The 56,889-nt window shown below is 55.0% G+C and carries 56 protein-coding genes; 25 read left to right on the top strand and 31 right to left on the bottom strand.

Going from position 1 to position 56,889, the window contains the following annotated elements; genetic code table 11:
• Positions 1-4: 4 nt before the first annotated feature.
• On the bottom strand, positions 5-1,021 hold the full coding sequence (ahr, locus tag NQH49_RS19650) for an NADPH-dependent aldehyde reductase Ahr (protein ID WP_008108001.1): 1,017 nt from the start codon (positions 1,019-1,021) through the stop codon (positions 5-7).
• 122 nt (positions 1,022-1,143) lie between these two features.
• Positions 1,144-1,413: a hypothetical protein gene (locus NQH49_RS19645; protein ID WP_256699089.1), complete on the bottom strand. Its 270-nt coding sequence runs from the start codon at positions 1,411-1,413 to the stop codon at positions 1,144-1,146.
• Between the two features lie 280 nt (positions 1,414-1,693).
• Here NQH49_RS19645 and NQH49_RS19640 point away from each other — a divergent pair, with 280 nt between their 5' ends.
• The 3 genes from NQH49_RS19640 to NQH49_RS19630 all read left to right on the top strand — a co-directional run bounded on the left by NQH49_RS19640 (position 1,694) and on the right by NQH49_RS19630 (position 4,048).
• Positions 1,694-2,254: a thioredoxin gene (locus NQH49_RS19640; protein ID WP_256699087.1), complete on the top strand. Its 561-nt coding sequence runs from the start codon at positions 1,694-1,696 to the stop codon at positions 2,252-2,254.
• Between the two features lie 115 nt (positions 2,255-2,369).
• Positions 2,370-3,293, top strand: coding sequence for an extracellular solute-binding protein (locus tag NQH49_RS19635; RefSeq protein ID WP_256699085.1), 924 nt, complete (start codon positions 2,370-2,372; stop codon positions 3,291-3,293).
• Complete coding sequence (locus tag NQH49_RS19630; RefSeq protein ID WP_256699084.1) at positions 3,293-4,048, top strand: molybdate ABC transporter permease subunit; 756 nt, start codon at positions 3,293-3,295, stop codon at positions 4,046-4,048. Before NQH49_RS19635 ends, NQH49_RS19630 begins: the two co-directional genes overlap by 1 nt.
• A gap of 34 nt (positions 4,049-4,082) precedes the next feature.
• On the opposite strand, the gene NQH49_RS19625 is transcribed toward NQH49_RS19630, so the two are convergent.
• The 9 genes from NQH49_RS19625 to NQH49_RS19585 form a co-directional block, all read right to left on the bottom strand.
• On the bottom strand, positions 4,083-4,553 hold the full coding sequence (locus NQH49_RS19625; RefSeq protein ID WP_008109237.1) for a GlcG/HbpS family heme-binding protein: 471 nt from the start codon (positions 4,551-4,553) through the stop codon (positions 4,083-4,085).
• 86 nt (positions 4,554-4,639) lie between these two features.
• Positions 4,640-5,251 carry a response regulator transcription factor gene (locus NQH49_RS19620; protein WP_256699083.1) on the bottom strand — a complete coding sequence of 204 codons (612 nt, stop codon included), beginning with the start codon at positions 5,249-5,251 and terminating at the stop codon, positions 4,640-4,642.
• Between the two features lie 4 nt (positions 5,252-5,255).
• Entirely contained in the window at positions 5,256-6,563 is a 1,308-nt protein-coding gene (locus NQH49_RS19615; RefSeq protein ID WP_256699082.1) for a sensor histidine kinase, read from the bottom strand.
• A gap of 284 nt (positions 6,564-6,847) precedes the next feature.
• The gene (locus NQH49_RS19610) at positions 6,848-7,624 is read right to left on the bottom strand and encodes an ABC transporter ATP-binding protein (RefSeq protein ID WP_256699081.1); all 777 of its coding nucleotides are present in this window, start codon (positions 7,622-7,624) and stop codon (positions 6,848-6,850) included.
• On the bottom strand, positions 7,621-8,307 hold the full coding sequence (locus tag NQH49_RS19605) for an ABC transporter permease (RefSeq protein WP_061719022.1): 687 nt from the start codon (positions 8,305-8,307) through the stop codon (positions 7,621-7,623). The genes NQH49_RS19610 and NQH49_RS19605 overlap by 4 nt, the downstream gene beginning before the upstream one ends.
• Positions 8,308-8,316: 9 nt before the next feature.
• Positions 8,317-9,036: an ABC transporter permease gene (locus NQH49_RS19600; RefSeq protein ID WP_008109228.1), complete on the bottom strand. Its 720-nt coding sequence runs from the start codon at positions 9,034-9,036 to the stop codon at positions 8,317-8,319.
• 12 nt (positions 9,037-9,048) lie between these two features.
• A complete protein-coding gene (locus NQH49_RS19595) occupies positions 9,049-9,897 on the bottom strand; it encodes a transporter substrate-binding domain-containing protein (protein ID WP_305961345.1) in 849 nt (282 codons plus the stop codon).
• A 21-nt stretch (positions 9,898-9,918) separates the two neighbouring features.
• Positions 9,919-11,106 (bottom strand): M20 metallopeptidase family protein, encoded by a 1,188-nt coding sequence (locus NQH49_RS19590; protein ID WP_256699078.1) that lies wholly within the window; start codon positions 11,104-11,106, stop codon positions 9,919-9,921.
• Positions 11,107-11,355: 249 nt separating this feature from the next.
• Positions 11,356-12,246, bottom strand: coding sequence for a LysR substrate-binding domain-containing protein (locus tag NQH49_RS19585; protein WP_256699077.1), 891 nt, complete (start codon positions 12,244-12,246; stop codon positions 11,356-11,358).
• Between the two features lie 105 nt (positions 12,247-12,351).
• Here NQH49_RS19585 and NQH49_RS19580 point away from each other — a divergent pair, with 105 nt between their 5' ends.
• Positions 12,352-13,056 carry an SDR family oxidoreductase gene (locus NQH49_RS19580; RefSeq protein WP_256699166.1) on the top strand — a complete coding sequence of 235 codons (705 nt, stop codon included), beginning with the start codon at positions 12,352-12,354 and terminating at the stop codon, positions 13,054-13,056.
• A gap of 340 nt (positions 13,057-13,396) precedes the next feature.
• Here NQH49_RS19580 and NQH49_RS19575 read toward each other — a convergent pair whose 3' ends face one another.
• On the bottom strand, positions 13,397-14,329 hold the full coding sequence (locus NQH49_RS19575; protein ID WP_256699076.1) for an AraC family transcriptional regulator: 933 nt from the start codon (positions 14,327-14,329) through the stop codon (positions 13,397-13,399).
• Between the two features lie 159 nt (positions 14,330-14,488).
• On the opposite strand from NQH49_RS19575, the gene NQH49_RS19570 reads away from it, so the two are divergent.
• Positions 14,489-15,220 carry an SDR family oxidoreductase gene (locus tag NQH49_RS19570; protein ID WP_256699075.1) on the top strand — a complete coding sequence of 244 codons (732 nt, stop codon included), beginning with the start codon at positions 14,489-14,491 and terminating at the stop codon, positions 15,218-15,220.
• Between the two features lie 45 nt (positions 15,221-15,265).
• On the opposite strand, the gene NQH49_RS19565 is transcribed toward NQH49_RS19570, so the two are convergent.
• From NQH49_RS19565 to NQH49_RS19555, 3 genes are read right to left on the bottom strand one after another with little or no spacing between them, the layout of a single operon-like run.
• Positions 15,266-15,952, bottom strand: coding sequence for a DJ-1/PfpI family protein (locus tag NQH49_RS19565; RefSeq protein WP_256699074.1), 687 nt, complete (start codon positions 15,950-15,952; stop codon positions 15,266-15,268).
• Positions 15,953-16,003: 51 nt separating this feature from the next.
• On the bottom strand, positions 16,004-16,972 hold the full coding sequence (gene corA, locus NQH49_RS19560; protein ID WP_256699165.1) for a magnesium/cobalt transporter CorA: 969 nt from the start codon (positions 16,970-16,972) through the stop codon (positions 16,004-16,006).
• Positions 16,973-17,015: 43 nt separating this feature from the next.
• Positions 17,016-17,486, bottom strand: a complete 471-nt coding sequence (locus NQH49_RS19555) for a GNAT family N-acetyltransferase (RefSeq protein ID WP_256699073.1) — start codon at positions 17,484-17,486, stop codon at positions 17,016-17,018.
• Positions 17,487-17,579: 93 nt separating this feature from the next.
• On the opposite strand from NQH49_RS19555, the gene NQH49_RS19550 reads away from it, so the two are divergent.
• Positions 17,580-18,122, top strand: coding sequence for a GNAT family N-acetyltransferase (locus tag NQH49_RS19550; RefSeq protein WP_256699072.1), 543 nt, complete (start codon positions 17,580-17,582; stop codon positions 18,120-18,122).
• On the opposite strand, the gene NQH49_RS19545 is transcribed toward NQH49_RS19550, so the two are convergent.
• On the bottom strand, positions 18,104-18,424 hold the full coding sequence (locus NQH49_RS19545; RefSeq protein WP_008109204.1) for a branched-chain amino acid transport AzlD family protein: 321 nt from the start codon (positions 18,422-18,424) through the stop codon (positions 18,104-18,106). The two genes, NQH49_RS19550 and NQH49_RS19545, sit on opposite strands and share 19 nt — an antisense overlap.
• A complete protein-coding gene (locus tag NQH49_RS19540) occupies positions 18,414-19,088 on the bottom strand; it encodes an AzlC family ABC transporter permease (protein WP_008109202.1) in 675 nt (224 codons plus the stop codon). The genes NQH49_RS19545 and NQH49_RS19540 overlap by 11 nt, the downstream gene beginning before the upstream one ends.
• A 102-nt stretch (positions 19,089-19,190) precedes the next feature.
• Between NQH49_RS19540 and NQH49_RS19535 the strand changes: the two genes are divergently transcribed.
• A complete protein-coding gene (locus NQH49_RS19535) occupies positions 19,191-19,739 on the top strand; it encodes a helix-turn-helix domain-containing protein (protein ID WP_061719009.1) in 549 nt (182 codons plus the stop codon).
• A 140-nt stretch (positions 19,740-19,879) separates the two neighbouring features.
• The gene (locus tag NQH49_RS19530; protein WP_256699071.1) at positions 19,880-20,401 is read left to right on the top strand and encodes a GNAT family N-acetyltransferase; all 522 of its coding nucleotides are present in this window, start codon (positions 19,880-19,882) and stop codon (positions 20,399-20,401) included.
• Here the strand turns inward: NQH49_RS19530 and NQH49_RS19525 are convergent.
• From NQH49_RS19525 to NQH49_RS19510, 4 genes are read right to left on the bottom strand one after another with little or no spacing between them, the layout of a single operon-like run.
• A complete protein-coding gene (locus tag NQH49_RS19525) occupies positions 20,398-21,801 on the bottom strand; it encodes an ABC transporter ATP-binding protein (protein ID WP_256699070.1) in 1,404 nt (467 codons plus the stop codon). The two genes, NQH49_RS19530 and NQH49_RS19525, sit on opposite strands and share 4 nt — an antisense overlap.
• Positions 21,798-22,583, bottom strand: coding sequence for an ABC transporter permease (locus NQH49_RS19520; RefSeq protein ID WP_256699069.1), 786 nt, complete (start codon positions 22,581-22,583; stop codon positions 21,798-21,800). Before NQH49_RS19520 ends, NQH49_RS19525 begins: the two co-directional genes overlap by 4 nt.
• Positions 22,580-23,515 carry an ABC transporter permease gene (locus tag NQH49_RS19515; protein WP_256699163.1) on the bottom strand — a complete coding sequence of 312 codons (936 nt, stop codon included), beginning with the start codon at positions 23,513-23,515 and terminating at the stop codon, positions 22,580-22,582. The genes NQH49_RS19520 and NQH49_RS19515 overlap by 4 nt, the downstream gene beginning before the upstream one ends.
• Positions 23,515-25,041 carry an ABC transporter substrate-binding protein gene (locus NQH49_RS19510; RefSeq protein WP_305961326.1) on the bottom strand — a complete coding sequence of 509 codons (1,527 nt, stop codon included), beginning with the start codon at positions 25,039-25,041 and terminating at the stop codon, positions 23,515-23,517. The genes NQH49_RS19515 and NQH49_RS19510 overlap by 1 nt, the downstream gene beginning before the upstream one ends.
• Before the next feature lie 167 nt (positions 25,042-25,208).
• Here NQH49_RS19510 and NQH49_RS19505 point away from each other — a divergent pair, with 167 nt between their 5' ends.
• Entirely contained in the window at positions 25,209-25,394 is a 186-nt protein-coding gene (locus NQH49_RS19505) for a tautomerase family protein (protein ID WP_007886101.1), read from the top strand.
• A 41-nt stretch (positions 25,395-25,435) separates the two neighbouring features.
• Here NQH49_RS19505 and NQH49_RS19500 read toward each other — a convergent pair whose 3' ends face one another.
• Together NQH49_RS19500 and NQH49_RS19495 are read right to left on the bottom strand one after the other, a co-directional pair.
• Positions 25,436-25,753, bottom strand: a complete 318-nt coding sequence (locus NQH49_RS19500; RefSeq protein WP_256699067.1) for a helix-turn-helix domain-containing protein — start codon at positions 25,751-25,753, stop codon at positions 25,436-25,438.
• A complete protein-coding gene (locus NQH49_RS19495; protein ID WP_256699162.1) occupies positions 25,707-26,129 on the bottom strand; it encodes a type II toxin-antitoxin system RelE/ParE family toxin in 423 nt (140 codons plus the stop codon). The genes NQH49_RS19500 and NQH49_RS19495 overlap by 47 nt, the downstream gene beginning before the upstream one ends.
• Before the next feature lie 162 nt (positions 26,130-26,291).
• Between NQH49_RS19495 and NQH49_RS19490 the strand changes: the two genes are divergently transcribed.
• Positions 26,292-27,032, top strand: a complete 741-nt coding sequence (locus tag NQH49_RS19490; protein WP_256699066.1) for a GntR family transcriptional regulator — start codon at positions 26,292-26,294, stop codon at positions 27,030-27,032.
• Here NQH49_RS19490 and NQH49_RS19485 read toward each other — a convergent pair.
• From NQH49_RS19485 to NQH49_RS19470, 4 genes are all read right to left on the bottom strand, one after another.
• Positions 27,019-27,999, bottom strand: a complete 981-nt coding sequence (locus tag NQH49_RS19485) for a PfkB family carbohydrate kinase (RefSeq protein WP_256699065.1) — start codon at positions 27,997-27,999, stop codon at positions 27,019-27,021. The two genes, NQH49_RS19490 and NQH49_RS19485, sit on opposite strands and share 14 nt — an antisense overlap.
• Entirely contained in the window at positions 27,986-29,008 is a 1,023-nt protein-coding gene (locus tag NQH49_RS19480; protein ID WP_256699161.1) for an ADP-ribosylglycohydrolase family protein, read from the bottom strand. The genes NQH49_RS19485 and NQH49_RS19480 overlap by 14 nt, the downstream gene beginning before the upstream one ends.
• 17 nt (positions 29,009-29,025) lie before the next feature.
• Entirely contained in the window at positions 29,026-30,300 is a 1,275-nt protein-coding gene (locus tag NQH49_RS19475) for a nucleoside permease (RefSeq protein WP_256699057.1), read from the bottom strand.
• Positions 30,301-30,481: 181 nt separating this feature from the next.
• Positions 30,482-31,858, bottom strand: a complete 1,377-nt coding sequence (locus tag NQH49_RS19470) for an aldehyde dehydrogenase family protein (RefSeq protein ID WP_256699055.1) — start codon at positions 31,856-31,858, stop codon at positions 30,482-30,484.
• A 481-nt stretch (positions 31,859-32,339) separates the two neighbouring features.
• On the opposite strand from NQH49_RS19470, the gene NQH49_RS19465 reads away from it, so the two are divergent.
• From NQH49_RS19465 to NQH49_RS19455, 3 genes are all read left to right on the top strand, one after another.
• Positions 32,340-33,269: a RepB family plasmid replication initiator protein gene (locus NQH49_RS19465; RefSeq protein ID WP_007886110.1), complete on the top strand. Its 930-nt coding sequence runs from the start codon at positions 32,340-32,342 to the stop codon at positions 33,267-33,269.
• Positions 33,270-34,772: 1,503 nt separating this feature from the next.
• On the top strand, positions 34,773-35,972 hold the full coding sequence (locus NQH49_RS19460; protein WP_256699053.1) for an AAA family ATPase: 1,200 nt from the start codon (positions 34,773-34,775) through the stop codon (positions 35,970-35,972).
• A 7-nt stretch (positions 35,973-35,979) separates the two neighbouring features.
• Positions 35,980-36,951, top strand: coding sequence for a ParB family protein (locus NQH49_RS19455; RefSeq protein ID WP_256699052.1), 972 nt, complete (start codon positions 35,980-35,982; stop codon positions 36,949-36,951).
• A 448-nt stretch (positions 36,952-37,399) separates the two neighbouring features.
• On the opposite strand, the gene NQH49_RS19450 is transcribed toward NQH49_RS19455, so the two are convergent.
• Complete coding sequence (locus tag NQH49_RS19450) at positions 37,400-39,331, bottom strand: sigma-54-dependent Fis family transcriptional regulator (protein WP_256699051.1); 1,932 nt, start codon at positions 39,329-39,331, stop codon at positions 37,400-37,402.
• A 274-nt stretch (positions 39,332-39,605) separates the two neighbouring features.
• On the opposite strand from NQH49_RS19450, the gene ssuD reads away from it, so the two are divergent.
• The 8 genes from ssuD (at position 39,606) to NQH49_RS19410 (ending at position 49,079) form a co-directional block, all read left to right on the top strand.
• Positions 39,606-40,778 carry an FMNH2-dependent alkanesulfonate monooxygenase gene (gene ssuD, locus NQH49_RS19445; protein ID WP_256699050.1) on the top strand — a complete coding sequence of 391 codons (1,173 nt, stop codon included), beginning with the start codon at positions 39,606-39,608 and terminating at the stop codon, positions 40,776-40,778.
• A 14-nt stretch (positions 40,779-40,792) separates the two neighbouring features.
• A complete protein-coding gene (locus NQH49_RS19440) occupies positions 40,793-42,199 on the top strand; it encodes an FAD/NAD(P)-binding protein (protein WP_256699049.1) in 1,407 nt (468 codons plus the stop codon).
• Between the two features lie 74 nt (positions 42,200-42,273).
• Positions 42,274-43,668: an LLM class flavin-dependent oxidoreductase gene (locus NQH49_RS19435; protein WP_256699048.1), complete on the top strand. Its 1,395-nt coding sequence runs from the start codon at positions 42,274-42,276 to the stop codon at positions 43,666-43,668.
• Complete coding sequence (locus tag NQH49_RS19430) at positions 43,665-44,684, top strand: methionine ABC transporter ATP-binding protein (protein ID WP_256699046.1); 1,020 nt, start codon at positions 43,665-43,667, stop codon at positions 44,682-44,684. Before NQH49_RS19435 ends, NQH49_RS19430 begins: the two co-directional genes overlap by 4 nt.
• Positions 44,681-45,379, top strand: coding sequence for a methionine ABC transporter permease (locus tag NQH49_RS19425; RefSeq protein ID WP_256699044.1), 699 nt, complete (start codon positions 44,681-44,683; stop codon positions 45,377-45,379). Before NQH49_RS19430 ends, NQH49_RS19425 begins: the two co-directional genes overlap by 4 nt.
• Positions 45,376-46,251, top strand: a complete 876-nt coding sequence (locus tag NQH49_RS19420; protein ID WP_256699043.1) for a MetQ/NlpA family ABC transporter substrate-binding protein — start codon at positions 45,376-45,378, stop codon at positions 46,249-46,251. Before NQH49_RS19425 ends, NQH49_RS19420 begins: the two co-directional genes overlap by 4 nt.
• 177 nt (positions 46,252-46,428) lie before the next feature.
• Entirely contained in the window at positions 46,429-47,868 is a 1,440-nt protein-coding gene (locus NQH49_RS19415) for an MFS transporter (RefSeq protein WP_256699042.1), read from the top strand.
• The gene (locus NQH49_RS19410) at positions 47,865-49,079 is read left to right on the top strand and encodes an acyl-CoA dehydrogenase family protein (RefSeq protein WP_256699041.1); all 1,215 of its coding nucleotides are present in this window, start codon (positions 47,865-47,867) and stop codon (positions 49,077-49,079) included. The genes NQH49_RS19415 and NQH49_RS19410 overlap by 4 nt, the downstream gene beginning before the upstream one ends.
• 75 nt (positions 49,080-49,154) lie before the next feature.
• Here NQH49_RS19410 and NQH49_RS19405 read toward each other — a convergent pair whose 3' ends face one another.
• Positions 49,155-50,102: a sulfonate ABC transporter substrate-binding protein gene (locus NQH49_RS19405; RefSeq protein WP_256699040.1), complete on the bottom strand. Its 948-nt coding sequence runs from the start codon at positions 50,100-50,102 to the stop codon at positions 49,155-49,157.
• Positions 50,103-50,356: 254 nt separating this feature from the next.
• Here NQH49_RS19405 and NQH49_RS19400 point away from each other — a divergent pair, with 254 nt between their 5' ends.
• Positions 50,357-52,414, top strand: a complete 2,058-nt coding sequence (locus NQH49_RS19400; RefSeq protein WP_256699039.1) for an FUSC family protein — start codon at positions 50,357-50,359, stop codon at positions 52,412-52,414.
• Between the two features lie 15 nt (positions 52,415-52,429).
• The gene (locus NQH49_RS19395) at positions 52,430-53,119 is read left to right on the top strand and encodes an aspartate/glutamate racemase family protein (protein ID WP_256699038.1); all 690 of its coding nucleotides are present in this window, start codon (positions 52,430-52,432) and stop codon (positions 53,117-53,119) included.
• 69 nt (positions 53,120-53,188) lie between these two features.
• Here the strand turns inward: NQH49_RS19395 and NQH49_RS19390 are convergent, their stop codons facing one another.
• Positions 53,189-54,256, bottom strand: a complete 1,068-nt coding sequence (locus NQH49_RS19390; protein WP_256699037.1) for a LacI family DNA-binding transcriptional regulator — start codon at positions 54,254-54,256, stop codon at positions 53,189-53,191.
• Between the two features lie 99 nt (positions 54,257-54,355).
• Between NQH49_RS19390 and NQH49_RS19385 the strand changes: the two genes are divergently transcribed.
• Positions 54,356-55,123: an ElyC/SanA/YdcF family protein gene (locus NQH49_RS19385; protein WP_256699036.1), complete on the top strand. Its 768-nt coding sequence runs from the start codon at positions 54,356-54,358 to the stop codon at positions 55,121-55,123.
• Between the two features lie 32 nt (positions 55,124-55,155).
• Here NQH49_RS19385 and NQH49_RS19380 read toward each other — a convergent pair whose 3' ends face one another.
• Positions 55,156-56,067, bottom strand: a complete 912-nt coding sequence (locus NQH49_RS19380) for a ketopantoate reductase family protein (RefSeq protein WP_256699035.1) — start codon at positions 56,065-56,067, stop codon at positions 55,156-55,158.
• A gap of 211 nt (positions 56,068-56,278) precedes the next feature.
• On the opposite strand from NQH49_RS19380, the gene NQH49_RS19375 reads away from it, so the two are divergent.
• Positions 56,279-56,889: GTP-binding protein (locus tag NQH49_RS19375; RefSeq protein WP_256699417.1), on the top strand; the 611-nt coding region annotated here is incomplete at its 3' end.

Genomic DNA, 56,889 nt, shown 5'->3' with positions numbered 1-56,889 from the left:
CGTATTAAAAATCGGCTTTCAACACTACGCGGTAATTGGCTTTACCCGCGCGTACGTGATCCAACGCTTCGTTGATTTTGGACATCGGGAACTCTTCCACCTGTGGCGCGATATCCGCACGCGATGCCAGTTTCATCAGTGAACGCAGCTGGCCTGGTGAACCGGTAGAAGAACCGGTCACCGCGCGATCGCCCATAATCAGGCTGAACGCCGGCACTTCAAACGGCTTCATTACTGCGCCGACGGTGTGGAATTTACCGTGCGGTGCCAGCGCCTGGAAGTACGGTGCCCAATCGAGATCGACGGCTACCGTGCTGATGATCAAATCAAATTGCCCAGCCAGCGCGTTCAGCGCCTGTGGGTCGCGGCTGTTAACCACGCGGTCCGCGCCCATCGCTTTGATCGACTCGGTTTTGCTGGCGTTGGAGCTGAATGCCGTCACTTCTGCACCCATCGCACGCAGCAATTTAATCGCCATGTGGCCCAGGCCGCCAATGCCGATCACGCCAACGCGGCTGGTTGCGGTGACATGATGCATCAACAGCGGTTTAAATACGGTGATGCCGCCACACAGCAGTGGACCCGCCGAAGTGTAATCCATCGCTTCCGGCAGCGGGATCACCCATTGCCAGTCGGCACGCAGATGGCTGGCAAAACCGCCTTTATTCATGATGGTTGGCACCGAACCGTTTTCACAGTTGACGTGCTCGCCATTGATACAGGCATTACAGTGCTGACAGCTTTTCGCTGTCCAGCCGATGCCCACGCGCTGGCCCACTTTCAAACCTTTGTTTTGCGCCGCGTCGCCTAAGGCGCTGATGCGACCAATCACTTCATGGCCGGCAATCACCGGGAACGAGGAGATGCCCCACTCGTTATCGATCATCGACAAATCTGAGTGACAAACACCGCAGTAATCGACCTCAACCTGCACCTCTTCAGCAGCCAGTTCACCAGCTTCGTACTCGTGAGGCACCAGCGCTTCACCCGCGTTCAAGGCGGCATAACTTTTGATTTTCATTACTGTCCTCTGTATCCAGGTTTTTGACAGGGCAAGTCTAGCAGAGCGTGTTTCCCGCTCTTGACCATAAATCCGTCACTTAGCCGCTTTAACGCGTTAAAACCGCTGAAAAGCATCAAGGGTTAAAGCGGATCATGATAAATCGGCGTGCGATAGGCGACGCGCGCCTCTTCAATCAGTTGGCTGGCGGTTACCGTCGGCGGCAAGCGCGTTAGCACTCTGCTCGCTTGCCAGTAACACAACACCATTAATTCATCGGATTCGCTCTCCGCCATCTCCAGCAGCCGCTCACGCAGAGTGGGAACGTCCAGCGTTTCATGTTCGTCCATTAACTCAACAATGGTTTCGTTGAGAACCTGATGAATGATTTTCCAGGAGAGATTGGCAAACACATTGAACCTCGATGCTCTTAACGTTTGGCTCCAGGCAAATGAACTAAAAATGCTACAAGTAAGAAGATTGAAACAGGATTAACTATAGCCGCTTATTTTCTGTGCAAAGCCGGTGCGGGCCGAGTTTCTTGTAGCTCGCGGATCTATAAAACGATTTTTCTTTCGTCACATTTGCAGCCCGCGAATGGCTTTGTAACAAAAAAGCATAAGCCCGCGCTGGCTGTCTGCGCAGCGCTTTGCCAAAGTAAGGCAACTTTTATCGTTGCAAAAGGGAATTACCATGAGCCAATCCACCGCATTACACGCCGATCCGCTGGTTTGGGGCCACGGCCCGAAAGTGTTTGAAGTCTTTCTGGAACCGACCTGCCCGTTCTCCGTGCGCGCATTCAACAAGCTCGACGCGCTGCTGCAATTAGTGGGCGAAGAGAAGATGACGTTAAAAATCCGTTTGCAATCACAGCCCTGGCATATGTATTCGGGTGTGATTGTGCGCTACATCCTTGCCGCCTCAACCTTGCCGGAAGGCAAAGCGGCAGCCAAAAAGGTGCTGCAAGCGGTGGCCGATCATCGTGAAGAGTTCGAGTTTATCGATCACAGCCACGGCCCGAATATGGACGCGACGCCGAATCAGATTCTCGATCGTCTTGAGCAGTACAGCGGCGTTAACGCACGCGAACCGTTCCTGCGTGCCGGACTGCAAAATGAGATCAAATGGCACAGCAAATATTCGCGGCAAAATGGCATCCACGTTTCACCAACCTTCATCACCAATGGGTTAGTGCAGCTGGATATCGGCAGCGGCGACGAGATTGAATCCTGGGCCAAACGCATTCTCGCCTAAGCGCGTCGGCCCGTTGCGGCGGGCCTTTGGTATGATTTCGCAATAGATTTTCGCTTGCACTGCTTGCCTCAATTCCGATAATCGCTATCTACCTAATTATATAGCGATAAACGAAATGCGATTTACTCACCTCACCGCGCTGCTGCTCACAGCGGGCGCGGGCTTTAGTCTGCATGCACAAACGAACACCGATATCCGCGTGACCTACGCCGGTTCGATGGGCAAAGTGATGGACCAATCATTAGGTCCGGCCTTTGCTAAGCAAAATAACGGCACGTACGAAGGTCAGGGCCAGGGCGCCTATGGCATGGCACGTTTGCTGGCGAGCAAAAAAATCACCGCCGATGTGTTTGTTTCCATCACACCAGGGCCGATGCAGATCCTGAAAGATGCTGGATTGATTGATGATGCGGTCCCAGTGGCGAGCACCAGTATGGTGGTGGCGTATAGCCCGAAAGGAAAATACGCGCAGCAGTTCGCGCAGGCCAAAGGCAGCAACACCAGCTGGCTGAAGGTGCTGGCAACGCCAGGCATTAAGTTTGGCCGCACCGATCCGATCAACGACCCTAAAGGTCAGAACATCATCTTTACCCTGCTGCTAGCTGAGAAGTATTACCATCAGCCGGGCATCGCCGATAAAATTATGGGCGGCTATCAAAATCCGGCACAAACCCATCTGGAAGGCGGCCTGCTAACACGGCTGGAAAGCGGCCAGGTTGATGCCGCCGCCGGTTACGAGAGCGAAGTGATCTCCGCGCATCTGCCCTATGTGGCACTGCCCGACGAGATTAATCTGAGTAATCCGGCAATGGCGAAGCAGTGGTACAACACGGTGAGTTTCAGCGTGAAAGACGGCGCGGGCAAAGACAAAGTGCTACACACGCAGCCGCTGGTTTACTACGCCGCCGTGTTGAAGAACGCCCCGCACGGCGCTGCCGCCGGCAAAGCCTTTGTCGATTTTATGCTGAGTCAGCCGGGACAGGCGCTGTTTAAACAGAATGGCTATGCCGCGCCGAAAGGCAGTTCGATCTACCCTTGATGAAAACCCGTCACGCCACCGCGCTATGGCTGTCACTGCCCGCACTGCTGTTGCTGGCGGTGCCTTTTCTCACGCTGATTGGCGTCACCAACTGGCAGCATCTGCAGCTGGCGTGGGGCGATGGCAATGCTATCGCTACGTCGCTGGGTTTGGGTGTGATCGCGCTATTGCTGATTTTTGTCAGTGGATTGCCGCTGGCATGGTGGCTGTCGCAGGCGCGCGGTCGGATGCGGTTAATCGTCGAACTGCTGGTGATGATCCCGCTGCTGACGCCGCCGCTGGCGATGGGGATTTTGTTGGTAAGCGCTTACGGGCCGTATAGTTTGCCGGGTGAACTGTTGGAGAAGTTTGGCTGGACGCTGGTGAATAATCCGGCCGCGTTTATTCTGGCGCAATGGTACGGCGCGTTGCCCTACTTCGTCACCACCGCACGTTCGGCGTTTGCCGGTGTGCCAAAGCCGATTCTGGAAGCGGGCCGCACGTTGGGCGCGTCGCCGTGGCAGCGTTTTTGGCGTCTATCGATCCCGCTTGCCGCGCCGGGGCTGGCAACCGCCAGCGCACTGGCGTGGGCGCGTGCTATGGGCGAGTTTGGCATCGTGATGATCTTTGCCTGGTTCCCGCAGGGCATGCCGGTTCAGCTGTATAACAACCTGCAAAATAATGGCATCGACGCGGTGTATGTGCTGCTGTGGTTGCTGCTGCTGTTTACGTTGCCGATGCCGCTGATCTGTTTTGCGCTGTCACGCCGCATGTGACCATGTCGCCATGAATGGCGACCCTAGACTTTGTTTATAACGCTTTCAGTGCATCCATCGCGCAGGCTTCATCCAGATTGCCGCCCGGTGCGCCGCCGATGCCGATTGCGCCAATCACCTGATCGCCGCTTTTCACCGGCACACCACCCGCCAACAGCAGGAAGCCAGGAATATCACGCATATTCTGCGCACCGGCATTATTCTGCGCCGCTTCCATCACCTTGCCGCTTGGATTTTTGGTGCTGAGCGCGGTGTAGGCTTTCATCTGGCTGGCTTCCACGGTGTGCGGACCGGCATTATCCATGCGCTGCACCGCTTTTACCACACCGGCACGATCAACCACGGTCACGGCTACGTTGTAGTTTTTCGCCGCGCACGACTGAATCGCGGCGCTTGCCAGCTTCTGTGCGTCAGCCAGTGAAAGGTTGGATTCAGTTAATGCCGCATGGCTGCCAAAGGAAACAAAGGCCGCCGCAGCGGCAATCAGAGAAAGGCGGATGTTCATGTGTCACTCCTGTTTAATAGTGAGTGGCACTTTAAAGCGCGGCAGAGAAAAGCAATATTCGGGCGATTACCCGTTCATCCTGGTAGTTATACCTGGTTCAGCTGCTGGCAGGCGTGAATCAATTGCGCGAGATTATTGAGTTCCAGCTTGGCGAACACTGCCGCGCGGTGCGCTTCCACGGTACGCGGCGACAGCAATAAATCACGCGCGATCTCTTTGCTGGTTTGCCCGGCAATCATCATTTGCATTACTTCAGTTTCACGCGCCGATAATAGCGCAAATCGCGCCTGCAAACCCTGCTGCGACTGCCAGCGCCCGGCACGTTGTTCACTCTCATTGAATGCCAGATGGATAGTTTCCAGCAGCGGTTCTATATCCAGCGGCTTGGTGTAAAACTCAAACGCGCCCTGACGAAATGCACGACGGCAGGCATCAATGGTACCGTGACCGGTCATGATGATCACCGGCAGCAGCGGATGGCGATCGCCCTGTTCCGCCAGCCAGCTCAGGCCGCTAATGCCCGGCATGCGCACATCCAGCAGCAAACAGCCACGCAGCGGTTCCTGCGCTTGCGTGGCCGCTTCAAATGCGGCCAGATCGGCAAAATCGGCCACGTCATATTCCAGCGTTTTAAGTAAAAAACCGAGCGATTCACGCACAGACAAATCATCATCCACTAACCAAACCTTTGCGACCATTCCGTTACTCCGCCAGTTGGAAAATTAAGGTAATCTCCGCGCCGCCTGCAGCGCGATTTGCCAGCCGCAGCTGGCCGTTCATGCGTAACATCAAGTTCTCGACCAACGTCATGCCTAATCCCATGCTATTGGCGCGCGTGCTGTAAAACGGCATGCAAGCCTGCGCTAATCCTTCCGCAGAGAAGCCGGGACCGTTATCACTGATGATGATTTTGATGCCCTGTGAAACATGCTCCGATGCAATGTTCACCCATGCATCGGGACGTCCGTGCTGCATGTGAATGGCGTTTTGCAACAGGTTGTGGAACACCTGTTCCAGCCACTGTGGATCGCTTAGCACTCTCGCCTGACCGTGCTGGAACTGCTGACGCAGCGCGACATCGCCATCATCCAGTTCCTGTTGCAACAGCACTGTTACGCGCCGCCAAACCGCTTCCGGATTCACAGCGCTCATCGCTACCGGGCGTTCGCTCACGATGTCGCGAAAACGCTGCAGCAACGCCGCGAGGCGTTCGGTTTGCAAACTCATCGCGTTGAGCGCCTGTGGCAGATTTTCGTGTTTACCCTGCCTCAACAGTAACTGACTGCTATGCAACCAGGTGTTGATGGCGGTCAGCGGCTGATTGATTTCATGAATGATGCCCGCAGTGAACTCGCCCAGCGCTTCACGCCGCGTACGCTGGAAATAGTCCGCACGCAGGCGCATCTCCACATGCTGACGCCATTGACGCAACAGCCACCAGCCCAAGCCGCCAATCACCAGCCACAACAGCAGCGCCAGCGTAAATGGCAGCATATGCAGCGAACGCCAGTCGGGATTGGCGCTGCCTTTCAGCAAGAACGGCTGATAGTGATTGATGAACGGCCGCTGCCATTGCCAACGCGCCGAGTCCGAATAGTTCGCTGTCTGCATCGCAGGCGGAGCGTGGATATGAAACGCCAACGCCAGCGCTACATCTGAGGTTTGCAGGGCAAAGTGCAAATCGATCAGCATGCGAATCTGGCGGTAAGGATTGTAGAGCCAATAGCGTCCACCGCTCACTTCTTCAAAACGTGGCGCGGTTAACGGACGATTTACGGTGTGTTCCAGCAGGACAAGCTGCGGAAATTTGCTCTGCAAAGCAGCGAGATCCTCATCGCCATCAAGCAGCGGCAATAGCGTTTCATTCTGCGTTTGATAGGCGGCAAGGCGGTTAAATTGCTGATTAAATTGCGCCTCGCCCACACGCTGCTGCTGCAAAATTTGATCGGCAAATAACGCTATCAAGGTGATCAGCGTTAACAGTAGCCAGACCAGCCAATACCTTTTCATCCATGGTCGGTAAGTGTGCGGCATAGAATTCCGTGGTTATGCAGTAAAGAAGTACTCCAGCAAAGGAGGCCTGACTAAAGTCAAACGTTGTAACCCGCGCCGTATTGGGATTCAACGACTTTTCCCGGTCGGCTCGTGTTTTCAGAAGTGTGCCTGACGCGCGGTCGCTGCGATTCGGACCACCAAATACGACAGCACTGGCTTTGATTACGAGGAAATTAATGGAAACCATGAGGTGCACCAGCTCGCTCATGGAGCTGGTGCAAACAGAAAGGAAGCTGTTATTAACTATTCCGATTTAAGTGACTACTCACAAATGCGCGACAGCGTGCTGAAAGCGGATCGCTGAAAACTTGCTGTGGCGAACCGGCTTCTTCAATCTTGCCCTGATGCAGAAACACCGCTTTGTTCGAGACATCGCGCGCGAAGCCCATTTCATGCGTAACGATGATCATGGTGCGTCCCTCTTCTGCCAGACTGCGAATCACGCGTAACACTTCGCCCACCAGCTCGGGGTCAAGCGCTGACGTCGGCTCATCAAACAGAATCGCCTTCGGCTGCTGCGCCAGCGCACGGGCAATCGCCACGCGCTGTTGCTGACCACCCGAAAGCTGCGAAGGCCACGCGTTACGCTTCTCGTACAGACCCACTTTTTGCAGCAGCGCTTCGGCCTCTTCAATCGCCTCTTTGCTACTGCGTTTCTGCACATGAATCGGCGCTTCGATGATGTTCTGCAATACGGTTTTATGCGGCCACAGATTGAAGCTCTGGAAGACAAAACCGAGCTGCATGCGCATCAGCTTGATGCGGTGCTGCTGCTCACGGCTGAGCTTCTCGTCGGGATTATCGATAGTTACCACTTCGTCACCCACCGCAATTTCCCCGCCCTGCGGCACTTCTAAAAACGGAATGCAGCGCAACAAGGTACTTTTGCCGGAGCCGCTGGCACCGATCAGCGAAATCACGTCGCCATCCTGCGCCGTCAGGCTGATATCGTGCAGCACTTCGTGCCCGCTATAACTTTTTCTGAGATGACTCAGGGCGATAGTGGGTTTACTCATGGACGTGCTCCAACGTGATAAGGGGACAAACGGCGCTCCAGCAGCGCCACCGCTTTACTCACCAGCACGGTCAGTAGCAGATAGATAATCGCCGCGCTGATAAACACCTCCAGCGCGCGGAAAGTTTCAGAGACAATGGAATCAGCAATACCGGTCATCTCCATCAAGCTGATGGTGCTGACCAGCGAGGTCGATTTGATCATCGAGATAATTTCATTGCTGTAAGCCGGCAATGCCTGGCGCACCGCCAGCGGCAGCGTGATGCGACGCAGCGTGGTGAAGCGCGACATGCCGCTCACTTTGGCCGCTTCCAGCGACTGCACGCTCACCGCGTTGAGCCCGCCGCGCAGAATCTCCGAGGTGTAAGCCGCATCGTTAAGAATTAATGCAATCAAACCGCACCAGTAAGGATCGCGCAGCAGCGGCCACAGCACGCTTTCGCGCACCGCTGGTAAGCTGCCGAGGCCGTAATAGATCATGAAGATCTGAATCAGCAACGGCGTGCCGCGAAATACCCAGACGTAGAAACGGGTAACGTAGCTGCCGAAGCGATTTTGGCGCAGCAGATTGAGCAGCAGCGCCAGCACGCCGCCACCCAACAGCGACAGCAGCGCCAGATTGAGCGTGAGCGGCAGGCCGCGCAGCAACGCAGCTAAGGTGTGCTGCAGGAAAGTGACATCCATCGTGGCTCCTTACAACCGCGCGCGTTGTTGCCCGCGCATGGCCACTTTTTCCACATAGCGGAAAACAAAATCGGAACAGGTGGTGATGATCAGGTAGATCACCGCGCCAACGCTGTAGAAGAAGAACGGCATTTGCGTCGAGTTCGAGGCGGTGGAGATCTGGTTCATGGTTTCCACTAAGCCAGTAACCGAAACCAGCGCCGACTCTTTGATCACCGATTGCCACTGATTGCCCATGCCCGGCAGCGCAGTTTTCAGCGCCTGCGGCACAATCATGCGGCGGAACAGCATCAAACGGCCCATGCCGGTTACCGTTGCGGCTTCCAGCGTGCCTTTTGGGATCGCATAGAACGCACCGCGGAACACGCTGCTTTGATAAGCGCCGGAGATCAGGCCGATGGCAATCGCACCGGCGACAAAGCCGTTCACATCAAACGGTCCTTGTAGGCCAAGACTTTCCCCAACAAACGACACCACCTGACGCCCACCAAAATAGAACAGGTAGATCACCAGCAGCTCCGGCACACCACGAAACAGCGTGATGTAACCGTTGGCGAGGCGCTGCTGCCAGCGCCCACCACCAATCTGCATCCAACACAACAGGCTGCCGAGAATTGCGCCCAGCAGCCATGCACATAATGAAACGGTGACGGTCACCGTGGCAGCGTTAAGCAACACGCCGCCCCAACCTTCGTCACCAAAACCTAAGATTTGCCAATCAATAGCCATAAGCGCCTGGAATTACTCTTTAGGTGCGACGTTTTCGCCGAACCATTTTTCAGACAGCTGCTTCAGCGTGCCATCTTTGATCATTGAATTTAACGCGTTATCCAGCGCCGCCTTCAGCTCAGGATTGTTTTTCTGAATCGCGATAGCGGAACCCTGGCCCAACACGCCGCCCGAGAAACCGTAACCGGTGCTATTAACAGTATCCGCATGCTTTTTCACATAGGCATTCAGGTTGGTGCGTGACGCCATTACCGCATCAACACGGCCGTTCAGCAGATCGGCGAAGGTTTCCGGGCCAGCCTGATAGGTGCGAATCGTTGCCACATCCGCCAGATATTTGTTGAGGAAATCCGCCTGAATGGTGGCAACCTGCACCGCAATGGTTTTGCCTTTGAATTTGGCTTTCAAAGCATCGATAGATTTGGTCATAGCCGCTTCGTCATCCGCCAGCACCACTTCGCCATTGCCTGGCAAGGTATCAACTGCGCTGCCTTTCAGAGTCACGAATCCTGAAACACTCACGGTGTACTGGCGAGAGAAATCCACCACTTCTTCACGCTTCGGCGTGACGGTCACGGCATCGATCACCGCGTCATATTTGCCATCGACTAAACCCGGAATCATACCGGACCATTTCTGCGCCACGATTTCGTATTTGAAACCAGCACGTTTAGCGATTTCAGCCACCATATCCGGCTCATAACCGACGATTTTGCCGTTCGGCGTGGATTGGTTAAATGGCGGATAAGCAGCTTCAGTGGCGAATTTCAGCGTGCCAAAATCTTTTGCCTGCACCAGAGCGGAAGAGGCAAGCAGCAGCATGCCCATAGAAGCGGTAAACAGTCCTTTACGCATCATCAGAAAACCTCGAAGTTCGTTATTTTAAGAGAGTAAATCAATGGCTAAACGGGCTAATGCCTGCGTGCCGGCATGGATACTGCGCTCGTCGGGTTGGTAATCCGAATTGTGCAGATGGTCGTCGCGCCCCGGCGCGCCGGATCCGATGTGGATCTGGCAGCCTGGCGCGCGCTCGGTAAACAGCGAGAAATCTTCAGCACCAAAACTGGCGCTCGGTTTGGCGACAATCACCTTACTAAACTGATGCGATAAAATCGGTTCCAGCGCATCAATCAGCGCATCGTCGTTCATCAACGGCGGTACGCCGCGCTGATAATTGACCTCAACGCGCACATTCAGCGACAGCGCGACGCCCGCGCAGATACGTTTGAACGCCTCTTCGATATGCACACGCGCCGCCGGTGATTTGGCGCGCACCGTGCCCTGAATCAGGCAGCTATCGGAAATGATGTTGTGCGTACTGCCGCCATGAATGTGCCCGATGGTCAGCACTGCCGAGTTGGCGGGATCGAGCTCGCGCGAAATAATGGTTTGCAGCTGGCTGACCAGGTTCACGGCGGCTATGATCGGATCGGTTCCCATGTGCGGACGGGCGGCATGCGTTGATTTACCGTGCACCACCACATCAAACTCGTCGCTGGAGGCGGTGCTGGCACCGCGCGTTAAGCCAATTTCCCCGGCGGACAGTTCCGGTTTATTGTGCAGCGTAATGGCAAGATCGACGCCGTCTGCCGCGCCATCGGCGATCATCGCTTCGGCACCGCTATCAGGCGTCTCTTCCGCTGGCTGAAAAATCAAACGCAAGGTGCCATGCAATTGCGCGCGATAGTGCGGCACAATCGCCGCCACGCCGAGCATCGTCGCGGTGTGAATATCGTGGCCGCAGGCGTGCATTTTGCCGGGATATTGGCTGCTGAAAGATAAACCGGTTTGTTCATGGATTGGCAATGCATCCATGTCCGCGCGTAACAGCACGGTTTTACCGGGATGCGCGCCGACAATCTCAACCATCACGCCGGTTCTGCCGACGCCGGTTTTCGGCGTCAAACCCAGGCGCAGCAGCTCCTGCTCAACGATGTGCGCAGTGCGAATGGTGTCGAAACCTAGTTCCGGATGCGCGTGAATGTCACGGCGGATGGCGATGAGATGCGCCTGCATGCTTTCACTTTTGGCGCTGATGTCCCTGGCTAAAACATCTTTATGGTCGGTCATAGGCAATGATCTTTTTCAGGCGCGAGCCTGGCCTTTATGGCATTTTTATTAAAATTGACTCCGTATTTATTCACAGCACCCGACAGAATGCAACGCGCAATCAGTTGCTTTACTTGCTGAATTTTCGCAATATTTTGCTAATTCACTGCCTTAGCAGGATAAAACCCCACATCTGCATCATTAAGCAGTTATAACATTCATGATCCCGTGCGTATCATCAGTTTTACTGATTTCGTTATTGAACAATAATCAGCTGCTAACCTGCGCTAAAAGCCAATCGCGCACCGCCATCACTGGCGCTTGCTCGCGCGGACGGCGCGGCCACACCAGATACCAACCGGCATCCATGGTCATTTGCTGCGGAAACGCAGGCACCAAACGTCCGCTGGCCAGATCGTTCTGCACGAAATGCGGGCTGGTGAGCGCAATGCCCTGCCCGCTGATCGCCGCTTCCAATGCCAGCGCGGTTTGATTGAAACGCAGGTGATGCTGATGATGTAGCGATACTTGCGGGAAGTTAAACGCGAGAAACGCAGGCCAAAGATGATGACCATCGTGCAGCAAGGCGTAGCGCAGACAGTTGTCGCTGTCGGCCGGATTTCCCAGCTCGGCAAGCAGCGCCGGACTCACTACCGCTAATACCGTTTGGCTAAACAGTAAAGTGGCATCCAGACCCGCGCCAAATGGCGGCCTGCCGTAGCGCACCGCTAAATCGACGCCTTCATGATGAAACTGCACCAGCCGCTCAGACGCCAACACGCGCAGATCGATATCCGGCCACGCGGCGGTAAAACCCGGTAAGCGTGGCAGCATCCAGCGGCTGGCAAAGGTGGGCGTTACGCTTAACGTTAAGCGATTCGGTTCCGGACGCAGCGTGCGCGTGGCTTCATCGATCAGTTCAAACGCTTGGCGGATGCTCACCGCATAACCTGCACCTGCGCCGGTCAGCGCCAGCGTGCGCGGCAATCGATCGAATAATTTCAGCCCAAGGCTGGATTCCAGACCGCGAATTTGCTGCGCCACCGCGCCCTGCGTCACGCCTAACTCTTCCGCCGCCAGGCGAAAATTAAGATGCCGCGTCACGGCTTCAAACACTTTCAATGCATTGAGCGACGGCAACTCGTTAAATCCCTGGCTCATCCTGTAGTTTTCCTATCGTCAATTGGCAAACAGACTGACTCTCTGCTGCTGAAATTACCTTTTATACTGGATTTAATCGATTTTTAATTAACAGGAAGATCAATGATGACAGTAGAAAAAGTCGCAGTAATCGTCGCAGGCGGCAGCGGCATGGGTGCAGCAGCAGCGGAGAAACTGGCAAGTGACGGCTTTAAAGTGGCGATCCTCTCTTCATCCGGTAAAGGTGAAGCGCTGGCGGAGCGGCTGGGCGGTTTAGGCGTGACCGGTTCTAATCAGTCGATTGCAGATCTGCAGAAGCTGGTGGATCAAACGCTGGCGCGTTGGGGCCGCATTGATGTGCTGGTGAACAGCGCCGGTCATGGTCCGCGTGCGCCGATTCTGGAATTAACCGACGAGCAGTGGCAGCTCGGCATGGAAACCTACTTTTTGAATGTGGTGCGCGCCACGCGCCTGGTCACGCCAACCATGCAGAAACAGGGCGGCGGCAGCATTATCAATATCTCCTCGGCGTGGACGTTTGAGCCAACCGATATGTTCCCGACCTCAGCGGTGTTCCGTGCCGGGCTGGCATCCTTCACCAAAATCTTCGCCGATACTTACGCGGCCGATAACATTCGCATCAACAATGTGCTGCCTGGCTGGATCGATAGCTTGCCGAAAACCAATGAACGTCGCGACAGCGTGCCATTACAACGCTACGGCACGTCTGCAGAAGTGGCAGCAACCATCGCCTTCCTGGCATCGCCTGGTGCGGCCTATATTACCGCCCAGAATATTCGCGTTGACGGCGGCGTGACGCGCAACGTGTAATGAGAAAAATATCTGGATGTCGCCGTGAATAGCCTCCTGACTTTCACGGCTTTTTATTTTATTACCGATTATTTATCAAGCAAAAAACAAGACTGGTCTTGTCGATTTTACCCCTCAAAAAAAGTCAGAATATTCTTATTCGCTGACAGAATTTTCCTGCTTCAGCTCGCTTACTTACTTTTATGAACATTTTGATTTGAGGTCGCTATGCAATCGGTTCTACGTGCTCGTATGTCTACTCTTTTCACCGCACAACGCCATCAGGTTTGGCAACTGATGTTTACCGGCTGTGCTGCCTTCTGGATTTTATTAGTGGTTGCCATCATGAGCATTTGCTAAGTTAATGCGCCTGCAATCGGCCGGACAGCTGCTCCGGCGGTAACAACTCAAACGCCCGCTTCATCTCCCGCGCTTCTTCTGCCGGACTGCGACCAAACATCCGTTTGAACTCACGATTAAACTGCGAATCACTCTCATAGCCGACACGCGCTGCTGCGCCAGCGGCGGTGAGATTGTCGCGGATCATCATTAAACGCGCCTGATGCAAGCGCAGCGATTTTAGATATTGAATCGGCGAGGTCTGCGTCACCGTTTTAAAATGCAGATGGAAACGCGGCACGCTCATGCCGGCTTCATTCGCCAGATGCGGCACATCCAGCGGCTGACGCCAGTCGGCATGAATGCGCTGCAAAGCTCGCGCGATACGACCAAAATGGCCTTGATAGGTTAACGCCGCACGCACCGCGCCGCCCTGCTCGCCCATCAATACGCGAAAACAGATCTCTTCGACGCGCGCCGGTCCCAACACTTTGGCTTCAAGGGGATCGCTCAACGTTTCCAGTAAACGTAGCGTGCTCTCCGCCAGCGTTTCGTTGATGGGTGTGGAGATGATGCCCGCCGGTGCAGCGGTTACCGTTGTATCACTGCTGGCCAGTTGTGCCACCAGCCGCGCCACCATGGCAACATCCAGACGAATAGCGATGCCTAGCAGCGGCTCTTCTGATGTGGCTTCCGTCTCAGCAGAAAATGGCAGCGGCACCGACAACACCAGATAATGTTGCGCGTCGTAGCGATACATTTTGTCGGCGAGGAAAGCGCGTTTCGATCCCTGGCAAATAATAATGATGCTCGGCTCATACAAAACCGGCGTGCGCGCCCACTGCCGATCGGCGCGCATAAAGCGCACACTATCGAGCAGCGATTTGGTATAGCCTTCCTGGCGCGCCAGCTGGCTGAGTAAAGCGCAGGTGCGCTGTTGCACGGTGTGCGGCATGAATAATTTCCTCAGAGAGATTCAGGCAAAGCATAGCGGTGTAAATCGTGATTGCACAATGTGCACGAGAGAATCAGGCAAAGATGCGCCACAATTCGGTCTGTTGCGCACTGCGTGATTTATCAACAATAGCCTCGTCAACCCAACGAGGAATGCATCATGAATTCAGTTAAGAAAGTGATTATTTTGACGGGTGCCAGCAGCGGCATTGGCGAAAGCATTGCACGTCATCTGGCGCAACAAGGTCATCAGCTGGTGCTCGGCGCACGCCGTACCGGTCGTCTGCAGGCGTTATGTGATGAATTGCGTTTTGGCGGGGCGAGCGTGGATTACCTCGCCACCGACGTCACCCAGCGCGCCGACACACAGCAGCTGGCCGATTTTGCACTGGAGAAATATGGCCGTATTGATGTGATGATCAACAATGCGGGCGTGATGCCACTGTCACCGATGAGCTCAATGAAAGTCGATGAATGGGATTTGATGCTCGACGTCAACATTCGCGGCGTGCTGTATGGCATTGCGGCGGTGCTGCCGACTATGCAAGCGCAGCAGGTTGGTCACATTATCAATATCGCCTCAATTGGTGCACTGACTGTTTCGCCAACCGCCGCCGTGTATTGCGCCACCAAGTTTGCCGTCCGCGCGATTTCCGATGGCCTGCGTCAGGAGTCGCAGCATCTGCGGGTTACGGTGATCAATCCTGGCGTGGTGGAATCTGAACTGGCGGATATCATCAGCGATAACACCGCGCGTGACGCGATGAAGAGCTATCGCCAGATTGCGCTCAAGCCGGAAGCGATTGCCAAAGCGGTGGGTTGGGCCATCGATCAGCCTGGCGAGGTGGATACCAGTGAAATCACCGTGCGCCCTACTGCCAGCGCACATTAAGCGGTAAAACTTGTGGCGATTTCAGGCTGAAATCGCCAGTTTTTCTCAGTCACGCTTGAGCCGTGCTGCGGCACTTTCGGTCGCTACACGTCGACGAGCAATAAAATCCTGCATCTGGATTTTTGCCTCGGCCAACCGTTCCGGCGATGCGCTGCGTGGTGAACCGGAATGGAATGGCGGCGCCGGATCGTACTCCATCTGCAACTGGATATTTTCCGCTGTCTCACGTCCAAGCAGCTCTTCCGCCACGGTTAAAGCGAAATCAATGCCCGAGGTGACGCCCGCGCCAGTGATGCGGTTGCGATCGCGCACCACACGTTCCGCTACCGGCGTGGCACCGAGCAAGCTGAGTTGATCAAGCGAACCCCAATGTGACGTCGCGCGATATCCCTGCAATAAACCCGCTGCACCTAACACCAGCGAACCGGTACATACCGAAGTCACCCACTTGGCGTTTTCCGCCATGTGACGCACGAAATCCAGCGTTTCGTCATCCTCCATCAGCGCAATTTGTCCCGGACCGCCGGGGATGCAGATCAGATCGAGTTGAGGGCAATCGTCAAAGGTCACCGTTGGTACGATTGCCAGACCGCGATCTGACATCACCGGCTGGCGATCTTTCCAAATCAGATAGTTGTTAACGTTGGGCATGCGGGCAAACACTTCCCACGGACCGGTGAGATCAAGTTGCGTGAGATTGGGGAACAGCAGCAGACCAATAGTAAAGGACATCTTTCACTCCGGGTTGCAGGAAGTTGTGCAAAAAATGCAGGCATTAAACGTTTATAGCCAACCAGCCTTTTTCAGTCGCCACCACATCACACAGCAGATAACGATGGTTACGCCCACCACTGCAGGATAACCAAAGTGGGTATGCAGCTCCGGCATATCGGGGAAGTTCATGCCGTACATGCTGAAAATGATGGTCGGCACAATCAGGATCGCACCCCAACCAGCGAGCTTTTTATTCACTTCGCTTTGCTGCACTGATACCAGCGCCAGATTGACCTGCATCGCGCTGGTGAGCATTTCACGCATATCTTCCGCATCGATCATCACGTGATGCGCGTGATCCTGCACGTCACGCAGATAGGCACGCAGATTTTTAGGAATGATATCTTCGTGGAAGCGCACCAGCTGCTGGCAGATTTCGGTCACCGGCAGCGCCGCGTTACGCAGCGCCAGCAGTTCACGACGCAGATGATAAACGTTCTGCAGCGCATCGCTGTCGAAACGTGTGGTGAACATGCCCTGTTCCAACCCACTAATGCGATCGTTGAGGGATTCGGTGATTTTACTGTAGTTATCAACGATGAAATCAAGGATGCAGTAGAGCGCATAACCCGGTCCTTCACACAGTAGCGCGTGGTTCTTTTCGGCTTTGGTGCGGATGTCTGCATAGCCTTCCGAAGAACCGTGACGCACAGTGATCAGGAAGTTTTTGCCGAGGAAGAAGTGGGTTTCTCCGAAAGTGATGCGCTGCTGCTCATCCATGTGGGCGGTTTTCACCACGATAAACACCGAATCGCCGTACTGCTCGATCTTCGGTCGCTGATGCGCCACCAGCGCATCCTCAATCGCCAGTTCATGCAGGCTGAATTCCTGCTGCAGCGTCTGCATAAAAGCCGGTTCGGGTTGGTACAAACCCATCCAGACGAAGGATTTCTCTTCTTTTAATACTTCACTGATATCGGCGATATCGACATGTTCTTCGCGCTCGCCGTGGCGATAGGCTACGCAGTTAATTACCATATTCGCGCGGTCCATGTTGTTTGCACTGTTTGTCATTTTAGCCTTAAAGTTCGCGAATCATTTCGACGCAGGGAAGATCGGCTTGCGCCAGCGCCGAGGGATAAAGCGCCTCTCGCACTACACGAAAACCGTGGCGCTGATAGAAGCTACTGGCGTTGGGGGTGGCGGCGAGCGTCAGCTGATTAAAACCACGCTGACGCGCTTCATCGATAATTGCCTGCATTATCGCGCTGGCATACCCTTTGCCATTGCAGGTGGGCAACGTAAAGATCGCTTCAACGCTGCCGCTGTGCAAATCGAGAAAACCGGTCGCGGCGACGCCATATTCAGCGTCGTCGACCACATAAAAGGGATTGCTTTTTACCGCCTCGAAATAACCGTGCGGCAACGCATCGGGCGTCCATGCGCTGATCACATCTGCTGGATAAGCGTCCTGGCAACCGTGGCGAATGGCAAGGTTGCGAATACGCCACAGCGTGGCCGTTTCATCACAGCGGGCTAAACGCGGTTTCATACGTTTTCCTCTATGCTAGTAATCCGTGGAGTATCACAGTAACAAAACTCATCAGGAAGATAACGCCGATTCCGGCTACAAAAGGTTACGACAATGCAGCTCACTTCATCACGTTTGTTTCTTCGTCCGGTTGAACCCACCGATGTTCAGCGCCTGTTTGCCATCTATGGCGATCCGGATACCAATATGTTCAATCCGGCGGGTCCGTTTCCCGATGTAGCCTTTGCAGAGGAGGTAATAACTCGCTGGCTGGCGCACTGGCAATCCTTTCCCTTCGGTAACTGGGCGATTTGCCTGCGGGAACAGCCGGATGAGGTTATAGGATTTGGTGGTTTATCGGTGCGCGAGTTTGCTGGCAAGCCGGTCAATAATCTTGGCTATCGTCTGGCGAAAGAGGCGTGGGGAAAAGGTTTCGCCACCGAGTTTGCACGAAGGGTTGTCGCTTATGGCTTCGATGAATGCCAGCTTCCGGTGATTGATGCGGCGGTGCGTCAGGATCATATTGCATCACAGCAGGTACTGGAAAAGGCGGGACTGCGCTGTTACGGCCAGGTTCACGATGTTCCGGGCGCGCCCGCCAGTTTGGTATATGAATTACGCGCGCAAACCTGGCGCGATCAGGGCACGCCGAAGTAGCGTAGCAACGCGGTCATTAGCGCAGCACCGATAATTACCAGAATCAACGGTGTGCGCCGCCAGGCCAAAAATACTGCAAACAGCACGCCAGCGATGCGCGCTACGCCAGCGAAGTGCGTGCCTTCAAACAGCGCGGTGGTTACGGCTACCGCTAGCAACAAAACGGTGGCGGCATCAGACAGCATGTTGCGCGCGCGATCCGACATCTGCATACGGCTGCCAAGGCGATAACCGGCGAAGCGGATCGCATAAGTGCCTACCGCCAGCAGCGCGATACCGCCAATGATCAGATTATTTTGCATTTTTACGCTCCCGCCAGCTCAGTAATCCCAGCAATGAAAACAGCACCGGCATGCCCGCTGGCACAAACGGCGTCGCCAGCACAGAGAGCGCTGTGCCAAGCGTAGCGGGGATCAGCGTGCGACGCTGACGCAGCGCCGGGAAAATCAGGGCAATCAGGATCGCCGGGAACACCGCATCTAAACCAATGGCCGAGACATCGGGAATAAAGCGGCCGATCACCGCACCGCCAATCACCGACAGCGGCCAGATGGTAAAAATGCCCAAACCGCAAATCCAGTACGCGGCGCGACGCTGCGCCAGTTTTGGCTGAGAAATACCAAACACCACGCTTTCATCATTCATGATGTGGCACCCCAACAGACTGCGGCTGCCTTTGCCCACCAGATCTTTCACCGCAATACCAAACGGCAAATGCCGCGCGTTAACCAACAACCCAGCCGCTGCTGCGGTCAATGGACTGCCGCCGCCCGCCACAATGCCGATAAACAGAAATTCCGACGCACCGGCCAGCACCAGGGTTGAGAGTGCAATGGGCACCCACAGCGGAAAACCTTCGGCCGCCGCCAGCGAACCGTAAGAAAGCCCGACAATACCGTCGGCCAGACAAACCAGGAATATGGCTTTTATTACTCCGCGATCAAGCGGCACTGCACCCAGACGCATCACAATTTGATCTCATATCGAACAGGAAAGCCGTTATAATGAACGCAGCAGAATTGTTTTACAAGACGAACAAATCGTTCGATATAAAGAACAGGAGAGGGTTTGACCACGCCAATTGATATTATTGCTGTCGGATTACTGCGCGAACGCCAGCGCGCAGGGCTTTCACTGACAGAAGTGGCGCGTCGCGCCGGGATCGCTAAATCTACGCTGTCGCAGCTCGAAGCGGGCAACGGCAATCCCAGCCTTGAAACGTTGTGGGCGCTGTGTGTGGCGTTGAATATTCCTTTCGCGCGTTTGATGGAGCCGGAAGTGAAGCGATTGCAGGTAATTCGCCGTGGCGAAGGCATGATCGTTTCAGCGGAGATGGCGGATTATCAGGCGGCCTTGCTGGCAAGTTGCCCGCCCGGCGGACGCCGCGATCTTTATCTGGTCACCAGCCAACCTGGCGCACCGCGCGACTCAAAACCGCATCCGCCGGGATCGGTGGAGCATGTGATCATCGCGCGTGGCCGTGCGCTGGTAGGGCCGCGCGATGCACCGGTCGAACTGCATCCAGGCGACTACATTTGTTATCCCGCCGACGAACCTCATGTGTTCGAGGCTTTGGAGGCGGATACCATGGCGGTGCAGTTGTCGGAGCAGAATTGAGTTGTGGTTGTTCAGGTCGCCATCAATGGCGACTCTACGGTACAGAAGGTTAGCCATCAGAATTTCCTATTGTTAAATCCGATGATTCGCGTGCGGCGCGGTGGCATGCTGTGGTTTTCTCCGCTAAGAATCAGGAACATATGGACATTATTCCCGCCCGACCTCACCACGCCGCTGCCATTCAGAAAATCTACGCCTGGCATGTGCTACACGGCACCGCGACTTTTGAAACCGAACCGCCTTCGACCAGCGAAATGCAGAATCGCGTGCAGGATGTGCAGCAGCGCGGCGGTTTTTGGCTGGTGGCGCAGGAGGATGATCAGGTGCTGGGCTACTGCTATCTGGCGCCGTATCGCCCGCGTTATGCCTATCGCTTTACGCTGGAGGATTCGATTTACCTCGATCAGCAGCAAACCGGCAGAGGCATTGGTCGCGCGCTGTTGCAAAAAGCCATTGCGCTAGCGGAAGCGGCGGGATTTCGCCAAATCATCGCGATTATTGGCGATAGCGAGAATACAGGATCGCTTGGCCTACACCGGGCGCTCGGGTTTGAGCACACCGGTGTCATGAAATCGGTGGGATTCAAACATGGCCGCTGGCTCGACACCGTGGTGATGCAGCGTTCACTCGGCCACGGTGATAGCCAGCCGCCAGAGCGTTAAGCGACGTCTTCCATCGCGATCACCCGATGCGTGCCCTTTTCCAGCAGATCGCGATCGTGGCTTACCAGCAATACCGCGCACTGTTGCTCACGCGCCAGCGAGGTGATGAGCTGGATGGTTTGCTGCTGCACCAGTGGATCAAGACGCGATGTGGGTTCATCGGCAAACAGAAATACCGGATCGAGCAGCATCACGCGTAACAGCGAGAAGCGCTGCAGTTCGCCGCCCGATAGCGAATCGGGCCGACGCGTCAGCAGTTCCGGCGCCAGCGCCAATTGCTCCATTAGCGCATCCCGTCGCGTGGAGGCAATGCGATGACGGCGCAACACATCGTCGAGGCTTTGTGCCAGCGTGCGGGTCGGTGGAAACAGCGCTGACGGATCCTGATAAATCTTCTGGTATTTCAGCGCATCGACCGCCGCATGGCGCGTAACATTACCTTGCTGCGGCGTCAGCAGACCGAGCAGCACATCTCCAAAGCTACTTTTTCCGCTGCCGCTGGCACCGTGTAATCCCACGATTTCCCCGGCGTGCAGCGTGAAGTTTTGCGGCACGCCGAGCGGTTTGCCGCCGCGCTGTATGCGAATGCCCTCAGCACTCACCACCACTTTGCTGCCAACAATAGTTTGTTGCCGTGCAGGCCAGGCGGCGGGATCGGCGGCAAGTAATTCACGCGAGTACCGCTGCTGCGGCGCATGTAGCACCTGTTCCGCCCTGCCCTGCTCGATCACCTTGCCTTTATGCATCACGATAACCTCACCGCCCAACTGACGGGCCAGCGCGATGTCGTGGGTGATGGTGAGCAGTGTACCGCCGTCGGCCACTTCGCGGCGCAGCAAAGCCGCGACCTCATCGCGACGCGCCACATCCAGCCCTTTAGTTGGCTCATCGGCAATCAGTATCTCCGCGCCGCCTGCACGTGCGGCGGCAAACGCGGCACGTTGCGCCATCCCGCCGGAGAGTTGCCAAGGAAAACGCGGCGCCGCGTCCTGTAAACCAAGCTGCTGTAGATCGCGGCGCGCGGCAATTAAGCTGAGAGCATTCGCTTGTCCACGTACATAGCGATAGCCTTCGGCGACTTGCTGCTGCACTGACATGGTGGGATCCAGCGATAGCCACGGCTCCTGCGGCAGCGACGCTAACGTGCGGCCCCATAATTCGCGCAGCAATCCGGCATCCTGCGGCAAGGTAAAATGTTGTTCATTGATGATCAGCGTGCCGCTGGCCTGCAAATCGTCGGGCAAAATCCCCATGATCGCTTGCGCCAGCAGGCTTTTTCCTGAACCGGTTTCACCTAGCAAGGTCAGCGGCTGGCCGGGCTGCAAGGTGAAATCAACCGGTTCCACCAGCGTGGCGCTGGCGGTTGTGACGCTGATGCCAATAACCTGTAATCCTTTCATTTGCTCTCCTTTTTCATCAACAGATTCAGGCTGATCAACAGCAGAAACAGCGCGATTACCGGCTGCATTAACAGCCACGGGGCTTCCCAGGCGAACGGCAGCAGTTCGGTCATCATCAATCCCAGTTCTGGCGTAGGCGGACGAACACCGACGCTGATAAACCCGAGCGCCGATACCGCCATGATGGCGCTGCTGAACGCGAACAGTGTCAACGTAGTTAATACCGGCGCTAACGCGGGCCACAGATGACGTCGAAAACGGTAGAGTGCCGAGAAACCGAGCAGCGTTGAGGCCTGCATGCCGGGCGCATGCACAATCGGGCGCAGAGTTGCACGCGTGACGCGGAAGAACTCCACCCACAGCACCAGCGAAATCCCCAGCCATAACATGCCGGGAGAATCCGGCGCAATCGCCGCTAACAGCAACACCAGCAGCAATCCCGGCAATGCCAGACACATGTCGCCGAGCATGCTGAGCAGACGATCAAGCCAGCCGCCATACAGCGCGCTGCATACGCCGGCCAGCACGCCCGCGAGCAGCGCGCTCATCACACATAATGCAGCGAGGCCAAGCGAAAGACGCAACGCGGCACTGAGGCGCGTCAGCATGTCGCGGCCCAGATGATCAAATCCGAGAAGATTGCCGCCGCTCGGCGCGTGCAGCATCTGCAGCAGATCCTGTTCCAGCGGATCGCCGTGATGAATCAGGGGCAGCAGGAAGGCGAAGCCAAGCAGCACGCACAACAACAGCAGGCCAATAAGACGCGGGAAGGAAATGGTCATGCGCGTGCTCCTCGGGGATCAAGCAGATAACAACCCGCATCCACCAGCATATTCAGCAGCACGAACAGCAGTCCGAGCGTCATGGCGCTGGCCTGAATCACCGGCACATCGCGGGCAAAGATGGCATGCACCAGCGCGTGACCAATGCCGGGCCAGGCAAACAGCGTTTCCACCACCACCACGCCTTCCACCAGCCAGACAAACTGCATACCAAACCAGGTCAACACCGGCGATGCCAGATTACGCATGCCGTGACGACGCATTAGCGTTGCTGGCGCTAACCCCTTCTGCGCGCCCCAGCGGTAATAGCCTGACGTGACAACTTGATAAGTCGCTTCACGCACTACGCGCACGCCCACTGCGGTGAGCGACAATGCCAGCGTTAACGATGGCAACAGAAAATGACGCAGCTCGCCGTGCCCGGCGCTAGGCAGCCAGTCGAGTTGCAGCGCCAGTAACACAATTAGCAGCATGCCAAGCGCAAAATGCGGCACCGATTTCAGCAGCGCACTCAGCCAGAACAACGCGCGATCGAGCTTGCCATTGGCGTGACATCCCGCCCAAATGCCCAGCGGCAAAGTGAAGATAATCGTCAGTAACAGTGATGTTCCTGCCAGCGCCAGCGTTTGACTCAGCTGCCAGCGCAGTTCATCCATCACCGGTTCGCCGGACACCAGTGAACGACCAAAGTTGAACTGCAGCAGATCGAATAGCCAGTGCAGCAACGCGCTGCCCTGATGCAACGAGCCGCTCAGTTCCTGCTGCACCAGCGCCACCGCGTTGGCATCCACACGATCATATCCATAACGCCCGCTGGCAATGCGCCACGCCATGTCGCCGGGCAAGGCCTGCACCAGAAACCAGGTGAGTAAACCTACTGCCAGCACCACGAAAGCTGCCTGCGCTAAGCGCCAGCCTAAAAGCTTTATCATCATTGCTCCCACTGCATTTGACGCAGACCAAAGTGGCGTTCAAACGGATCGAGCGTGACGTTTTTCAACTTGCTGTTGATCGCGGCTGATTGCTGATACCAGGCAATGGGGATCACCGGTAAATCCTGCTGTAAGGAGGCGGTGATCAGGTTACGCGCCTGCGCACGTTCGGCGGTATCGGTGGATTGCGTTAAGGTGTGCAACGCCGCGCTAAAACCGGCCGGATGCCAGTTCATCGCGCCCCAGTCGCCGCCCTTTTCCGCGTAATCCTGCAATAACGTGCCGGTTGGGTCAGGCGTGAGCGCAAAGTTGCGGGAAAACAGCGCCAGTTGCAGACGATTGCTGTGATGCTGTGCAGGAATTTCGCTGGCGTTGGTGGAGTTGATCTTCACTTCAATGCCGACTTTACGCAGCTGCTGCTGAATAACCATCGCCATCAGCGGCAGTTCGGGACGATCGGGGAACGTCAGCAGCGTCACGCTGAAGCGCTGGCCGTTGCGCGTTAACACGCCGTCCGCGCCCAGTGTCCAGCCCGTCGCTTGCAGCTGTTGTGCCGCCAGCTGCGGATTAAATTGCAGCGGTTGCAGTGCGCTGTTGTGCCATTCGCCCATATTCGGCGGGAATAACTGGCTGGCCGCGCCCGGATAACGCAGCACCGCCATCGCCAGCGCGTTACGGTCAATCGCCATGCTGATTGCTGCACGCACCGGCTGTTCGGCTAACAGCGGATCGCCCGCATTGAGTTTCAGCATCAGCGTGCGCGGCACCGGGATAGCAGGCAATTGCAGCGCTGGCTTGCGTGCTAAACGCTGACGGCTGGCAGCATCCAGGTTAAATACGTAATCCGCGTCGCCGCTTTCCGCCAGCAAGGCGCGGGTTTCGGCGCGTCCGGAAGAGAGATAGCTGGCGGCCGCAATCGCCGGCTTTTCGCCCCAGTAATCGTCAAAACGTTTTACTGCCAGCGATTGCGGCGGCTGGAACGATGTCAGCATAAACGGGCCGCTGCCGATGATGCGGGTGATGTTGTCCTGCGCATCCCAGCTAGCCAACGCCAGAATCTGGGAACGGCTCTCTGCTAACACCGAAAGCAGCGGCGTAAATGGTTCGCTCAAGGTGATGGTGACGCGCTGCCCTTCCCCCCTGATAGCGGCAATCGGCGTTTTATCCAGCAGACCCGCTTTGCTGCGCGCGGTGTTGAGAGATTTTACCACTGCGGCTGCATCCAGTGGCGATCCATCATGAAAACGCACGTTGGGACGCAAATTCAATTGCCATTGCAAACCATCTGCCGATACCTGCCAGCTTTGCGCCAGCGCCGGAATGGGCTCGGCCCTTTCGTTCACTTCCACCAGCGTTTCCACCACATCCATACGCAACAAAATGTCGCCGGAGAGCGCCGGATCGGTGCCTTTAATTTCAAACGGTGCCGCAATGCGCACCGGTTTATCCTGATGTTCAGCCGCCATTGAGGCGTAAGAAGCCAGGCCTAACGCCGAAGCGATAAGCAAATTTTTCATTGATTTCATTATGATTTCCGACTGAATCCGCTACATATTAAAAGGGTTAATTACGTTATAACATAACAATACACATTTCAACACAGATTGCCGGCAAACATAGGTGATTGACGCTGCACGCAGGGCGTTGGCTGCGGTATGCTGAAAACTTACGTTTACTTTCAGGAGCAGCAAAGATGCCAGAAATTGTTGTGTATGCAGCGGAAGGTCGCACGGTTGAGCAGAAGAAAAAGTTGTTGAGAGCCGTCACCGCAGCGGTGGCCGATTCGTTTGAGATCGACGCTAATTCGGTGACAGTTTCCATTATCGAAACGCCAAAACATCATAAGTCGAAAGGCGGCGTGCCGTTTGATGAGCGCTGAGTCGGGTATATGCATAAAAGCCCCAATGGGGCTTTTATTGTTTAGAGGATAAAGACGGCCGGCCCTTTATCTTCAATCGTGTTGAGAATGCGTAATGCCGCTTTATTTGGCTTGCTTTCGTTGCGCTCCCATTTGGATACGCTTTCCACAGACATTCCGGTGGTTAACGCCAGGGCAGCTTGCGACATATTCCAGCGCAGTCGCACCGCTTTAATTTCTATGCCACTCATCGTACGCACTGGAGGAATGTTACGTGCTTCTATGGCAGCATTAATTTCGGCAACTGTTTCATCTTGCACTGCGCCAAGCTGGTTATAGCGTTGCGCCATGCTCTGAATTTTTTTTAAACGTCCAGTCATTACAGGTTACCTCAATTAACTCTTTTGCTTTAATTAACGCCTCGATTAGCTCGTCTGGCATAGCAATAAAATCTCGCGCGATGCTGCAATATGCATCAATTTCATCGTCTTCTAACTCTTTATCTTTCTTCTTCGAAAGCTGGCTTTTTAAATACATATCAAAGAAGTAAAGATTTTTCCCATCATTGAAAAATACTATGCAGCGCGCACCATCAGAAGCACCGACGCCTGGTAAACCGACTCGCTTCTTATAAGTAAATCGGCCCAGGCAATCACCATGAAGTCCCGCGAAAATGGACATCGCTGCCTTGCACAAAATTTTATCGCTGATGCGTGCTCTTAAACGCTCTTCCTGAAATTCTGGCGTAAGATAAATCCCCCATGGTCGCTTCCTTGCCTCTTTTTAACCCGTAAGCATTACTATAGTCTTGCTTACGGGCTAGGTCAATTTTCATGCATTTGCTGGCGTATCCCAATAGCCTAAAACTCAGTATCATAGACGTTCTGCCGCTTACCAGAATGAGTGAACCCGCCCGCTATGACCGATCAAACTGCACTATTTTCGCGGCTGACTTCTACCCTTGCCGATGAAAGCCGCACGCCGCTGTACAAACGCTTTGCCACTGCCATTAAAGATGCGGTGCGCGATGGCGTGTTAGTGCATGAAGAGATCCTGCCAAGTGAGCGTGACTTCAGCCAGTCACTGAGCATTTCGCGTATCACCGTGCGTAAAGCCATGGATGCGCTGGAAAAAGAGGGCGTGGTGTTGCGTTCTCGTGGCTACGGCACGCAGATCTGCAGCCAGTTTGAGTATTCGCTTAAAGAACCGAAAGGCTTGTCGCAACAAGCGGTATTGCGCGGTAAAAAGCCCGACACCGTGTGGATTAACAAAAGCAAAATCCATTGCGACGCAGAAATCGCCGAAAAGCTCGGGTTGAGTAAAGGCAGCGAGGTTTATTTACTGAAGCGTATTCGCTATGTCGATCAGCAAGCGGTGTCGGTGGAAGAATCCTGGGTGCCGGCGTGCTATATCCCCGATGCAGATCAGATTGGGATTTCGCTTTACGACTATTTCCATCAGCAGCAAATTCTGCCGGTTAAGTCACAAAGCAGAGTAAGTGCTCGCATGCCAGATGAGGCGCTCCAGCTGCAGATCGCCCTACCCGACAACGTGCCTGTTTTGGTGATCAAGCAGCTGGCGTTAGATGCGCAGGGCAATCCGCTGGAATACAGCATTAGCTACTGTCGTAGCGATATGTATGTGTTTATTGCGGAGTAAGGCGCTGCTGCCAATAAGCCGTTAATGTGGCGCGATCGGGCGCGCAATCCCCGCCGCGCTGTGACACCACATAAGACGCCACCGCATTGCCCAGCGCAACGCTTTCACCCAGCAACCAACCCGACGCCAATCCCGCCAATAATCCGCCCGCGTGGCTGTCGCCTGCGCCGATGGTATCGACCACTTTTGTCGGCAATGCCGGTATCCAACCTTGCGTATTCGCGTCAACGAAGCCGGCACCTTCGCTATCGAGTCGCACTACCATCGCGCCACCAAAGCGCTGCTGCCAGCGCGACATTAACTGATGTGCATCAAAGGGTTCTGTTTGATTCAAACGTTCATGCCACAGCAGTTCGGCTTCCTGTCTGTTCACTGTAATCAGTGGACGGCGCGCCATAATGCGTTCAAACTGCGCATCGCCGATATCCGCCAGACGTGGACCGAAATCCACTAACAATTGATACGGCTGGCTTTGCTGCTCCAGCCAGTCGATCATCACATCACCGCTTTTGCTGGTGAGCTGATAGCCGGAAAGGTAGATCCAGCGATTAGCCGGCTGCGGCAGCGTATCGAGCAGTGCTGCATCCCACTGATTTTCAACGCCGCTCACTGACAGAAATGTGCGCTCGCCATCGGGTTCCACCAACGCTAAACACCAGCCGTTATCGCCCTTCGCGGTTTCCAGCACGCTGTGAATGCCATATTCCGTCAACTTCTGCCGCACAATGCTCGCCCAGGTGCCGTTACCGAGCGGTAGCGCGTTGATGGACGGGATGCCAAGCCGGTGCAGCGCAATCGCCACGTTCAGCGCACAGCCGCCCACGTTGACACCCTGCTGGTGGAGCTCAACATCGCTGCCACGATGTGGCAACGAGTAAGCATCAGCAATCACATCCACCACCGCCGCACCAATCACGCACACCGGCAGACGGCCTTCGAGTCTCTGCAGATCATCAGGCGTCAGCATAAGCGGCCTCGCGCTGCTGGCGGAAACGCGTAAATGCGGCGCTGTAGCGGGTGAAATCCAGCGCGTTAGCGGCATCCAGCTCGGCTTTCAGGGCAACATCAATACTGTCGATGCCATGCAGCGCACCGCAAATCGCCACCGCCATCGCGCCGATGGTATCGGTATCGCCGCCGAGGTTAGCGCAAAGGATCGCGCAGCGATTCGGATCGGTTTCAGCTAATTGCACCATCGCAATCGCCGCCGGTACCGATTCAATGGTGCTGGTGCCGGTGCCAACCAGATCGTAAATCTGCTGCATCGTAGATTCCACGCCCCTGCCCTGCGCGACAACGCTCAACGCCAGTTCGAGGCGTGCCGCCATTGATGCGCTAAAGGTGGTAACACGCATCTCCTGCGCCGCGCGTGCAATCGTAGGCAGTTCATCGCGGATCGTTGTCCAGCTGGCACCATCAATAGCACGCGAAACCGCCCACGCAATCACCGTCGCGCCGGAAATCGCGACATCCGATTTGTGCGTTGGGCTCGACGCCAGTGCGACGGCATCAATGAAAGCGGATAAATCGCGTGCTGGCAGTAGACAGCCGAGCGGGGACACGCGCATTGCTGCGCCGTTGGTCATGCCGTTATTTTCCAGCTGCGACACCGGCGTCCCTGCTTTCATCGCGTTGAGCGCGATTTTTGAAGTCGGTCCAAGTACGTTCTTGTTAAAGGCATCAAACGACTCGGCCCAGTGCAAAATATTTGCGCCGATGGTTTCCGCGTTGATCTCACCATCGTGAGAGACGATCGCATCAGCCAATGCCAGCGCCATGGACGTGTCATCGGTAAAGGCCGCCCGGCCAAAGTAGCAGGCGGCATTGTTTTCAGCCGGACCAGGCAGGAAGCGATCGATCCAGCCGAAGTGCTGCTTCACGCGCGATCGTGGCCACAATTCCGATGGCATGCCCATCGCATCGCCCAGCGCCTGGCCGTAAAACGCGCCTAAAATCCGTTTTTCTTGCGTTGTCATCGTCATGGTGAAATCCCTTATTTATGGCTGTCAGCGGTTGCTGAATTATCGAAAGCGGTAAGCTCATCGCTGCGTTTTTTACCGTCGCGGAACAGGACGATAAAGGCGATGGTGATCATTACGATCATCACGCTGCCAAACATCCACATGCCGGCCCAGTTGAAAGTCTGGCCGTTGCGGGGTTGGTCGTAGGCAAACATTTCCTGCATCAGATAGCCGCCCAGGCGGTAACCGAGCAGGCTACCGATGCCCTGACAGGCAAGTGTGATCAGCCCTTGCGCGGCGTTACGCATTGCCACTGGCGCTTTCTTATCAACGTAAATGTAAGCAGTGATGAAGTAGAAATCGTAGCTGACGCCGTGCAGCAGAATGCCCATGAACAGCAAGCCGTACGTCAGCATGTTTTGATCGCCGCCGAACACAAAGAACACGTAGCGTAACGCGGCGGTAGTCAATCCCAGCAGCAGCACTTTACCGATGCCAAAGCGTTTAATGAAGAACGGCAGCGCCAGCAGGAAGAAGATTTCTGAAACCTGACCGAGCGTCATCCAGCCGGTGGCATGCGGCAAGCCGACTTCCGTCAGATAGCCTTCGGCAAAGATGTAGTAAAACGCCAGCGGCATGCTGAACAGGAAGGAGCAGACGAAGAAGACGAGGAAGCTGCGATCCTTCAGCAGATGCAGCGCATCCAGGCCAAGCGCGACGCGAAGGCTGAATTTGCCGGTGCTTTTCGGCTCAGTTGCGGGTAACGTCAGGGCAAAAATGCCGAGCAACAGCGAACTTGCCGCAGTGATCAATAACGGCACGTTGCTGGCTGAAATATCGCCATAGCCCAGCAGCGGCGGCAGGAAACCACAAACGATGCCGGAGGCAATCCAGCCAAGGGTCCCCATAACGCGAATGCGTGGGTAATCACGCTCCACATCCGCAACGTGCGAAAACGCGATGCTATTGGTTAAGGCAATGGTTGGCATGTAAGTGAGCGCATACAGCAACAACAGCGGGAAGAAGCCGCCGAAGTGGATTTGCTGAGCTGCAAAGAACATCAGGATCGAGCCGATGATGGTGAGCAGTGACAACACTTTTTGCGCCTGAAAGAAGCGATCGGCCAGCGATCCGACAAGGATCGGCGACAGGATGGCGGCTATCGAGGTACAGGCGTAGCACCACGCGATCTCAACTGGCGAGAAGCCGTTTTTGCTGAGAAATGCCCAGAGCGGTACAAACCATGCGCCCCAGATAAACCACTCAAGAAACATCATGAACGACAGTTTTGGGATTGTTGTTTTCATTTAAAAGGATTCCCCGGTGTAGGTGGAGGCAAATCTAACACCAGTAATAATACCTTTATAATACCAGTAGTGGTTTTTTTGAACTCGTCCACAACATTTTAACCGATGTGCAACGGTCTGAGGCGGGAGGTGATGGCATGAGGGATGGGAATGAGGGCGCGAATAATGCGCCCGATAATATTTAGCGGCGGTTTTTCCATACCGTCTGAATGTTGCAGAATTCGTGGACACCAAAGCTCGACAGTTCACGACCATAGCCGCTCTTCTTCACGCCACCAATCGCAACACGCGGATCTGACGCGCCATTGCCGTTGATAAACACCGCGCCGGTCTCCAGTTTTTCCGCCAGTTCGTTGGTCAGTGCTTCATTACCGCTCCACACTGTTGCACTCAGGCCGAACTCGCTGTCGTTAGCCAGATCAAGGGCATGTTGTGCATCACGAGCAACGGTAATCGCAGCGACCGGGCCAAAGATCTCCTGCTGGAAAGCAGTCATGGCTGGTGTGACATCTGCGAGGATCGTTGGGGCGTAATAGTTGCCTGGGCCGTCGATCTTATGGCCGCCTAATACCAGACGGGCGCCCTCCTTAATGGTCTGCTGCACCTGATTATCCAGCTCATCACGCAGATCGTAACGCGCCATGGGGCCGATATAGGTTTCTTCTGCCAAAGGATCGCCGATCTTCAATGCCCGTACCGCTGCGCTGAAACGCGTCTCAAACGCTTCTGCGACGCTTTCTTCAATGATGAAGCGCTTGGCTGCCATGCAGACCTGTCCGGTGTTCTGGTAGCGTCCTGTGACCGCTGAGGCCACTGCAGCATCAAGGTCTGCATCTGCCAGCACAATGAAAGGATCCGCGCCGCCCAGTTCCAGCACGGTTTTTTTCAATACTGCACCGGCTTGCGCTGCAATAGCTCCGCCTGCACGCACGCTGCCGGTTACCGCTACAGCGGCAATACGCGGATCTTTGATCGCGGCCGAAACGCCATCATTATCGACATTGATCACAGTGAAGCCGCCTTTAGGCAGATCGGTGGCATCAAACAGTGACGTCATCAGATTGGCGGATCCCATTACGCTTGGTGCATGTTTCAGCACATAGGTATTACCCGCCAGTAACATGCTGACTGCGCCGCGCAGAACCTGCCAATAAGGGAAGTTCCATGGCATTACTGCAAGGATGACGCCGAGCGGGCGAAACGACTGCCACGCTTGTTGGTTTTCCACCAGCGTGGGTTTGTCGGCAAGGATCGCCGGGCCGTGTTCGGCATACCAGTCACAGAGATTGGCGCATTTCAGTACTTCAGCACGTGCCTGAGCGATTGGCTTACCCATTTCCAGCGTCGCCATGGTTGCCAACTCATCTTGTCGTTGGCGAATCTGTTCTGCCAGTTGACGCAGTACTTTGACTCGCTGCGGCATTGCCGTATAGCGCCACTCTGCGAAGGCATCAGCACTTTGCTGCAATGCGGCTTCCAGTTCAGCTGCGCTTTGCAGCGGATAGGTTGCGATGATTTCGCCGGTAGTTGGGTTGCGGGAGATAACGTTGTCAGTCATGAAAGATGTCCTCGTCATAAGTGATGTGATGTTCAATGGTGCTCACCTTACGCCGTGTAAAGGTTTCTTAAAAATGAATAATAATGAGGAAGTTGTTCATTTAAGGAGAATTATCAGGATCTTGATCGCATAGAACTGATGATTTGGTGGGATCGAATAGGATGTTATCGCGATGCGGTTATTTTAAACGTTTTGCGTGTCGAAAGCCGCTTCAGTCTTGGCGTTATTAAGTTATACAGTGAATAGATCTTAAAGAAAGATCATATAGAGATCTTAAAGAGATCCTAAGAGATCCCCGATCGTCGCAGACCGCACCCCACAAGGGCTCAGAAGGTGATCGTGTTCACTATAATGAGTAAAGTGTTCACTGGAGTCAGTAGTTTATTCACTATAGAGAGTAGAATGTTCACTATAAACAGTGTTAATGTTCACTGTAATCAGAAAACGACCCTTTTCATCCACAGAATGAAGATCTCAGGCTATGGCAGATAAAGAGAGTGAAAACAAGGCGTTACTCGAGCCTTTTCTGTCGGTGACAAAAAACAGCGGTGAAGTTATTCAACTCCACCCCAATAAAAATAACACCGTACAACCGGTCGCTTTAATGCGCCTGGGTCTGTTTGTTCCTACATTGAAATCCACCGCACGCGGTAAGTCAGGCGCGATGGCATCGACCGATGCAACGAAAGAGCTGAAGAACCTTTCTTTAGTGAAATCGGAAGGTTATGAAAAGATTACCATTACCGGCGCGAGGCTGGATATGGATAATGATTTCAAAACCTGGGCCGGAATTATTCAGTCTTTCTCGCGTTATCCCTCAAAGGGCGACACCGTGACGCTGCCGTTTATCGATTTCGTTAAGATGTGCGGGATCCCCTCGGCAAACTCCTCGGCCGCGTTACGTAAGCGCTTAGATGCCTCTTTGCGACGCATTGCCACCAATACATTGTCCTTTGAAGGTAATGGCAAAGCCTATCACACTCACCTTGTGCAATCGGCGTATTACGATCGTGAAAAGGATCTGGTGCGTATTCAGGCCGATCCTAAGTTGTTCGAGCTTTATAACTTCGACCACAAAGTGTTACTGCAACTGCGAGCCATTTCGCGCTTGAAGCGTAAAGAATCGGCTCAGGCGTTGTATACCTATCTCGAAAGTTTGCCGACCAATCCGGCGCCAATTTCTCTGGCGCGTTTGCGTATGCGTTTAAACCTGGGCTCGAAAACCACCACGCAAAATCATGTGGTTCGACGTGCGATGGAGCAGCTTAAAGAGATCGGCTATCTCGACTATTCGGAAGTGAAACGTGGCCGCTCAGTGTTCTTCATCATTCACAGCAGGACGCCAAAACTCGATGGCATCAGCAACCTCGAAAGTATCGATTCGCTGGAAGATATCGAATTCGAAGAGTGATTTTATCCGTTCACTGTAGTCAGCAAATCCCCTCAAGCAGTGTCACTTTTTGAGCAAAAGTGACACATGCTCTTCTCATACCATTCACTGTAATCAGATGTCATCACGCCATTCACTGTAATCGGCAACGTTCACTGTAATCAGAAAGCTTCGGGACTATGCGTGTCTTCCGCTGCGGGTTGCATCTCATTGTGGCTGTTATAGGGGACTTATAATGATAGTGAGTACTTACAAGGGCGGTAATCTTGCACCTGAACGCCCTTTTCACTGCGTTTCTACTGATCACAGTGAACGTTGGGTTTTACTGAATACAGTGAATGCTAATAGCAGGGCGTGCACTGACTATAGTGAATGATTGTGTTTAAGTTAATGATATATATATATTAAGTATGAAATAGCGCAACGGATTCACTGTAATCAGTAGTTTGACTGTTAATACAGCCAGTAAAAGTGACAGGGTTGGTAACAATACTGATTATAGTGAACGTTTGCCGTGTCTTCTCAATAAAGTGAACGTAAGCGAGGAGCATTTGAATTGCCGCTCATACGTCGACTTAACAGTTCGTCACGCTGTCACTGATTACAGTGAATGTTGCCCTGCCCCGCCGGTTTTGTAGCATGACAATTAACAGCTCAACGCGTCGCTTTTACTGAATACAGTGAACGTTGAGCGTCCAGGTTGCTGCTGATTACAGTGAACATAAGCATCACTCCGCTATCATCAAGGAAGCCATTTAACGTGATGCGTTTACTGATTACAGTGAATGTTGTATAGGACGCTTTAAGGATTTTGCTGGATCGCTTATGGCGATTTCAGCTCCATCCATTTAGAGGAAAATATGGGTTTACTGATTACAGTGAACGCTCGTCTCAAAGTACTAAACAGGCTTTGCTGATTACAGTGAACGTACTTCTTAGCATCATAACTTTTACTGATTACAGTGAATGTTCTGTCGAATTAGCCGATTTGACTTACTGATTACAGTGAACGCTTGATCGAAACGCGATGAGCATCTACTGATTACAGTGAATCTTTGTCGATGATGAGCACAAGGCTTTTACTGATTACAGTGAACGTTAGTAGTTGAGAAAGAAAGGTCATCGAGATTTACTGATTACAGTGAACATCCCAACAGTGTGAACTTCGTCGTTGCTCGCTGGCCTGCTCCTTTTGTTCACCTTCCACTGCTGATTACAGTGAATCTTTCCCCGCGATTTGCTGATTACAGTGAACCTTTTACTGATTGCAGTGAACATCATGTCTCTTCGGCTTGCTGACTACAGTGAACGTTCCAGCAATTTCAGCCGCAAGCGTCCTTCTCCTTTCTCTATTTGAAAGCCACCCAAGGAAAAACCGCTGCTGATTACAGTGAATCTTTGCGTTAAACTGCTCTTAATCAAGGTGTTTCCATTTAACTGATTCTTCCTGTGCATAAGAGATATATTTGCCTCGTGTGCTGGATTTATGTATAAAGTCATAAATCCTACATGTGTGGAGCAAGTATGGCTAACGATGAGAAGCAAGTTCTGAAGGTTGCACAACGTTCAGAAAGAATGCTGATGAGCCTGACAGAACAGATTCAGGCGCAGAAAGAAGAGTTGCGGGAAAACACGTTCTATCAGGTTTACGCTAAAGCGGCGTTAGCCAAACTGCCAAAATTGACGCGTGCAAGCGTGGATTACGCTGTAAATGAGATGGAAGAGAACGGTTATCCGTTCGATAAGCGTGCAGCGGGCAGCTCAACCAAGTATGCGATGTCGATTCAGAACATCATTGATATCTACCATCATCGCGGCGTGCCTAAATATCGCGACCGCCACCATGAAGCCTTCAGCATCTTTGTCGGCAACCTTAAAGGCGGCGTGTCGAAAACGGTCTCTACCGTTTCGCTGGCGCATGCATTGCGCGCCCATCCGCATCTGCTCTTTGAAGATTTACGTATTCTGGTCATCGATCTGGACCCGCAATCCTCCGCCACCATGTTCCTGAACCACCAACGTTCAGTAGGATTAGTGGAAGCTACCGCTGCGCAGGCGATGCTGCAGAACGTCAGCCGCGAAGAGTTGCTCAACGAATTTATCGTTTCATCGATTATTCCGGGCGTTGATGTGCTGCCGGCGTCAATTGATGACGCCTTTATTGCCTCGCGTTGGGAAGAGCTGTGCGCCGCTCACCTGACCGATCAAAACATCCACGCGGTGCTGTATGACAATGTCGTGGCCAAGCTGAAGAAAGATTACGACTTTATCTTTATCGATAGCGGCCCGCATCTTGATGCCTTCCTGAAGAACGCCATTGCCGCTTCGGACTTGCTGATGACACCGGTACCTCCCGCGCAGGTGGATTTCCACTCCACGTTGAAGTACTTAACGCGTTTACCGGAGTTGATTGGCATCATTGAAGAATCGGGTGCAGCCTGCCGTTTGCAGGGCAACATTGGCTTTATGTCTAAACTGTCGAATAAAGCGGACCACAAGCTGTGTCACAGCCTGGCGAAAGAGATTTTTGGTGGCGATATGCTCGATGCTGCCTTGCCACGCCTGGATGGCTTTGAGCGCTGCGGAGAGTCGTTTGACACGGTTATCTCGGCCAATCCATCAACCTACGTGGGCAGCACCGAAGCCTTAAAGAATGCGCGTTCAGCGGCGGAAGATTTCGCGAAAGCCGTATTTGACCGTATTGAATTCATTCGCCTGAACTGAGGTTACTATGAGCGCAAAAAGAATCACCATTGGCCGAACCTTCAGCCAGACACCATTGCAGACTGAGGAAAGCGCCGATGGCCATTCTCAGACCTTTATCCTGGCGACGGGCAAACGCGCCCTGTTCACGCTGGAACACATCCCTGCGAAAGAAATCGAAGAGAAAACTTTCGTTAAGATGGAAACCAATGGCCGCGATCAGTCTGGCCTGACGCCAGAATCGCTGCGTGACATCATTCGCACCATCAAATTGCAGCAATTTTTCCCGGCGATTGGTGTAAAGCGTGACGACCGCATTGAGATTCTCGATGGTTCACGCCGTCGTGCTGCGGCTCTTCACTGCAAAACCGGGCTGGATGTGCTGGTTACCGAAGTGGCTATCTCTGCGGAAGAAGCGCGTCGTTTAGCGCAGGATATTCAGACCGCGCGTGAGCACAATCTGCGTGAAGTGGGCATGCGCTTGCTGGCACTGAAAGATGGCGGATTATCGCAAAAGGAAATTGCGCAAAGCGAAGGACTTTCTCAGGCCAAAGTCACGCGTGCATTGCAAGCCGCAAGCGTGCCGCTTGAGCTGGTGACGCTGTTCCCGAATCATTCTGAGCTGACTTATCCAGACTATAAATCGCTGCTGCAGGCGTACGAGAAGCTGCAGGAAACCGGACAAACGGTTGATGCACTTATCGATACCATCGGCATGGATGTTGATACCGTATGCGCACGCGATGGTTTAGCGGAAGATGAAGTGAAGAATGGCATCTTGCGTTTAGTGCGTAACGGCAGCCAGACGCTGATTCAGTCACCGGCCAAAGACAAAACCGTGGCAACACCTTTGTGGAGCTTTGCCGATAAAGATCGTTTTGCGCGTAAGAAAACACGCGGACGCATGTTCAGCTACGAGTTTAATCGCCAGTCCAAAGAGTTGCAGGAAGAGTTGGATAAGGTGATTAACGAGACGCTCAACAAGTATCTAAATCAGTAGCGAAATGCCGCCTTCGGGCGGTTTTTTTATGCCCTTCTCAATGCCTCGCCAGCGCAATTTCAGCGCTAACTGTATGAAATATCGATTGTCGCTGCGGAAATTTCAGGCTGAAATCGCCATCATTTCAACCAGCAGCTAAAAGGCATACGGTTCTAACTCACCAATACCGATAAACTAACTGCAGCCAATTTAACCAGCTGCGCGCTAAACCGGCAGTCGCCAGTGAAGCCTTATAAGCCGAGCAGCAACCGAATGAGATTTCATCCATTCGCCCAAGCGATTTCATCTCTATTTGCATGAAAAATATAGCTTTTTTAATAAAATTTCAGGCTGAAATCGCCAATTAAGATTGTAATTTCAGCCATCAACTCAAGACCCAAAGCGAGATTAGCCAGATGATATTCAACGATTTATCCACAGAAAACGTGGATAACTTTCAAGACTAACCTTACTCAATCAACGCCAGCGCTGATGAAAATTGCCAGACTGCATCGCGCACCCGCACCGGTTTATTAATTAGTCCCAACGCATAAAAACGATCGGCTATTGTCTGCTGCTCTTTAATCACTTCGAAGGCCATCGCGCGCGTTTTGTGGCTGCGACGTGTCAATGCGCGTTCTACTGACGCAACTTCTAATCCCAGCTCCTGAGCCAGTAACATCGACGCTTCGTGGCGATGGCTATCAATGAACAAGCCTGTTTGCTGCAAACTTTCCACCAGCTGTCTGAGGATGTCATCGTTCTGTTCAACGTAATCACGTCGCGCCAGATAGAACTGATGATTACGTACGCGCCCTTCACCATTAACCAAAATCCTCAGCTCGGGATTGCTCTCCGCAGCGCTGAGCAACGGATCCCACATCATCCACGCATCAACCGAGAGATAATCACTGGCGGTCAGTGGATACTTGGGCGGCGTATACACCACTTTCAGTTCATCCAGACCAATGCCTGCTTCTTCCAGTAACTGTAGCAGTAGCCAGTGAACGTTCGAGCCTCTATTAACCGATACGCGCTTACTGCGCAGATCGTTGATGGTGCGAATATCGCTGTCATGCGGCACCACAATGCCAACACTGCTTGGCGCCGGGGGCTCCCACGCAATATAAGTCACAGCATTGCCGCTCGCCTGGGCAAAGATTGGCGGTACTTCGCCGGTGGTCCCAAAGTCGATTTCGTTGTTCTGCAACGCATACAGCAACTGTGGCCCGGCGGGAAACTCACTCCACAGCACGCTAACGCCTTGCTGAGCGAAACAGTGTTCGAGGCTTTGACGAGCTTTCAACACGCCGAGATTGCCAAACTTCTGATAGCCAATACGCAGCTCGCGTTCCTGCGTTACATGCGCACTGGACGAGGATGGAGAAACAAGTGCTTTGCGGCGTCCTTTAATTATTCCCTGATTCGCCAGATGCGTGCGTAAGGTGTGGCGGCTGATACCCAATAGCGCGGCGGCCTGGGTTTGATTCTGATCTGTCATCAAAAGCGCATTGCTGATCAGGCCGCTGATAACGCGATCAAACAGTTGCTGCGGCTGGCTGATCAACTGCTGCTGAAGAAAACTATCGAGCGTTGAATCGTTTGACTCGCTAAAACCCTGTTCACTGTAACCAGCAAGTCGCAGCTGTGCGGGCGTTAGTGTTTCTTCGCGGCTCAACAACACAGCGTTGTGCAGCGTGTTCTCTAGTTCACGGATATTGCCGGGCCAGCTGTATTCGCGCAGCGCCTCAAGTGCATCAGGTGACAGACGACGTGCCGGACGGCCTAAGCTTCGTGCGTAGAGAGCGAGGAAATGTTGCGCCAGCAGAGGAATGTCTTCACGACGCTGACGCAGCGGCGGCAGCGGAACCACCGCAATATTCAGGCGATAGAACAGATCTTCGCGGAAGCGTCGCTCGCGGATCGCCTGCGCCAAATCCACATGCGTAGCCGCGATAACCCGCACATCCACCTTGATCGCTTTGCGCGAGCCCACTCGCGTAATCTCGCGCTCCTGCAACACGCGCAGCAATTTAACCTGCAGTGAAGGGCTAAGCTCACCAATCTCATCCAGCAGCAAGGTACCGCCTTGCGCGGATTCAAACCAGCCGGGATGAGACTGCGTCGCGCCGGTAAAAGCGCCTTTCTCATGGCCGAACAACTCAGCTTCAGCCAGACTTTCTGTCAGTGCGCCGCAGTTAACCGCCAGGAAAGGGCCGTGACGCCGCTGGCTATGATGATGCAGATAGCGCGCCACCACTTCTTTCCCTGTGCCGGTTTCGCCGACAATCAGCACGGTGGCATCCGTGGGGGCGAATTTATCCAGCAGCGATTGAAACGCCAGAGAAGCGGGATCGACTAAGCGCGGTGAATCAGTGTGATTATTAAAGTTGGTTAGCATGGCATTGAGTCCGGTAACGAGCATATCGCTACGCTAAATGCTCACGCCGACTATTAACACCATGTAAAAAGCATAAGCAGTTGCATATGCAGCAATAGCTGTTGCGTCAGAGTTGCAATTGCAACTCGATATGAAGAAAGCAACAACGCTAACCCTCTGAAATACGGCACTACACGCTAATCAACAACCTGGCACGCTTTCTGCTAACAGCTATATAACCAAATAAGCAATTCAAAATGATCATTTTTTAATAAAGTTATATAGGAAAAGCATAATGGCCGATTCCGCGAACGATAAAATTAATGTCTTCTGGTTTTTACCGACGCACGGTGATGGACGCTACCTCGGCACAACGCAAGGCGGACGCCCGGTCGATTTACCCTACTTACAGCAAGTGGCACTTGCCGCCGACAATCTTGGCTTCTATGGCGTATTAATTCCCACTGGCAAAAGCTGCGAAGATTCCTGGCTGGTTGCCTCGGCGTTAGCGCCCATCACCAAACGTCTGCGCTATTTAGTGGCGGTACGTCCTGGCCTGCAGCCGCCAACGCTGGCAGCACGCATGGCGACCACGCTTGATCGTCTGTCTGAAGGACGTTTATTGATTAACGTGGTGACCGGTGGCGATCCTGTCGAGAACAAAGGCGACGGCATTTTCCTCAACCACAGTGAACGTTATGATGTCACCAAAGAATTCCTCGATGTCTACAGCCGCCTGATGCGCGGTGAGAAAGTGGATTACGAAGGCAAACATATCCACGTCGAAGGTGCGGAAGTGCTGTTCCCGCCGGTGCAGGAGAATGGTCCGCCGCTCTATTTTGGTGGTTCATCAGAGGCGGCGATTGATGTGGCTGCGGAACAGATCGATACCTATCTCACCTGGGGCGAGCCGCCAGCGCAGGTTGCCGAGAAGCTGGAAGTGGTGAGCGCGCGTGCGCAACAGCGCGGACGTAAACTGGAATACGGCATTCGTTTGCACGTTATTGTGCGCGAGACCGAAGAAGAAGCCAAAGCGGCGGCAGATAAGTTGATTGGCCATCTTGATGAAGAGACTATTGCGCAGGCGCAGAAAATCTTTGCGCGTATGGATTCTGCCGGTCAGGCGCGGATGAGCGCATTGCACCAAGGTTCGCGCGACAATCTTTATATCTCGCCGAATCTCTGGGCTGGCGTTGGTCTGGTACGCGGTGGCGCGGGCACTGCGCTGGTCGGCAGCCCTGAGCAAGTGGCTGAACGTATCCGTGAATATCAGGCGTTGGGCGTCACCAATTTTATTCTGTCTGGATATCCGCATCTTGAAGAAGCGCATCGCGTGGCCGAATTGTTGTTGCCGCTGCTGCCACTGGCGAATGCGCAACAGCAGCGTGAACGCACCATTAATACCGGGCCGTTTGGTGAAACCATTGGTGGCGATAAGCGACCTTCGAAACAGACGAGCGCCAGCTAATGCAGGAGAAGGCAATGGCAACGACACAGGTAATCATTGTTGGCGGTGGCTTTAGTGGCACAGCGTTGGCAATTCATCTCGCACGAACCTCATCGAGCAGATTACTGATTACAGTGGTCGAACCGCGCGCCAGTCTCGGCGGCGGCGTTGCCTATTCCACGCAGGAGCCCGCGCACCGCATCAACGTGCCCGCTTCGCGCATGCAGTTAAGCGGTGAAGAGCAGGGCGCGTTTGACCGCTGGTATCGCCAACAGCCGGAATGTTCACTGGACTCAGTAGCGCACTGTGAAGACGGCGCAGTTTATCCGCAGCGCAGCCTGTTCGGTCGCTATCTGGCAGACCAGTTTGCGCAAGCTGCGCAGGCGTATCCGCACGTCACGCTGCGCCATGTTCAGGCCAGCGCCATAGGTTGGGAAGGCGAGCAGCTGTTGCTCAGCAACGGCGAAACGTTGCGGGGTGATGTACTGGCGTTAGCGATCAGTCATCCACCACCATCGTTGCCGCGTGCGCTGCAACCGTTCTCGGCGCATCCGGCGCTGATTGCCAATCCGTGGCAGCACGGCGTATTAGACGCCATCGATCCTCAATCCTCGGTGGCGATTATCGGTACCGGCTTGAGCATGGCGGACGTGGTGGCTTCATTGGGCACCAGACAGCATCGTGGCCCGTTAATCGCCTTCTCGCGCCGTGGGCAGCTCTCACGCGACAATCTGAGCGGTGAATGGCCTGAATGGACGTTAGCCCCGGAGGATGCGTCCAGCGCGCGTCTGTGGCTACGACATATTCGCGCCGAGGTCGCGCGTGCCGCTGAACAGGATTTGCCGTGGCAGCGCGTGCTTGATCAGGTGCGAGTGCAAGGTCAGGATATCTGGCAATCGCTACCTTTGCGCGAGCAGCAGCGCTTTGTCCGTCATTTGCGCTCGTGGTGGGACGTACATCGCTATCGCATCGCGCCGCAGGTGTCTGCGGTGATCAACGCACGTCGTCAACAGGGCAGTCTGAAGGTGCTGGCCGCGCGCCTTTGCGAAATCTCCGATCTCGGCAAACAACTGCAAATCACGCTACGCACGCGCGTTGGCGCCAGCGAAACCCATCGCCTCGATCATCTGATTGTCACCACCGGTCCCGGCCATGAAGCCTTAACCGCCAGCCAGCCATTGTTGCAATCGCTGAGTCAGCAAGGGTTAATTCGCGCAGACCTGCTCGGTTTTGGTATTGATGTCGACAGCCAGTCGCGCACGCTCAATCTCACCGGCCAACCCAACGCGCGACTGTTTGTCGTCGGTCCCGCTGCGCGAGCGCGCTTCGGTGAACTGATGGGATTGCCGCAGGTCGCCGATCACGCCGCCGCTGTGGCGAGGCATATTTTACAAGAACTGCAAATCGCTCATGCCGAGCGATGTCCCCCTTCAGCGCTTTAATCTCTCAACATCCTAAAAATTAACTGACGAACGCCGGGTCGTAACACGATCACGGCCTCGCTATGGAGATTGCTATGCCATCGCAACGTGAAATTCGCTTGAACGCATTTGATATGAACTGTGTCGGACACCAGTCGCCGGGTTTGTGGGCGCATCCGCGTGACCGTTCCTGGCAATATAAAGATCTGGAGTATTGGGTCGATTTGGCGCGCCTGCTGGAACGCGGCAAGTTTGACGGCCTGTTTATCGCCGACGTGCTCGGCGTTTACGACGTACTGAACGGCAACGGCGATGCGGCAATCCGCCAGGCGACGCAGGTGCCGGTCAACGATCCGCTGGCGTTGATTACGCCGATGGCGCTGGTCACCGAACATCTCGGGTTTGGTCTCACCGCGTCGCTGTCGTTTGAACATCCCTATCCGTTTGCGCGCCGCTTATCGACGCTCGATCACCTGACCAAAGGCCGCATCGGCTGGAACATCGTTACTTCGTATCTGGAGAGCGGGGCGCGCAACATTGGGCATAAAACTCAGACCGATCACGACAGCCGCTACGATTACGCCGACGAGTATCTGCAAGTGGTGTACAAACTGCTGGAAGGCAGCTGGGAGCAAGATGCGGTATTGCGTGACCGTGAACGCCGCATCTTCAGCGACCCGCGCAAAATCCACCCCATCAATCATCAGGGCACTTTCTTCAACGTACCGGGGATTCACCTGTGCGAACCGTCACCACAGCGCACGCCGGTGCTGTATCAGGCGGGCGCATCGAGTCGCGGCAAACAGTTTGCGGCAGAACATGCCGAATGCGTGTTTGTTGCTGCGCCGTCAAAAGTGCTGCTGAAGAAAACTGTCGCCGATATTCGCCGCCGTGCGGCGGAAGCGGGGCGCGATCCTTACAGCATCAAAATCTTCAATCTGCAAACCGTGATTGTCGGCGAAACCGATCTGGCGGCGCAGGCGAAGTGGAAAGAGTACACCAGCTGGGTCAGTTATGAAGGCGCGCTGGCGCTGGTGTCGGGTTGGACCGGCATCGACTTCGGCCAGTATCAGCCGGATCAGGTGCTGAAATATATCCACACCAACGCCATTCAATCAGCGGTCGAAACCTTCTCCACCGCCGATCCCGATCGTCAGTGGACGGTAAAAGCGCTAGCGGATTGGGTCGGTATCGGCGGCTTTGGTCCGCTGATTGTCGGCAGCGCGGAAACTGTCGCGGATGAGTTGCAAAGCTGGGTCGAAGAGACCGACGTCGATGGCTTCAACTTCGCCTACGCACTGACGCATGAAACCTTTGAAGATGTGGTGGAGCTGCTGATCCCGCAACTGCAAAAACGCGGCGTCTACAAAAAAGAGTATGCGCAGGGCACGCTGCGCGAGAAGTTATTCGCCGCCGGGCCGCAGCTGCAGGCACCGCATCCGGGCGCGGGTTATCGCGTTAAAGCCTCCACGCTGCAGGAGGTCTCATGATCGAAATAGATAACCTCAGCAAACACTATCGCGCGCCCGACGGCCGCATCACCGAGGTGCTGAAATCCATCAGCCTGCAGGTGCCGCAAGCCAACATTACCGCCGTTGTTGGGCCGAGCGGCGCGGGTAAATCGACGCTGGCGAAATGCATCAGCCTGCTGGAACAACCGAGCGCCGGCAGCATCCGCGTTAACGGCAGCGATCTCTCGCGGCTGGATGGCGAAGCGCTGCGTCAGGCGCGTCGCTCAATTGGTACCGTGTTCCAGTCTTCCGCGCTGCTGCAACGCAAAACCGCGTGGGAGAACATCGCCTTGCCGCTGCACTATCTCGGCGTGGTGGAGCGCGATATCGCCGCACGTGTGGGCGAATTGCTGGACAGCGTTGGCCTCAGCCACAAAGCTAAAGCCTATCCCGGCCAGCTTTCCGGTGGTCAGCGGCAGCGTATAGGCATCGCGCGGGCGCTGGCGTTGCGCCCTTCGGTGTTGCTGGCGGATGAGGCCACCTCAGGGCTCGATCCCGAAGCCACCATCACCGTACTCGACCTGCTGAAAAAACTGCGAGATGACTACAAGCTGGCGATTGTGCTGATCACCCATGAAATGGATGCGGTGCGTCAGGCGGCTGATGCGGTAGCGGAAATTCGCGACGGCCAAATCGTGCAGTACGGCGTGGTGAAAGAGTTGCTGGCGCAGCCGGATTCTCTATTGGGACAGCGCCTGTTCCCGCTGGCGGCGCAGGCGGGCGATGCCGAACTGGTGTTGCAGCTCAGCTATCGCACCGATGTCCCGGTCGCCAGCGACTGGATATCGCGCCTCAGCCAGCAGTTTGGTTTGCGTATTGATCTGCTCGGTGCGCATGTTGAGCTGGTAAACGGTCTGCAAGCCGGCCGCCTCAAGGTGGGCATTCACTTTCAGCATGAGCGCGTGCCGCTGGCACGCTTGCTGTCGCAGCTGGAACAACTGGGCTTAGTTGCCAGCGTTTCCGGCAGCGTGTTGCCATTGCGGGAGGCGGTATGAGCGTATCAGTGATAAGTCAGGATACGCCGTGGCCAGAAATCCCGGCGTTGATGCTGCCCGCTCTGGGCGAAACCGCATTGATGGTGGTGATCGTGATGCTGTTTGTGGTCACCTTCGGCGGCATCGTCGGTGTGGTGCTGTTTAACACCTCGATGCGCGGCCTGTTTCCGCATCGCGGTATTAACCGGGTGCTGAGTTGGATTGTGAACATGGGGCGTTCGCTGCCGTTTCTGGTACTGATGGCGGCCATCATTCCGTTCACCTTCTGGCTCACCGGCACCACCATCGGCATTCCCGCTGCCGTTGTGCCGATGATCGCCGCCGGCATTCCGTTCTTTGGCCGTCTGGTGGACAACGCGCTGCGTGAGCTGCCCGGCGAAGTCACGGCGGTAGGTTTGGTATGTGGCGGTTCGCGCTGGCAAATCATCCGCTCGGCACAACTCAGTGAAGCGCTACCGGCGATTGTTGCGGCGGTGACACTCAACCTGATCTCAATGATTGAGTACTCCGCCATTGCCGGCACCATCGGCGCGGGCGGGATCGGTTATCTGGCGGTGGTGTACGGCTATCAGCGCTTCGACAACCACATCATGATCGCCACCATCGTGGTGCTAATCGCCCTCATTCAAACCATCCAATTTCTCGGCGACCGTTTGGTCACCGCATTACGCCATCCTCAGGGGACATCGTTATGACAACACAAGATTTCGAACTGCGTAAAACCCGCCGCTGGCCGTGGCTGCTACTGATTATAGTGGTCGTTGTACTCGCAGCAGGCGGCTGGTTCTGGCGCGGCCAACAGGCGCAGGCGGTGGTATTTGGTACCACGCTGAAGGTGCATTTTGAACCGGCGATGGCCGGCGAGCAGAAGCTGATCGAATACGTTGGTGAGCACATCGCGCCGGATTACGGCCTGACGCTGGAAGCGGTGGGCGTGCAGGATCCGGTGCAAGCCGACCGCGCGGTAGCGGAAGGGCAGTATGCTGCGACGATATATCAGCACCAATGGTGGCTGAAGCAAGTGGTGGATGCCAACGGCTTTGCGCTGACTTCAACGCTGCCGCTGTTCCAGTGGGCGTTTGGTATTTATTCCGATCGCTACACATCGGTGGCGGATCTGCCGCAGGGCGCGACCATCGTGGTGCCGGATGACGGCGCCAATCAGGGCCAGGCATTATGGTTGCTGGCGCGTCAGGGTTTAATCACGCTCGATCCCAACGTTGAGCCGCGCACGGCCAAACTGAAGAACATTGTTGGCAATCCGCACGGCTTCGTATTTAAAGAACTCGATCTGCTGACCATGCCGCGTGCACTCAACTCGGTGGATGCGGCAATTGGTTACGTCTCGCAATTCGACGCCGGTAAAGTGCCGCGCGAAAAAGGCATTCTCTTCCCACCTGCACCGCGTACTTTCGCCTCACAGCTGGTGATTGGCACGCCTTACCTGGACCAGGAAAATATTGAGAAGCTGAAAAAAGCCTTCTCCGATCCGCGCGTCCAGCAGTGGTTGAAGACCACCGACGATCCGCTGGTAAAAGGGGTGTTGGTGCCGGTCTCAGCCGAGTAAGTTTTTGCTGATTGCATACCCGGACGCGTCAGGCGTGTCCGGGTTTTTGTGTTGGCGAAAATTCAATTATCTAATTGATTTTAATGTAAATTAATATCAAGAATTGTTGTTTTGGTACCGCTAAAAAAACGCTTATAACAACCTCACCTGCACTACAAAACAACAACGTGAGGCGTTATGAGTTCTCTTCCTTTAGAAAACACCATTCCGGTTTCTGAACCGGTACGTTCGGTCAGTGACGTGGCAAGACTGATCAACACTCGCACCAAAAATGACAACTACGCGCGTATGATTGTGTTCCTCGCGCTCGGCGGCGTGTTTCTCGACGCCTACGATCTCACCACGCTGTCGTACGGCATCGATGATGTGGTGCGCGAGTTTCAACTTTCGCCGCTGCTCACCGGCTTAGTCACATCCTCAATTATGGTTGGCACCATTGTTGGCAATCTGGTGGGCGGCTGGCTGACCGATAAATATGGCCGCTATTCAGTGTTTATGGCCGACATGCTGTTCTTTGTGGTTTCAGCGATTGCGGCGGGCTTGGCGCCGAATGTTTGGGTGCTGATTGGCGCGCGTTTCCTGATGGGCGTTGGCGTTGGGATCGATCTGCCGGTGGCGATGTCGTATCTGGCGGAGTTCTCCAAATTCGCCGGGAAAGGCAACAAAGCCGCGCGACTCGCAGCCTGGTGCCCGATGTGGTACGCCGCGTCAACGCTGTGCTTCCTGTTGATCTTCGCGCTCTACTTCCTGCTGCCAAAAGAGCATCTTGACTGGCTGTGGCGCGCGTCGCTGCTGTTCGGTGCGGTACCGGCGCTGCTGATCATCGCTGTGCGCAGCAAATTCATGAACGAATCGCCCCTGTGGGCGGCGAATCAGGGCGATCTGAAATCGGCGGTGCGCATCCTGCGTGATTCCTACGGTATCCACGCACACGAAGCGGAACACGAAGCGCCACCGGCTGCTGCGGCACCGAAAGTGAGTTTCCGCGTGCTGTTTGAGAAACCGTGGCGCGAACGCACCATCGTTGCGGGCGTGATGAACATCTGTATCTCGTTTGAATACACCGCCATTGCTTTCTTCCTGCCGTCGATTCTGGCGCAGTTCCTCGGCGCGGGTGTGTTTGAAACCATCTCGGCCTCGCTGGGACTCAACGCGCTGTTCGCCTTCACCGGCGGTCTGCTCGGCATGCGTCTGGCATGGAAATATCCGTCGCGCCACGTCGCCATCGCTGGCTTTGCGCTGCAATTCTTTGCGCTGATCGCGCTGGCGTTGATTGGTCATCCAGAAGCCATCGCTGGAATTGTCTTTGCGGTATTGATGCTCGGTTTGTGGCTGTTTGCTGAAGGCTTCGGGCCGGGCGCGCAGCTGATGGTCTATCCGGCACTTTCTTATCCAACCTCGATTCGCGCCACTGGCGTGGGCTTCAGCCGCGCACTTTCCGGCATTGGCAGTGCGTTAGCGCTGTTCATCCTGCCGATTCTGCAGGCCGCGCTCGGCACCAACATGTTCTGGGTGGTTTCGCTAGCGGCGATCATCCCAATCTTCTTCCTGCTGGCGGTGCGCCACGAGCCCACGCTGCATGACATCGACGATCTTTCACATCAGGAGTTACCATGAGTTTACTGGCAACAGGTACCGATTATGCGGCGCTGGCAGCGCACTTCCGACCCATCTTCGCGCGCATCGCTGAAGGAACGGTGGCGCGTGAGCGCGAACGTATTTTGCCGCATCAGCCGATTTACTGGCTGAAAGAGGCGGGATTCGGCACGGTGCGCATTCCAAAAGAGAAGGGCGGTTGGGGCGCATCGCTGCCGCAGCTGTTCCAGCTGTTAACTGAACTGGCAGAAGCCGACTCGAATCTGCCTCAGGCGCTGCGCGCCCATTTTGCCTTTGTTGAAGACCGGCTGAACCAGCCGGACAGCGCGGAACGCGATCGCTGGTTTGGCCGTTTTATTGATGGCGAGCTGGTGGGCAGCGGCTGGACGGAAATTGGCGCGGTAAAACTCGGCGATGTCATCACGCGCATCACGTCTGCCGAAAACGGCTGGACGCTCAGCGGCGAGAAGTTTTACAGCACCGGCGCACTGTTCGCCGACTGGATTGACGTCTATGCGCGCCGCAACGATAACCAGGGCGATGTCATCGCTCTGGTGAACACCCACCAACCCGGCGTAACGCGTGAAGACGATTGGGACGGATTTGGCCAGCGCTTAACCGGCAGCGGCACCACGCGTTTTGACAGTGCCCATGTTGAGCAGGAACACGTCTACGATTTCGCTACGCGATTCCGTTATCAAACCGCCTTCTACCAGCATGTGTTACTGGCAACGCTGGCGGGAATTGGTCGTGCGGTGGCGCGCGATGGTGCGCAAGCGGTGGCGGCGCGAAATCGGGTTTACAGCCACGGCAACGGCGGCGTTGTGCGTCAGGATGCGCAGATTCTGCAGGTGATCGGGGAAATCACCAGCCTGGCGTTTGCGGTAGAAGCCACGGTGATCCGCGCGACACATTCACTGCAATCAGCATACGTTGCCCACTTGAGCAGCGATGAAGCGCAAGTTGCCGCAGCGAATGTGCTGGCCGAAGCCGAAGCGGGCCAGGCGCAGGTGATCGCCAGCGAACTGGTAACACGCGCTGCTACCGAACTGTTCAACGCGTTGGGCGCATCCGATACGCGCGTCAGCAAAGCGCTGGATCGTCACTGGCGTAACGCGCGAACCGTATCGTCACATAATCCGGTGGTGTACAAAGCGCGCGATATCGGCGATTGGAAAGTGAATGGCGCCGCCCCGACGGGGATTTGGCAGATTGGCAGAGGCGAGGGCTGATAAAAACCGGTGCGCATGAATCGGCACCGGGCATGTAGGGTCGCCATTCATGGCGACCTTGTTGTTGGTAATGATTTACTTCTTATCCAGCGACCAGGTCGCGCTGCGCACATCCACTTTCACTGGCAACAGACCCACGCGCGTAAAGGTATCCGCTAACGCCTGCTGCTCATCAAACACCTGCGGGGTCATGCGCGACGCGCCGTAAGGCAGACGTTTAATGGTGGTTTGCCAGATGGCTTTATCCAGGCCGGTAGATTTCGACAGAATCGCGGCCGCGTCATCCGGGTTCTTGTTGGCCCAATCGCTGAGTTTGCTCAGCTCATCAACCACCTGTTTCGCGGTATCAGGATGGCCTTCCGCAAACGGGCGGCTGGCGAGATAGAAAGTGTAATGCGGCACTAATCCTTCCGCGTTACGGATTTCACGCGCACCGGCGTTGGCTTCCACTTCTGCCAGGTATGGATCCCAAATCACCCACGCATCAATCGCGCCTTTCTGGAACGCCGCGCGCGCATCGGCGGGTGGCAGATACACCGGCGTCACGTCTTTGTAGTTCAGCCCCGCATCTTCCAGCGCTTTCACCAGCAGATAGTTAACGTCAGAGCCTTTGTTCAGACCGACGCGTTTGCCTTTCAGATCCGCCACGCTTTTAATTGCAGAGTCTTTCGGCACCACGATGGCTTCCGTTTTCGGGTTAGCCGGAGAGTGACCGAGATAGATCAAATCGGCTTTCGCGGCCTGCGCGAAGGCGGGCGGCGCATCGCCGGTAGCGGCCAAATCAATGCTGCCGACGTTTAAGCCCTCTAGCATCTGCGGACCCGCCGGGAATTCGACCCAGCGGATAGCGATGCCTTCCTTTTTAAAGGTTTCGTCCAGCGTGCCGCGATATTTTAGCAGAGCAAAGATATTGGCTTTCTGATAGCCGATGGTGACGGTTTCTGGGTTAGCGGCAAAGGCGTGTGTGGAGAGCAGGTTAACGCTGAGAGCTAAAACGCTCAGGACTGAAATTTTTGCTTTCATGGTGGTTCTCGTGTGGTTTTTTTGCCACCTTAGCAAAGCTGTTATATAACCAATAAATAATTAATTTTGATCGCTTATAACCATTATTTATGTGATCTGGATCATTCACTGTAATCAGCAAACAAGGTTCGGATTTCCATAGATGCCCACATAATTAGCACGGTAATAATTTGTATAACAAATCAAAATGCCATTGCTAAATGCTTCTGTCAGGATAAGTCATTCCGCTGCCTGCATAAGGTTTTACCCGTTCTATGAAGTGGTTTTCACGAAGCGCAGTGCTGTTTTCTGCCAAAACCTGTCTTGCTGCCTTTCTGGCTTTTTACATTGCTTTGGAACTCAATCTCGACAAACCGGCCTGGTCACTGACTACAGTGTACGTTGCCTCGCAGCTCTATTCGGGATCGACGGTATCGAAATCGGTTTTTCGTTTCTTCGGTACTCTGCTGGGCGGTTTTTTTACGCTGCTGATCTATCCCGCCACGGTGCAGGATCCGCTGCTGTTCAGCCTGTGCATCTCGCTGTGGGTAGCGGTTTGCCTCTATCTTTCGCTGCACGACCGCACGCCAAAGAGCTACGTGTTTATGCTGGCGGGTTACAGCGCGGCGATCATGGGTTTTCCCGACGTGGTTTCGCCCTCGGCCATCACCTACACGGTGATTTCCCGCGTTGAGGAGATCACCGTGGCGATTGTTTGCAGCAGCCTGGTGCATCGCCTGCTGTGGCCGGTCTCGATGCGTAATCTGTTAGAGCAGAGCGTTAACCTGTGGTATCAGAACGCGCGCAAACTGTGCAGCGATCTGGTCACGGCGATGCCCGCTGAGAAGTCGGTCGAGCGCGAAGATATCCTGATTCAGATGGCCAACTATCCGCTTAACGTCGAAACGCTCATCACGCATTGTGTGTACGAAGGCGATGCCGCGCGGCGTCTGGTGCGCTTAGTCAGCGTGCAATATCAGCATCTCTCCTATTTCATCCCCACGCTGACGGCCATCGAATCACGCCTCAATCTACTGGCGCAGCAGCAAATCCGTTTTCCCGACTACATCGCTGAAGTCTTCCAGCAATTCTTGCTGTGGCTAAACGGGGAAGATCAGCTGCCGGTGCGCGACAAGCTCAGCCACGCGCAAGAGCAGCTGAAACGGGCGTGGCAAGAGGGCAGGCTCAACAGCGAAGAGAGCATTCTGCTGATGGGATTGCTCGAGCGCCTACTCAACTTTGTACGCATCGTCGATGCCTACCAAAGCGTTAGCGAGCGTGTGAGTGAGTGGACACCTGCGGTGAAAGCCGGAAAGATGGCGCGTGCGCATAAACACGTCGATAAAGGTTTGTTGCTGCTGTCGTCGTTTACCGCCTTTATCGCCACCTTCGTCACCTGCGTGTTTTGGATCGGCAGCGGCTGGGTGGATGGTGCCACCGCGCCGATGATGGCGGCGGTGCTGTGTTCCTTCTTCGCCGGCATGGACAGCCCAATTGCACCGATGAAGCTGTTCCTGAAAGGGGTGCTGATCTCCGTAATGATCAGCCTGCTGTATATCACCTTGCTGATTCCGCAGGCGGTGACCTTCGAAGCGCTGGTGATCTGCCTTGCGCCGGGCTTGCTGGCGCTGGGATTGGTTATCGCCAATCCGTCGACCAACCTGATTGGCCTGATTGTTGCCACGCAGATTCCTGGCTTGATTGGCATGAGCCACAACTTCAAGCCCGATTTACAGCTTATAGTGAACGCTATCCTTTCGACGCTGGTGGGCATTACCTTCGCGGTGGTAATTACGGCGCTGATCCGCAACAAGCGCCCGTCATGGACCGCCAAACGTGCGGTACGCAAAGGTATCCGCGAGCTGCTGCATTTTATCGCCACGGTGCGGCTCAACAGCGTCACGCTGACGGCGCGTCAGCAGTTTGTTTCGCGCACGCTGGATAAGGTCAACATTATTCTGCCGCGTAAGCGTGTTGATCCGGTGCCGGAGTTGGTCTCCGGCGGCAATCTGATTGCTGAAGCCTGGCTGGGCGCAAACTGTTACGACTATTACACGCGTCATCGTGAGCTGCTGCTGGCGCATCACATCGAAAGCGCGGCGATGTTCCATGAGCTAAGCCAGTTTCTTAAGCGCCGGTTGAAGTCGCTGCAAACCACGCCGCAGCCGGAATTGCTGGCGGAACTGAACACGCTGTTGCTACGGTTGGAAGCGGCGGCGCTGCGGGAGAACACGCTGTTTGCGCCGATGTTCCACCTGTTCAATATTCGTTTATCGCTGTTTCCTGCGGCGCGCTGGCCGGAAATCTCGTACAGTGCTGAACAGCATGTTTAAAACGGAGTTAAGCAGATGAAAATGATTGGTTTGATTGGCGGGATGAGCTGGGAATCCACCGCGCTCTATTACCGTATTATCAATGAGCAGGTGAAGCAGCAGCTGGGCGGATTGCACTCCGCGCGCAGCCTGATGTACAGCGTCGATTTCCATGAAATTGAAAAACTGCAGGCCGCAGGCGAGTGGCAACAAGCGGGTGAGATTCTGGCAGAAGCGGCTGTTAGCCTGGAAAAAGGCGGCGCAGATTTCATCGTGCTCTGTACCAACACCATGCACAAAGTCGCGCAGCAGATCACCGATGCGGTGAGCATTCCGCTGCTGCATATCGCCGATGCCACCGCACAGCGCATTCGTCAGGCGGGCGTTAAAAAAGTCGGTTTGCTGGCGACAGCGTTCACCATGGAGCAGGAATTTTACAAAGGTCGGCTTAATCAGTCGGAAATTGAGGTGCTGGTGCCCGATGCAGCAGGCCGCAAAGTGGTGCACGACATCATCTATCAGGAACTCTGTCTTGGCGTGATCCGCGATGAATCACGCGCGCAATACCGCAAGATTATTGCCGAGCTGGTGGAGCAGGGCGTAGAGGCGATCATTCTTGGTTGCACCGAAATCACCTTACTGGTGAAAGCTGAGGACGCCAGCGTTCCGCTGTTCGATACCACCTTGATCCACGCCGAAGACGCCGTAAAACTCGCGCTCTCGTAGGGTCGCCATTTATGGCGACCGATTGACAAGCATTACGAAATTCATGGCGGCCAGGCGCACCTCACCTATTTATGAGGTGCGCTTCAACTTGCGTGCCAGAACCTGCAACTGCTGCGCAATCTCCGCCACATCCACTTCATCCTGCAGCGGTGCTGCCGTAGTTTCCCGCAACACTAACTCGGTTTCCAGCGTCTTCTCTGTCACATCGCCGCCTTCCAGCTGAGCCAGCAAGCGATCAACGCTCACCACGCCCAACTGCTGCAGATCCTGACGCACGGTAGTTAACGGCGGCTGATACCACGCGCTTTCCGCTGTATCGTCATAACCAATCAGCGAAATCTCCGCTGGGATCCTCACGCCATGCTGATGCAGCGCGCGCATCGCGCCGAGCGCCATCTGATCGTTAGCCACCAGCAGCGCCTGCGGCAGACGGTCAGGTAACTGCGCCAGCAGCGCCTGATAGCCCGATGCCGCGCTCCAGTCACCGCTCAGCACGCAGAATGGCGTGAGTTGATGCGCGGCCAGCGCTTGCTGCCACGCAGCGAAACGCGCGCGCGCCGATGCAGAACTTGCCGGGCCATTTAACACGCCAATCTGACGATGGCCGAGCGCCACCAGATGATCAACCGCCTGCTGCGCACCGGATTCGCTTTGATACTGGCATTGCGCCACTTCAGCGCTGCGCTCCACGTCGAGAAACAGCACCGGTTTGTTGTCGCACTGTTGTTGAATCTGCGCGGCCTGCGCGGCATCCAGCGGCAGGTTGATCAGCAGCGCATCGACGCGCTGCGCCAGCAGTTCATTCACGGTGTCCTGCGGCGCGCTGTCGGGATTCGCCATGGCGATCACCAGATGATAACCCTGCGCTGCCGCACGTTGCTGAATCGCCGAAGCGATCTGGGCGGGCGCCATTAAGGCTAAATCACTGGTGGCAAGTCCCAGCGTGCGGGTGTTTTTCCCTGCTAACTGTTGCGCCACACGATTCGGCACATAGTTGAGCTGCTGCATTGCGGCTTCTACTTTGGCGCGGGTGCGCGGCGAAACCTGCTCGGAATGGTTGAGGACGCGGGAAACGGTTTGATAAGAAACCCCAGCCAGATGAGCAACATCGTCGAGGGTTACGGAGCGCGCAGTCATGAATCTCTCCTGAAGATTAAGCTGCGAGTGTAGCAAATTTTTCCCTGCCGACACGCACTTAAGCCGCTACACTGCCAAAGGTATAAAGAGGAGAACCGGATGCAACTCAATAACCATCAGATTCAGGATATCAATACCTTGGCGGCCTGGCTGGCGCTGGATCAGATGCCACAAGATGGCACGCTCGACATCGATTTAGCCATTCTCGCTGGTCACGCGGTGTTGCCGAACGTGGAAGCGGTGATTGCCGTGGCGAAAAAGTATCAGCTGCCGTTATTGATCAGCGGCGGCATTGGCCACTCAACGCCGCTGCTGGTGGAGATGCTCGCGGCGCATCCGCTGTATCGCCAAATTGATAGTAAAGACAAAAGCGAAGCCGAGTTGCTGGGCGATGTCGCCCGCGTATTTGCCGCGCTGCCGGACGATCTACTGCTGCTGGAAACCGCCTCATGCAACTGCGGGGAAAACGCCGCCTTCAGCCAAAAGCTGCTGGATGAGCACAGCTGGCAGCCGCAGCGCGTGCTGCTGGTGCAGGATCCGCTGATGCAGCGTCGCACCTGGGAAACCTTCCGCTATCAATGGCGCGATCGTGCGGATGCACCGGAATTTATCAGCTGGCCGGTATTTGTGCCGCAGGTGATGATGGACGCGGGCATGCTGCGCATCATCGGTGCGCCGCCGCAGGGATTGTGGTCGATGGAGCGTTTTCTGTCGCTGCTGATGGGTGAAATCCAGCGCTTGCGTGACGATGAAAATGGCTACGGCCCGCGCGGCAAAGGTTTCCTCGGCCACGTCGAGGTGCCAGAAGCGGTGGAAGCTGGCTGGCAACGCCTGAAGCAGTTGCCAGGCGTGCAGTCACGGTTATGAGATTTTGGTCGCCATCCCTGGCGACCCGTTTTTTATCGACCCTGCACATACACCTGCAAATTGACATACACCGCGTTCAGCAACGGCGTCACCACGCCGCTGCGTGCGCCGCGCACCAGCAGATCGCCAATCACCTGATCGGCCTCAATCTCAAAGCCCTGAGTTAAATCGCGATACATTGACGAGGTCATCGCTGCTTGGGGATTGTTTAGCGTCTCATAAATCTTCGCCGTCACCGCCGGGCGCTGCTGATAACCTTCCGCGCTCAGCACCGCCAACACTTCACCAAAAACAGTTTGCAGCAGCGCTTCGCCGCCTTGTGACGTCAGCACCTGTTGCGTATTACCGCGCGCGAGACAACACACCGCACCCAAGGTGCTGAGCAGCAACCATTTTTCCCACAGCTCGCTGATGATGTTATCGGCAAACACCGTATCAAACTGCGCCGCACGCAGCGCTTCATCCACGCGCTGCAAACGCGCATCGTTGTGACCGTCCAGCGCGCCGTAATAGAGGATATGCAGTGGCGTCATCTGCAGCACTTCGCCGTTTTCACCCAGCGTGGCGTTGATTTTGCACAAGCCGCCAATCACCTTGTCGCCAAAGCGCGCGCGCAGCGTATCGATATGTCGCATACCGTTGAGGATCGGCATGATCAGCGTGTCCGGACCGACAGCGGGCGCGATGTCGGTCATCGCCTGATCCAGCGCGAAGCTTTTCACCGTCAAAATAATCAGGTCAAAATGCCCCGAAAGCGAGCCGGCCTGCGCCAGCTGCGGCTGAATCACTTCGCTGCCGGTGGGCGTTTTCAGCACCAAACCGGTTTGCTGCAACTGCTGAAAGCGGCGCTCGCGCACCAGAAAAGTCACATCACGTCCTGCTTGCGCCAGACGCGCACCGAAATAGCCGCCGGTGGCGCCGGCGCCGACTACCAGAATACGCATGGTCAATTTTCCCGTTGAGAGTGAAAGCCTTACCTTAAAGTGACCGGCGACGGCTTTCCAGCCCGTTAATGCTGAATCAGATACAAGATTTTAACGATGTTTAAAAAAGGCTCAAACTGTTCGTATTTACTCGTACAATAGGTTTAGGCTGTTGCGCAGCGGTGGGCAATGGTGCGCGCCGCAGAACGAGTCGAATGACTAAGGACGCATCATGCCCCGAACCCTCCCCATCGAACGTTATCGCAACATCGGCATCTCCGCGCACATCGATGCCGGTAAAACCACCACCACTGAGCGCATCCTGTTTTACACCGGAATGAGCCACAAGTTAGGTGAAGTGCACGATGGCGCGGCAACCACCGACTGGATGGCGCAGGAGCAGGAGCGTGGTATCACCATTACCTCGGCAGCGGTGAGCTGCTTCTGGCCGGGCATGGACGGCAGCTTCACGCCGCACCGCATCAATATCATTGATACGCCCGGACACGTCGATTTCACCATAGAAGTTGAACGTTCAATGCGCGTGCTTGATGGCGCGGTGATGGTGTATGACGCCGTCGGCGGCGTGCAGCCCCAGTCTGAAACCGTGTGGCGCCAGGCTAACAAATATCATGTGCCGCGCATCGCCTTCGTCAACAAAATGGACCGTCAGGGCGCGGACTTCTTCCGCGTGGTGCAGATGATGAAAGACCGTCTGCACGCCAATCCGGTGCCGATCGTCATTCCTATTGGTGCGGAAGAGCACTTCAGCGGCGTGGTCGATCTCAACAAAATGCGCGCCATTTACTGGGACGACGCCAGCCAGGGCATGAGCTTCAGCTA

It is taken from the genome of Pantoea trifolii, assembly GCF_024506435.1.
Taxonomy (GTDB): domain Bacteria; phylum Pseudomonadota; class Gammaproteobacteria; order Enterobacterales; family Enterobacteriaceae; genus Pantoea; species Pantoea trifolii.
This window is presented reverse-complemented; position numbering and strand designations above follow the sequence as displayed.

Coding starts and splice junctions, on each gene's coding strand:
- ahr (WP_008108001.1), bottom strand. CDS start 1,021: ATGAAAATCAAAAGTTATGCCGCCTTGAACGCGGGTGAAGCGCTGGTG.
- NQH49_RS19640 (WP_256699087.1), top strand. CDS start 1,694: ATGAGCCAATCCACCGCATTACACGCCGATCCGCTGGTTTGGGGCCAC.
- NQH49_RS19635 (WP_256699085.1), top strand. CDS start 2,370: ATGCGATTTACTCACCTCACCGCGCTGCTGCTCACAGCGGGCGCGGGC.
- NQH49_RS19630 (WP_256699084.1), top strand. CDS start 3,293: ATGAAAACCCGTCACGCCACCGCGCTATGGCTGTCACTGCCCGCACTG.
- NQH49_RS19625 (WP_008109237.1), bottom strand. CDS start 4,553: ATGAACATCCGCCTTTCTCTGATTGCCGCTGCGGCGGCCTTTGTTTCC.
- NQH49_RS19620 (WP_256699083.1), bottom strand. CDS start 5,251: ATGGTCGCAAAGGTTTGGTTAGTGGATGATGATTTGTCTGTGCGTGAA.
- NQH49_RS19615 (WP_256699082.1), bottom strand. CDS start 6,563: ATGAAAAGGTATTGGCTGGTCTGGCTACTGTTAACGCTGATCACCTTG.
- NQH49_RS19610 (WP_256699081.1), bottom strand. CDS start 7,624: ATGAGTAAACCCACTATCGCCCTGAGTCATCTCAGAAAAAGTTATAGC.
- NQH49_RS19605 (WP_061719022.1), bottom strand. CDS start 8,307: ATGGATGTCACTTTCCTGCAGCACACCTTAGCTGCGTTGCTGCGCGGC.
- NQH49_RS19600 (WP_008109228.1), bottom strand. CDS start 9,036: ATGGCTATTGATTGGCAAATCTTAGGTTTTGGTGACGAAGGTTGGGGC.
- NQH49_RS19590 (WP_256699078.1), bottom strand. CDS start 11,106: ATGACCGACCATAAAGATGTTTTAGCCAGGGACATCAGCGCCAAAAGT.
- NQH49_RS19585 (WP_256699077.1), bottom strand. CDS start 12,246: ATGAGCCAGGGATTTAACGAGTTGCCGTCGCTCAATGCATTGAAAGTG.
- NQH49_RS19580 (WP_256699166.1), top strand. CDS start 12,352: ATGACAGTAGAAAAAGTCGCAGTAATCGTCGCAGGCGGCAGCGGCATG.
- NQH49_RS19575 (WP_256699076.1), bottom strand. CDS start 14,329: ATGCCGCACACCGTGCAACAGCGCACCTGCGCTTTACTCAGCCAGCTG.
- NQH49_RS19570 (WP_256699075.1), top strand. CDS start 14,489: ATGAATTCAGTTAAGAAAGTGATTATTTTGACGGGTGCCAGCAGCGGC.
- NQH49_RS19565 (WP_256699074.1), bottom strand. CDS start 15,952: ATGTCCTTTACTATTGGTCTGCTGCTGTTCCCCAATCTCACGCAACTT.
- corA (WP_256699165.1), bottom strand. CDS start 16,972: ATGGTAATTAACTGCGTAGCCTATCGCCACGGCGAGCGCGAAGAACAT.
- NQH49_RS19555 (WP_256699073.1), bottom strand. CDS start 17,486: ATGAAACCGCGTTTAGCCCGCTGTGATGAAACGGCCACGCTGTGGCGT.
- NQH49_RS19550 (WP_256699072.1), top strand. CDS start 17,580: ATGCAGCTCACTTCATCACGTTTGTTTCTTCGTCCGGTTGAACCCACC.
- NQH49_RS19545 (WP_008109204.1), bottom strand. CDS start 18,424: ATGCAAAATAATCTGATCATTGGCGGTATCGCGCTGCTGGCGGTAGGC.
- NQH49_RS19540 (WP_008109202.1), bottom strand. CDS start 19,088: ATGCGTCTGGGTGCAGTGCCGCTTGATCGCGGAGTAATAAAAGCCATA.
- NQH49_RS19530 (WP_256699071.1), top strand. CDS start 19,880: ATGGACATTATTCCCGCCCGACCTCACCACGCCGCTGCCATTCAGAAA.
- NQH49_RS19525 (WP_256699070.1), bottom strand. CDS start 21,801: ATGAAAGGATTACAGGTTATTGGCATCAGCGTCACAACCGCCAGCGCC.
- NQH49_RS19520 (WP_256699069.1), bottom strand. CDS start 22,583: ATGACCATTTCCTTCCCGCGTCTTATTGGCCTGCTGTTGTTGTGCGTG.
- NQH49_RS19515 (WP_256699163.1), bottom strand. CDS start 23,515: ATGATAAAGCTTTTAGGCTGGCGCTTAGCGCAGGCAGCTTTCGTGGTG.
- NQH49_RS19510 (WP_305961326.1), bottom strand. CDS start 25,041: ATGAAATCAATGAAAAATTTGCTTATCGCTTCGGCGTTAGGCCTGGCT.
- NQH49_RS19505 (WP_007886101.1), top strand. CDS start 25,209: ATGCCAGAAATTGTTGTGTATGCAGCGGAAGGTCGCACGGTTGAGCAG.
- NQH49_RS19500 (WP_256699067.1), bottom strand. CDS start 25,753: ATGACTGGACGTTTAAAAAAAATTCAGAGCATGGCGCAACGCTATAAC.
- NQH49_RS19490 (WP_256699066.1), top strand. CDS start 26,292: ATGACCGATCAAACTGCACTATTTTCGCGGCTGACTTCTACCCTTGCC.
- NQH49_RS19485 (WP_256699065.1), bottom strand. CDS start 27,999: ATGCTGACGCCTGATGATCTGCAGAGACTCGAAGGCCGTCTGCCGGTG.
- NQH49_RS19480 (WP_256699161.1), bottom strand. CDS start 29,008: ATGACAACGCAAGAAAAACGGATTTTAGGCGCGTTTTACGGCCAGGCG.
- NQH49_RS19475 (WP_256699057.1), bottom strand. CDS start 30,300: ATGAAAACAACAATCCCAAAACTGTCGTTCATGATGTTTCTTGAGTGG.
- NQH49_RS19470 (WP_256699055.1), bottom strand. CDS start 31,858: ATGACTGACAACGTTATCTCCCGCAACCCAACTACCGGCGAAATCATC.
- NQH49_RS19465 (WP_007886110.1), top strand. CDS start 32,340: ATGGCAGATAAAGAGAGTGAAAACAAGGCGTTACTCGAGCCTTTTCTG.
- NQH49_RS19460 (WP_256699053.1), top strand. CDS start 34,773: ATGGCTAACGATGAGAAGCAAGTTCTGAAGGTTGCACAACGTTCAGAA.
- NQH49_RS19455 (WP_256699052.1), top strand. CDS start 35,980: ATGAGCGCAAAAAGAATCACCATTGGCCGAACCTTCAGCCAGACACCA.
- NQH49_RS19450 (WP_256699051.1), bottom strand. CDS start 39,331: ATGCTAACCAACTTTAATAATCACACTGATTCACCGCGCTTAGTCGAT.
- ssuD (WP_256699050.1), top strand. CDS start 39,606: ATGGCCGATTCCGCGAACGATAAAATTAATGTCTTCTGGTTTTTACCG.
- NQH49_RS19440 (WP_256699049.1), top strand. CDS start 40,793: ATGGCAACGACACAGGTAATCATTGTTGGCGGTGGCTTTAGTGGCACA.
- NQH49_RS19435 (WP_256699048.1), top strand. CDS start 42,274: ATGCCATCGCAACGTGAAATTCGCTTGAACGCATTTGATATGAACTGT.
- NQH49_RS19430 (WP_256699046.1), top strand. CDS start 43,665: ATGATCGAAATAGATAACCTCAGCAAACACTATCGCGCGCCCGACGGC.
- NQH49_RS19425 (WP_256699044.1), top strand. CDS start 44,681: ATGAGCGTATCAGTGATAAGTCAGGATACGCCGTGGCCAGAAATCCCG.
- NQH49_RS19420 (WP_256699043.1), top strand. CDS start 45,376: ATGACAACACAAGATTTCGAACTGCGTAAAACCCGCCGCTGGCCGTGG.
- NQH49_RS19415 (WP_256699042.1), top strand. CDS start 46,429: ATGAGTTCTCTTCCTTTAGAAAACACCATTCCGGTTTCTGAACCGGTA.
- NQH49_RS19410 (WP_256699041.1), top strand. CDS start 47,865: ATGAGTTTACTGGCAACAGGTACCGATTATGCGGCGCTGGCAGCGCAC.
- NQH49_RS19405 (WP_256699040.1), bottom strand. CDS start 50,102: ATGAAAGCAAAAATTTCAGTCCTGAGCGTTTTAGCTCTCAGCGTTAAC.
- NQH49_RS19400 (WP_256699039.1), top strand. CDS start 50,357: ATGAAGTGGTTTTCACGAAGCGCAGTGCTGTTTTCTGCCAAAACCTGT.
- NQH49_RS19395 (WP_256699038.1), top strand. CDS start 52,430: ATGAAAATGATTGGTTTGATTGGCGGGATGAGCTGGGAATCCACCGCG.
- NQH49_RS19390 (WP_256699037.1), bottom strand. CDS start 54,256: ATGACTGCGCGCTCCGTAACCCTCGACGATGTTGCTCATCTGGCTGGG.
- NQH49_RS19385 (WP_256699036.1), top strand. CDS start 54,356: ATGCAACTCAATAACCATCAGATTCAGGATATCAATACCTTGGCGGCC.
- NQH49_RS19380 (WP_256699035.1), bottom strand. CDS start 56,067: ATGCGTATTCTGGTAGTCGGCGCCGGCGCCACCGGCGGCTATTTCGGT.